General features: G+C 33.7%; 58 protein-coding genes, 3 tRNA genes and 2 pseudogenes (1 of these 63 running past the window's edge). 10 read left to right on the top strand and 53 right to left on the bottom strand.

Features of this window, described 5'->3' with window-relative positions; all coding sequences use genetic code 11:
• The 5 genes in view from sufB to sufC are tightly spaced (at most 15 nt apart) and all read right to left on the bottom strand, a layout consistent with a single transcriptional unit that may run on beyond the window.
• On the bottom strand, positions 1–796 hold the 5' portion of the coding sequence (gene sufB, locus NE544_RS02605) for a Fe-S cluster assembly protein SufB (RefSeq protein WP_370866034.1). It extends 617 nt beyond the left edge of the window; only the first 796 of its 1,413 coding nucleotides appear in the window; it begins with the start codon at positions 794–796; the stop codon falls past the left edge of the window.
• Positions 780–1,226: a Fe-S cluster assembly sulfur transfer protein SufU gene (gene sufU, locus NE544_RS02600; protein WP_118114826.1), complete on the bottom strand. Its 447-nt coding sequence runs from the start codon at positions 1,224–1,226 to the stop codon at positions 780–782. The genes sufB and sufU overlap by 17 nt, the downstream gene beginning before the upstream one ends.
• A gap of 15 nt (positions 1,227–1,241) precedes the next feature.
• Positions 1,242–2,483, bottom strand: a complete 1,242-nt coding sequence (locus NE544_RS02595; RefSeq protein ID WP_227993165.1) for an aminotransferase class V-fold PLP-dependent enzyme — start codon at positions 2,481–2,483, stop codon at positions 1,242–1,244.
• The gene (locus NE544_RS02590) at positions 2,470–3,243 is read right to left on the bottom strand and encodes a SufD family Fe-S cluster assembly protein (protein ID WP_227993163.1); all 774 of its coding nucleotides are present in this window, start codon (positions 3,241–3,243) and stop codon (positions 2,470–2,472) included. Before NE544_RS02590 ends, NE544_RS02595 begins: the two co-directional genes overlap by 14 nt.
• Positions 3,236–4,051 carry a Fe-S cluster assembly ATPase SufC gene (gene sufC / locus NE544_RS02585; RefSeq protein WP_256268222.1) on the bottom strand — a complete coding sequence of 272 codons (816 nt, stop codon included), beginning with the start codon at positions 4,049–4,051 and terminating at the stop codon, positions 3,236–3,238. The genes NE544_RS02590 and sufC overlap by 8 nt, the downstream gene beginning before the upstream one ends.
• Before the next feature lie 132 nt (positions 4,052–4,183).
• Between sufC and NE544_RS02580 the strand changes: the two genes are divergently transcribed.
• Together NE544_RS02580 and NE544_RS02575 are read left to right on the top strand one after the other, a co-directional pair.
• A complete protein-coding gene (locus NE544_RS02580; protein WP_118114823.1) occupies positions 4,184–5,209 on the top strand; it encodes a peptidylprolyl isomerase in 1,026 nt (341 codons plus the stop codon).
• Positions 5,209–6,108: a hypothetical protein gene (locus NE544_RS02575; protein ID WP_256268221.1), complete on the top strand. Its 900-nt coding sequence runs from the start codon at positions 5,209–5,211 to the stop codon at positions 6,106–6,108. The genes NE544_RS02580 and NE544_RS02575 overlap by 1 nt, the downstream gene beginning before the upstream one ends.
• Before the next feature lie 23 nt (positions 6,109–6,131).
• On the opposite strand, the gene NE544_RS02570 is transcribed toward NE544_RS02575, so the two are convergent.
• The 14 genes from NE544_RS02570 to NE544_RS02505 form a co-directional block, all read right to left on the bottom strand.
• Positions 6,132–6,404 carry a DUF4176 domain-containing protein gene (locus NE544_RS02570; protein WP_117924795.1) on the bottom strand — a complete coding sequence of 91 codons (273 nt, stop codon included), beginning with the start codon at positions 6,402–6,404 and terminating at the stop codon, positions 6,132–6,134.
• Between the two features lie 12 nt (positions 6,405–6,416).
• A complete protein-coding gene (locus tag NE544_RS02565; protein WP_256268220.1) occupies positions 6,417–7,211 on the bottom strand; it encodes a hypothetical protein in 795 nt (264 codons plus the stop codon).
• Entirely contained in the window at positions 7,198–7,371 is a 174-nt protein-coding gene (locus NE544_RS02560; protein WP_227993150.1) for a hypothetical protein, read from the bottom strand. Before NE544_RS02560 ends, NE544_RS02565 begins: the two co-directional genes overlap by 14 nt.
• Positions 7,364–7,648, bottom strand: coding sequence for a WXG100 family type VII secretion target (locus tag NE544_RS02555; protein ID WP_118114820.1), 285 nt, complete (start codon positions 7,646–7,648; stop codon positions 7,364–7,366). The genes NE544_RS02560 and NE544_RS02555 overlap by 8 nt, the downstream gene beginning before the upstream one ends.
• Positions 7,649–7,660: 12 nt before the next feature.
• A complete protein-coding gene (locus tag NE544_RS02550; protein WP_117571493.1) occupies positions 7,661–7,954 on the bottom strand; it encodes a WXG100 family type VII secretion target in 294 nt (97 codons plus the stop codon).
• 201 nt (positions 7,955–8,155) lie between these two features.
• Complete coding sequence (locus NE544_RS02545; RefSeq protein ID WP_256268219.1) at positions 8,156–11,254, bottom strand: FtsK/SpoIIIE domain-containing protein; 3,099 nt, start codon at positions 11,252–11,254, stop codon at positions 8,156–8,158.
• A gap of 98 nt (positions 11,255–11,352) precedes the next feature.
• Positions 11,353–13,107, bottom strand: coding sequence for a hypothetical protein (locus NE544_RS02540; RefSeq protein WP_256268218.1), 1,755 nt, complete (start codon positions 13,105–13,107; stop codon positions 11,353–11,355).
• Positions 13,104–14,429 (bottom strand): protein kinase family protein, encoded by a 1,326-nt coding sequence (locus NE544_RS02535; RefSeq protein WP_256268217.1) that lies wholly within the window; start codon positions 14,427–14,429, stop codon positions 13,104–13,106. The genes NE544_RS02540 and NE544_RS02535 overlap by 4 nt, the downstream gene beginning before the upstream one ends.
• Entirely contained in the window at positions 14,410–15,366 is a 957-nt protein-coding gene (locus tag NE544_RS02530) for an FHA domain-containing protein (RefSeq protein WP_256268216.1), read from the bottom strand. The genes NE544_RS02535 and NE544_RS02530 overlap by 20 nt, the downstream gene beginning before the upstream one ends.
• A 575-nt stretch (positions 15,367–15,941) precedes the next feature.
• Entirely contained in the window at positions 15,942–17,249 is a 1,308-nt protein-coding gene (locus NE544_RS02525; RefSeq protein WP_256268215.1) for a hypothetical protein, read from the bottom strand.
• Positions 17,250–17,257: 8 nt separating this feature from the next.
• Entirely contained in the window at positions 17,258–17,797 is a 540-nt protein-coding gene (gene epsC, locus NE544_RS02520; protein WP_256268214.1) for a serine O-acetyltransferase EpsC, read from the bottom strand.
• A 44-nt stretch (positions 17,798–17,841) separates the two neighbouring features.
• On the bottom strand, positions 17,842–18,576 hold the full coding sequence (locus NE544_RS02515) for an NAD-dependent protein deacylase (RefSeq protein ID WP_118114812.1): 735 nt from the start codon (positions 18,574–18,576) through the stop codon (positions 17,842–17,844).
• Between the two features lie 58 nt (positions 18,577–18,634).
• Complete coding sequence (locus tag NE544_RS02510; protein WP_256268213.1) at positions 18,635–21,187, bottom strand: ATP-dependent Clp protease ATP-binding subunit; 2,553 nt, start codon at positions 21,185–21,187, stop codon at positions 18,635–18,637.
• Between the two features lie 123 nt (positions 21,188–21,310).
• Complete coding sequence (locus tag NE544_RS02505; RefSeq protein ID WP_118115035.1) at positions 21,311–21,979, bottom strand: transaldolase family protein; 669 nt, start codon at positions 21,977–21,979, stop codon at positions 21,311–21,313.
• A gap of 140 nt (positions 21,980–22,119) precedes the next feature.
• Between NE544_RS02505 and NE544_RS02500 the strand changes: the two genes are divergently transcribed.
• The gene (locus NE544_RS02500) at positions 22,120–22,863 is read left to right on the top strand and encodes a DeoR/GlpR family DNA-binding transcription regulator (protein WP_256268212.1); all 744 of its coding nucleotides are present in this window, start codon (positions 22,120–22,122) and stop codon (positions 22,861–22,863) included.
• Between the two features lie 16 nt (positions 22,864–22,879).
• Here NE544_RS02500 and nagA read toward each other — a convergent pair whose 3' ends face one another.
• Entirely contained in the window at positions 22,880–24,019 is a 1,140-nt protein-coding gene (gene nagA / locus NE544_RS02495) for an N-acetylglucosamine-6-phosphate deacetylase (protein ID WP_256268211.1), read from the bottom strand.
• A gap of 159 nt (positions 24,020–24,178) precedes the next feature.
• On the opposite strand from nagA, the gene NE544_RS02490 reads away from it, so the two are divergent.
• Entirely contained in the window at positions 24,179–25,372 is a 1,194-nt protein-coding gene (locus NE544_RS02490; protein ID WP_227992290.1) for an FprA family A-type flavoprotein, read from the top strand.
• Positions 25,373–25,386: 14 nt separating this feature from the next.
• Here the strand turns inward: NE544_RS02490 and NE544_RS02485 are convergent, their stop codons facing one another.
• The 12 genes from NE544_RS02485 to NE544_RS02430 form a co-directional block, all read right to left on the bottom strand.
• Positions 25,387–26,694 (bottom strand): RsmF rRNA methyltransferase first C-terminal domain-containing protein, encoded by a 1,308-nt coding sequence (locus NE544_RS02485; protein WP_256268210.1) that lies wholly within the window; start codon positions 26,692–26,694, stop codon positions 25,387–25,389.
• Positions 26,691–27,878: a M23 family metallopeptidase gene (locus NE544_RS02480; protein ID WP_117924215.1), complete on the bottom strand. Its 1,188-nt coding sequence runs from the start codon at positions 27,876–27,878 to the stop codon at positions 26,691–26,693. The genes NE544_RS02485 and NE544_RS02480 overlap by 4 nt, the downstream gene beginning before the upstream one ends.
• A gap of 39 nt (positions 27,879–27,917) precedes the next feature.
• Positions 27,918–29,051, bottom strand: a complete 1,134-nt coding sequence (locus NE544_RS02475; protein ID WP_256268209.1) for an O-antigen ligase — start codon at positions 29,049–29,051, stop codon at positions 27,918–27,920.
• Positions 29,052–29,103: 52 nt separating this feature from the next.
• Positions 29,104–29,178 (bottom strand) — tRNA-Thr (locus tag NE544_RS02470).
• 33 nt (positions 29,179–29,211) lie between these two features.
• Positions 29,212–30,489 (bottom strand): hypothetical protein, encoded by a 1,278-nt coding sequence (locus NE544_RS02465; protein WP_256268208.1) that lies wholly within the window; start codon positions 30,487–30,489, stop codon positions 29,212–29,214.
• Positions 30,490–30,525: 36 nt separating this feature from the next.
• On the bottom strand, positions 30,526–31,305 hold the full coding sequence (locus NE544_RS02460) for a SagB/ThcOx family dehydrogenase (RefSeq protein ID WP_256268207.1): 780 nt from the start codon (positions 31,303–31,305) through the stop codon (positions 30,526–30,528).
• A 12-nt stretch (positions 31,306–31,317) separates the two neighbouring features.
• On the bottom strand, positions 31,318–32,787 hold the full coding sequence (locus NE544_RS02455) for an ATP-binding protein (protein ID WP_118115044.1): 1,470 nt from the start codon (positions 32,785–32,787) through the stop codon (positions 31,318–31,320).
• Positions 32,784–34,052, bottom strand: coding sequence for a VWA-like domain-containing protein (locus NE544_RS02450; protein WP_256268206.1), 1,269 nt, complete (start codon positions 34,050–34,052; stop codon positions 32,784–32,786). Before NE544_RS02450 ends, NE544_RS02455 begins: the two co-directional genes overlap by 4 nt.
• Positions 34,052–34,957 carry a leucine-rich repeat protein gene (locus tag NE544_RS02445; protein ID WP_256268205.1) on the bottom strand — a complete coding sequence of 302 codons (906 nt, stop codon included), beginning with the start codon at positions 34,955–34,957 and terminating at the stop codon, positions 34,052–34,054. The genes NE544_RS02450 and NE544_RS02445 overlap by 1 nt, the downstream gene beginning before the upstream one ends.
• A 62-nt stretch (positions 34,958–35,019) precedes the next feature.
• Positions 35,020–35,103: transfer RNA gene (locus NE544_RS02440), tRNA-Leu, on the bottom strand.
• Positions 35,104–35,188: 85 nt separating this feature from the next.
• Positions 35,189–35,455, bottom strand: coding sequence for a hypothetical protein (locus NE544_RS02435; protein ID WP_256268204.1), 267 nt, complete (start codon positions 35,453–35,455; stop codon positions 35,189–35,191).
• Between the two features lie 170 nt (positions 35,456–35,625).
• Positions 35,626–36,222, bottom strand: a complete 597-nt coding sequence (locus tag NE544_RS02430) for an L-threonylcarbamoyladenylate synthase (RefSeq protein WP_199670857.1) — start codon at positions 36,220–36,222, stop codon at positions 35,626–35,628.
• A gap of 71 nt (positions 36,223–36,293) precedes the next feature.
• Between NE544_RS02430 and mnmE the strand changes: the two genes are divergently transcribed.
• Positions 36,294–37,622 (top strand): tRNA uridine-5-carboxymethylaminomethyl(34) synthesis GTPase MnmE, encoded by a 1,329-nt coding sequence (gene mnmE, locus NE544_RS02425; protein ID WP_256268203.1) that lies wholly within the window; start codon positions 36,294–36,296, stop codon positions 37,620–37,622.
• 15 nt (positions 37,623–37,637) lie between these two features.
• On the opposite strand, the gene NE544_RS02420 is transcribed toward mnmE, so the two are convergent.
• From NE544_RS02420 to NE544_RS02395, 8 genes and pseudogenes are all read right to left on the bottom strand, one after another.
• Positions 37,638–38,711 carry a Xaa-Pro peptidase family protein gene (locus tag NE544_RS02420; protein ID WP_256268202.1) on the bottom strand — a complete coding sequence of 358 codons (1,074 nt, stop codon included), beginning with the start codon at positions 38,709–38,711 and terminating at the stop codon, positions 37,638–37,640.
• Between the two features lie 10 nt (positions 38,712–38,721).
• Positions 38,722–39,954, bottom strand: coding sequence for a cell wall metabolism sensor histidine kinase WalK (locus tag NE544_RS02415; RefSeq protein ID WP_256268201.1), 1,233 nt, complete (start codon positions 39,952–39,954; stop codon positions 38,722–38,724).
• Complete coding sequence (locus NE544_RS02410; RefSeq protein ID WP_118115053.1) at positions 39,947–40,624, bottom strand: response regulator transcription factor; 678 nt, start codon at positions 40,622–40,624, stop codon at positions 39,947–39,949. Before NE544_RS02410 ends, NE544_RS02415 begins: the two co-directional genes overlap by 8 nt.
• 22 nt (positions 40,625–40,646) lie before the next feature.
• Positions 40,647–40,973: a winged helix-turn-helix domain-containing protein gene (locus NE544_RS12270; RefSeq protein WP_370866035.1), complete on the bottom strand. Its 327-nt coding sequence runs from the start codon at positions 40,971–40,973 to the stop codon at positions 40,647–40,649.
• A pseudogene (locus NE544_RS12265) lies at positions 40,967–41,060 on the bottom strand (DNA-binding response regulator); the annotation flags it as partial. The gene NE544_RS12270 and the pseudogene NE544_RS12265, both read right to left, overlap by 7 nt.
• A pseudogene (locus NE544_RS12260) lies at positions 41,037–41,315 on the bottom strand (response regulator); the annotation flags it as partial. The pseudogenes NE544_RS12260 and NE544_RS12265, both read right to left, overlap by 24 nt.
• Position 41,316: 1 nt before the next feature.
• Complete coding sequence (locus NE544_RS02400) at positions 41,317–41,838, bottom strand: GTP pyrophosphokinase family protein (RefSeq protein ID WP_256268199.1); 522 nt, start codon at positions 41,836–41,838, stop codon at positions 41,317–41,319.
• A 58-nt stretch (positions 41,839–41,896) separates the two neighbouring features.
• The gene (locus NE544_RS02395; RefSeq protein WP_256268198.1) at positions 41,897–43,450 is read right to left on the bottom strand and encodes an aryl-sulfate sulfotransferase; all 1,554 of its coding nucleotides are present in this window, start codon (positions 43,448–43,450) and stop codon (positions 41,897–41,899) included.
• Positions 43,451–43,662: 212 nt separating this feature from the next.
• Here NE544_RS02395 and NE544_RS02390 point away from each other — a divergent pair, with 212 nt between their 5' ends.
• The 4 genes from NE544_RS02390 (at position 43,663) to NE544_RS02375 (ending at position 46,208) form a co-directional block, all read left to right on the top strand.
• Positions 43,663–44,148, top strand: a complete 486-nt coding sequence (locus NE544_RS02390; RefSeq protein WP_256268197.1) for an LURP-one-related/scramblase family protein — start codon at positions 43,663–43,665, stop codon at positions 44,146–44,148.
• A 79-nt stretch (positions 44,149–44,227) separates the two neighbouring features.
• Positions 44,228–44,614, top strand: coding sequence for an Hsp20/alpha crystallin family protein (locus NE544_RS02385; RefSeq protein ID WP_118115058.1), 387 nt, complete (start codon positions 44,228–44,230; stop codon positions 44,612–44,614).
• A 63-nt stretch (positions 44,615–44,677) separates the two neighbouring features.
• Entirely contained in the window at positions 44,678–46,084 is a 1,407-nt protein-coding gene (gene pepD / locus NE544_RS02380; RefSeq protein ID WP_256268196.1) for a beta-Ala-His dipeptidase, read from the top strand.
• A gap of 49 nt (positions 46,085–46,133) precedes the next feature.
• Positions 46,134–46,208: transfer RNA gene (locus NE544_RS02375), tRNA-Glu, on the top strand.
• Between the two features lie 272 nt (positions 46,209–46,480).
• Here NE544_RS02375 and NE544_RS02370 read toward each other — a convergent pair.
• From NE544_RS02370 to NE544_RS02335, 8 genes are read right to left on the bottom strand one after another with little or no spacing between them, the layout of a single operon-like run.
• A complete protein-coding gene (locus NE544_RS02370; RefSeq protein WP_256268195.1) occupies positions 46,481–47,143 on the bottom strand; it encodes a hypothetical protein in 663 nt (220 codons plus the stop codon).
• Positions 47,144–47,147: 4 nt separating this feature from the next.
• Positions 47,148–47,468, bottom strand: coding sequence for a nucleotide pyrophosphohydrolase (locus tag NE544_RS02365; protein ID WP_003864113.1), 321 nt, complete (start codon positions 47,466–47,468; stop codon positions 47,148–47,150).
• Between the two features lie 58 nt (positions 47,469–47,526).
• On the bottom strand, positions 47,527–47,679 hold the full coding sequence (locus NE544_RS02360) for an AraC family transcriptional regulator (RefSeq protein WP_118115481.1): 153 nt from the start codon (positions 47,677–47,679) through the stop codon (positions 47,527–47,529).
• Positions 47,679–48,068, bottom strand: coding sequence for a YolD-like family protein (locus tag NE544_RS02355; RefSeq protein WP_256268194.1), 390 nt, complete (start codon positions 48,066–48,068; stop codon positions 47,679–47,681). Before NE544_RS02355 ends, NE544_RS02360 begins: the two co-directional genes overlap by 1 nt.
• The gene (locus NE544_RS02350; protein WP_256268193.1) at positions 48,068–49,504 is read right to left on the bottom strand and encodes a DNA methylase; all 1,437 of its coding nucleotides are present in this window, start codon (positions 49,502–49,504) and stop codon (positions 48,068–48,070) included. Before NE544_RS02350 ends, NE544_RS02355 begins: the two co-directional genes overlap by 1 nt.
• Positions 49,501–49,665, bottom strand: coding sequence for a hypothetical protein (locus NE544_RS02345; RefSeq protein ID WP_256268192.1), 165 nt, complete (start codon positions 49,663–49,665; stop codon positions 49,501–49,503). Before NE544_RS02345 ends, NE544_RS02350 begins: the two co-directional genes overlap by 4 nt.
• 2 nt (positions 49,666–49,667) lie before the next feature.
• Positions 49,668–50,147, bottom strand: a complete 480-nt coding sequence (locus tag NE544_RS02340) for a GNAT family N-acetyltransferase (RefSeq protein ID WP_256268191.1) — start codon at positions 50,145–50,147, stop codon at positions 49,668–49,670.
• 38 nt (positions 50,148–50,185) lie between these two features.
• On the bottom strand, positions 50,186–52,753 hold the full coding sequence (locus NE544_RS02335) for an ABC transporter ATP-binding protein/permease (RefSeq protein ID WP_256268190.1): 2,568 nt from the start codon (positions 52,751–52,753) through the stop codon (positions 50,186–50,188).
• Positions 52,754–52,850: 97 nt separating this feature from the next.
• Here NE544_RS02335 and NE544_RS02330 point away from each other — a divergent pair, with 97 nt between their 5' ends.
• Positions 52,851–53,360 carry a TetR/AcrR family transcriptional regulator gene (locus NE544_RS02330; protein WP_256268189.1) on the top strand — a complete coding sequence of 170 codons (510 nt, stop codon included), beginning with the start codon at positions 52,851–52,853 and terminating at the stop codon, positions 53,358–53,360.
• On the opposite strand, the gene NE544_RS02325 is transcribed toward NE544_RS02330, so the two are convergent.
• The 5 genes from NE544_RS02325 to NE544_RS02305 form a co-directional block, all read right to left on the bottom strand.
• On the bottom strand, positions 53,357–53,971 hold the full coding sequence (locus NE544_RS02325) for an ABC-2 transporter permease (RefSeq protein ID WP_118115493.1): 615 nt from the start codon (positions 53,969–53,971) through the stop codon (positions 53,357–53,359). The genes NE544_RS02330 and NE544_RS02325 overlap by 4 nt on opposite strands.
• The gene (locus NE544_RS02320) at positions 53,968–54,747 is read right to left on the bottom strand and encodes an ATP-binding cassette domain-containing protein (RefSeq protein WP_256268188.1); all 780 of its coding nucleotides are present in this window, start codon (positions 54,745–54,747) and stop codon (positions 53,968–53,970) included. Before NE544_RS02320 ends, NE544_RS02325 begins: the two co-directional genes overlap by 4 nt.
• A 4-nt stretch (positions 54,748–54,751) precedes the next feature.
• Complete coding sequence (locus NE544_RS02315) at positions 54,752–55,120, bottom strand: GntR family transcriptional regulator (protein WP_118115497.1); 369 nt, start codon at positions 55,118–55,120, stop codon at positions 54,752–54,754.
• Positions 55,121–55,922: 802 nt separating this feature from the next.
• Positions 55,923–56,669, bottom strand: coding sequence for an alpha/beta hydrolase (locus tag NE544_RS02310; protein ID WP_118115501.1), 747 nt, complete (start codon positions 56,667–56,669; stop codon positions 55,923–55,925).
• A 60-nt stretch (positions 56,670–56,729) separates the two neighbouring features.
• Entirely contained in the window at positions 56,730–57,332 is a 603-nt protein-coding gene (locus tag NE544_RS02305; protein ID WP_117996215.1) for a Type 1 glutamine amidotransferase-like domain-containing protein, read from the bottom strand.
• Positions 57,333–57,671 lie beyond the last annotated feature (339 nt).

Raw genomic sequence — 57,671 nt, 5'->3', positions numbered from 1 at the left:
CCGTTGAATAACGACACTTCGCATTTTTATGTACATAAATTTCTACAACTGCCGCATGTAAAGAATCCTTTGAATACGTTGGTGCCGTACATCCTTCTACATAATGTACATCGGCACCCTCATCTACAATGATCAACGTTCTTTCAAACTGTCCCATCTGCATGGAGTTGATACGGAAATAGGATTGAAGTGGTTTTTCCAACTTCACACCCTTTGGTACATAAATAAAGGATCCACCTGACCATACAGCCGTATTTAAAGCTGCATATTTATTGTCTGTATAAGGAACAAGTTTACCAAAATATTTCTTTAATAAATCTGGACATGCCTTTAATGCAGAATCCGTATCCAAGAAGATAACACCCTTCTCTTCCACTTCCTCTAACATATTGTGATATACAACTTCACTCTCATATTGCGTAGATACACCGGCTAAGAATTTTTGTTCCGCTTCCGGAATTCCTAGCTTATCAAACGTATTACGAATCGTATCTGGAACTTCATCCCATGACTTTTCCTGTTTATCACTTGGTTTGATGTAGTATGTATAATCATCAAAGTTGATTTCACTTAAATCTGGACCCCAATTTGGATTTTGTTGCTTTTCAAAAGAATGATATGCATCCAGTCTTAGCTGCAACATCCATTCAGGCTCATTTTTGATTTTTGAGATCGTACGAACTGTTTCTTCATTCAATCCCTTTTGGGTTTTATAAACACTGACATCTTTATCATGAAAACCATATTCATATTCACTAGAAAGTGCGATATCTTTTTCGTTACTCATCTTTTCCATCCTCACTTTCCTTAATCATTTCACGCATAGCCTTCCATCCAATTGTAGCACAATTGATACGATTGGCTTGTTTTCCAACATTTTGAAACGCTATGGCCTCATCTAAAACATCTTCATCATATTCTTTTTGATCAATCATTTTGAAATAATTGTCCATAATTTCTTTTGCTTCTTGTGTCGTCTTTCCTTTTAATAGTTCAGACATAATTGAAGTCGAAGCTGTTGAAATCGTACAGGCAACCCCATCAAAACGAATATCATCAATTTTTCCATCTGAAATTTTTGTCTGCACCGTAATATCATCAATACAAGAATCACTCGCCATATGACGTGACATGTAACCATTGTCTTTTGTCAATTCTTTATTACGAGGATAGTCATAATGATCCATAATAATCTGGCGCATCAACATTGGATCAATATTTGACATAATTAAGCTTCCTTCCTAAAAGAAAATGCTGACACAGTTTTCCACTGTCGCATTCTTCAAAGCATCAATCAATTGATCGACTTCTTCTTTTGTGTTGTACAAATAGAAACTTGCACGACAAGTACCCGGAGTCTTCAACACTTCCGGAAGTAATTTAGCACAATGCTGTCCTGAACGAACGGCAATACCAAATGTATTTAAATAGCTAGCGACATCTTGTGCAAAAATCATTTGATCTTTATCCTTCACATTAAATGTCACAATTCCACTCTTCGCATTTTCGTTGTATACAACAATATTCCCTAAAGCTTTGGCTTTTTTTAAGAAATATTCCTTTAATTCTACTTCATGCGCATGAATATTCTCTTTTCCAATCGCATCCAAATAATCCATGGCAGCTGCCATACCAATTACACCCTCAATTGGTTGTGTTCCCGATTCAAACTTTAATGGTGTTTCCTTTAAAGTTAATGAACAAGACTTGTCGAAGCGCGCATTACTTTCGCCACCATAAAAAATTGGTTCTAGCTGATCCAACCATTTTTTCTTGCCATATAAAGCACCTACGCCTGTAGGACCACACATCTTGTGAGCACTGAACGCATAGAAATCACAATCTAAATCCTGCACATCAATATTTAAATGAGGAGTACTCTGCGCTCCATCAATCACTAACAAAATGCCTCGTTCATGACAGATCTTGGCGATTTCCTTAACGGGAGCCACAAAACCCAAAACATTAGAAACCATTGCTATCGCAACAACTTTAACTTGATCAGTTAAGACACTTTTAAAGTTTTCAACTGTGATCTTACCCTCTTCATCCAAAGGAATGTAATCGATTTTAGTTCCTTTTTTCTTTCCCGCCTGCATCCAAGGCAAGATACTTGAGGCATGTTCACTTTCGTCACTTAAAATGACATCACCTTCATGTAAAAGCTGTTCTGTAACCATCATAGCTACAAGGTTCAAGCCTTCACTCGAACCTGAAGTAAATACGATTTCTTCTTTGTGTTTCGCATTTAAGAATTTTTGAGTACGAACACGAGCCCCTTCAAAAGCCGCATCGACCTGTGCACTCATTTCATAATCACCACGGTGAGCATTAGCACCAAGGTATGTATAATAATTCACTACGGCATCAATCACGGGTTGAGGCTTTAATGTCGTAGCCCCATTATCTAAATACACTAGAGGTTTATCAGACATCTTACGCGTTAAAATCGGAAAATCTTTACGAATTTTACTGATGTCCATATAATCCAACCTTACTTTCCATTTCTTGACGAAGACTATCTTTCAATTCTTCATCTTCTACTAAATCAATAACTGGCAAGAAATAACCAACACTTAACAATCCAACAGCTTGTTTTGTGCTCAATCCACGAGACTGTAGATAATATAGCTGATCAGCATCTGGCTGCCCAATTGTTAGAGCGTGGCTTGCCTTTACATCATTTTCATCAATTAATAATAGTGGAATAACTTTTGTCTTATGTCCCTGGCCCAAAGTTAATACACGCGTTGCCTGATGAGACTGAGCATCGAAACATCCTTTTTTGATATTTCCATTGGCAACCATTTGATATTGTCCATAATCAAATAAAACGGCAAAGTTTTTCATTTGACCATTTGTATGAGGCGCATTATGTCTTACTTCCATATCACATACTTTTTCGATGTGTTCCTGACATAATTGACCACTTAAAATTTCATATTCAGCCCCCTGCTCTTTTAGATCCACATAGTGATTCCATTTCAATGGGCTTTTTTCTAGATCCAAGACACCCATTTGGCAGTTGGCATCTTGTTTAAGTACCATATTAATGTTTAATTCGCACGCACTTTCAGCATGGTTTAAAATAAAGAATTTTGAAAAAGAATTTTCTAAACACTCCACATTCAAATCAAATTTTGTACAATCTTTACTCAATTCAATTAAATATGATTTTTGATCATGAGAATCAATTTGAATGTTTAAAGTTTCGCTATTGTGAACTTCCTTGCGATTAAGCATATTTTTTAGCTCCACAAGAACCTAAAGAAATAGGTTGTTTATCTTCTTCTTTATTTGCGGTTACGTGGTACTCTTTTTCAATCCATTCATATCCATCCTGGTCAACTTTTTCAACTAAACTAGCATCACCAGATACAACAATTTGTCCATCCATTAATACGTGAGCATGTGTTGGCTGTAAATATTCATAGAAACGTGCATAGTGAGATACGATCAATAAACCAAGATCTGTTTGTTGCTGACATTGGTTGATGGCATCCGAAACAATACGCAATGCATCGACATCAAGTCCAGAGTCAATTTCATCCAACATCGCAATGGCTGGTTTTAACATCATCATTTGAACGATTTCATTACGTTTCTTTTCACCACCACTAAAGCCATCATTTAAGAAACGATGAGCCAAGTCTGGTTTCATTTCTAATTGTTCAATCGCTTTATCCATTTCTTTGATAAATTTAAATAATGAGATTGGTTTTTCTAAACGTGCATTGATTGCGCTTCTTAAAAAGTCAGAGTTTGTAACACCAGAAACAACACTAGGATATTGCATACCCAAGAAAAGTCCTGCCTTACTTCTTTCATCGACTGACATTTTTAGTACATCTTTTCCATCTAATGTGATTGAACCAGATGTAACTGTATATTTTGGATTACCCATAATGGCTGCAAGCAATGTAGACTTACCATTTCCATTAGGTCCCATTAGGGCATGACGCTCACCTGATTTTACAGTTAAGCTCAACCCTTTTAAAATTTCTTTATTCTCCACGGATACATGAAGATCCTTAATGACCAAATCTGCCATACCTTCTACCTCTTTTCACTGCAATATAATACCAAATAATTATTAAAATCTCAATTAATACATCTCGAGCCTTCATTGCAATTTAAAAAGATATCTCGTATAATTGAAAAGACATTCTCAAGGAGGTTAATTATGACTGATATTTTACGAAATAACTGGTTTGTCGTACTTATTGCCATCATCATTATTGGTTTTATTGGCTACTTCATCTACGACACCAATAAAGATAATGTTTCCGCAAAAACAACCAACAATGAACAAGTTGTTGCTTCCATTAATAAGGATGACATTACCGCTGATGATTTATATGATGAATCCACACCTTATGATGGCTCTACTATCTACAATATGTATAAAAATGCCGTTATCGATCAATCTATCAAAACTACAAAAGATTTAAAGAAACAGGCAAGCACATTAGAGTCTAATATTAAATCTAACGCATCTAGTCAAAGTGATGACTATGAATCTACACTAACAACAGAACTTGCTAAATATGGTTATGCATCCTATGAAGAACTTAATGATTATTGCTTAACAAGTGTAAAAGAAAAAGAAATGAATAAAAAATATATCACTAAACATTTTGATGAAGTGAAAAAGGCTTGGGAAGAAAAAAATCCAAGAACCGTATCCATTATTAAGATGGATGTTAGCGATGCCGATAATCTAACAGAAACAGAAGCTAAAAAGAAAAGTAATATTGATAAGGCTTTAGAAAAAGAAAGCTTTGCGGATGTCGCTAAAGCCTTCTCTGAAGATTCAAATACCGCTAATAAAAATGGATTTGCAGGATATGTAGATTCAAACTCAACAAGTTCGGATTCAAGTTCAACATCAACGGTTCCTGCTGATGTTGTAACAGCTGCAATCGGCCTTAAAAAAGGTGAAACAAGTGACTGGATCACAGTTACAAGTTCAAGTGGAACAAGCTTATATAAGGTATATGTAAAAGAAACAAATTCAAAGAAGATTTTTAACGCAAAAAGTGACACTGTTTCAAACCAAGCATTGTATGCCATCTTAAACAGTGATTCTTCTCTTTCATACAAGATTTTAGATTCGTATGCAAAAAAATTAGATATTAAATTCAACGATAAAGATACAAAGAAAAAATTCGACAGCTATGTAAAAACAACTTATGGAGGTGATCAATAATGAAAAAGACACCTATATTATTCGTATGTGCTACCATGATGTTGACAGGATGCTCTGGAGCTACCGCAACCATCAAGGATAAAGATGAAACAATCATGACTATTGGTGATACAAAATACACTAAGGGTGATGAATATGAATTATTGAAAGTATCAACTGGTACAGATCTTACAATGGAACTTGTAAAACAGGCTATCTACAAACAAGAAGTCAAAGTTACAAAGGAAATGAAGGAAAAAGCACAAGAACAAGTTAACAACTACAAAGAAAACATGGAAAACTTTAATGAACAAATTCAATCATTGGGCTACAAAAATAGTAAACAATATATGAATAAAGTTCTAATCCCAAGTTTACAAGCAAGTGAATTAACCGAAAAATACTTCACAGACGCAAAGAAAGACGTCCAAAAAACATATAAACCAAGTAAAGCTCGTATCATTCAATGTGAGAATAAGGCAACTGCTAAAAAAGCTTTGAAAGCATTAAAGAGTGGAACAGATCCAGAAGAAGTAGCTCAACAATACATGGTTGATTCTGCAAAATATTCTGGAAAAGAAACATTGATAACGACAAAGACTACGGATTTATCAACTCGTTTGATCAATACATTGTCAAAGACAAAAAAAGCTGGAGTCATTGACGAAGTCTTCACAAACGAAAGCAGTGGAACAACATATGCATATGTTGCCGTATTAGTATCCAATACATACAAAGACATTAAAGATGATGTATATACAACATTGAGCAGTGATGATGATGTCACAAAAGCTTGTCTTGTTTATTATTTAAAGAAATATAATTTTGAAGTACACGATCAAGATGTATTCAATAATTTAAAGGCAAACAATCCTGAATATCTAGTTTCTAGACCTGATTTATCTAAATCAGACGACTAAACAAAAGGCCATTAGACAATAGTCTAGTGGCCCATTTTTTTCATCATTTCATCCAGTTCAAACCGAAAATTAAATTCTTCTATATCCTGTAACCCTATATAGAATAAACAATCTATATCCTCATGATCAAATACGTAACAATGCTCCTTATCCATATAGCCTTCTGGCCATAAACATCCCGCATAATCATAGAGTTTTTTTGTCTTCATATTTTGTTGAAGACGCCCCATGATCATTAATTTCTTTGTCCCCTCTTTTAAAGTGACAACACTACCAATCGGTAATAAATCTTTCATGCCGACTCCTTTCTAATAACTTACGTTGATTTTAAAGCCCAGTCCCGCAATAAAGCCAAGTTTTGAGCCGATTTCCCACTCCCTGCTAGAAAAATGATAAGAGAAATTAGCCTCTGCACTACCTACACTTCCTTGTGCCGTTAAAGTGACTTTCGCCCCAAGAATGTTCAATACACAACGTGTTTCGCCGCGTAAGGCTGCAACACCAACTCCAGCTTCAAACGACTGTTCTTTCCTAGAAAAAGCAGCTTTACAAGTCGCATACGCAACACCAACTTGCCCTGTTGCTCGAGCGCTCGCATAAACTTTTGAATTTCCAATACGCGCATTTACTGTAGAAGATAATAACGCTAGACTTGACTCGGCATTTAATACTATACGCGGATCAAATTTCTTGTTCTTCCATATTCTTGCACTAATACTCGATTTAATTTCTCCATCAAGAAGTGTGGCATCGGCCCCTACATGGAAATAAGGCTTTGTGTAATTTTTATTCCATTCTTTAAATGACTTTGTATAGCGAACTGAACCATACGAATAGCGACTCTGTTTTGTCAATTGTGAAACTAAATTCAAGTTTGTATACTTGATCAAATTCACCTTTCCAGGTTTCCAAGCACTTTGTTTGTGCTCGCAAGACTCAATTAAAGATGCACTCTTCGATAAATAATTCGCAATATCCATTATTTCTTTTGCGATGCGATATTGCCTTTCATTAATTGTCGGATCTTTTGAAGATAGAGGCCTAGAAGCGAGCGCCTTATATTCAAGACTTAGATTTTGACAAGCTATACTATCGCCGTTCACGATTCATAATCCCCTGCATCTGAATTTGAATCAAATATTGAATTCGACTGACCTTTTGATTCACATAGACAAACTCTTCATTCGATACAATATTTTTTGTCTGATTTAACAACGCACTTAAATCACTAGACAAGGCATTGTAGAAATTTATCTCATTCATAACGCATCAAAGATTGTTCGTTTTCCTGATATAGATTTGCGGTTTGATGTAAGTACGTAGAAAAGCGTGCTAACGTATCTAAATACGACATCATTGCTGGATTCAACGTTTGAAATTGTTCCATAAAGTATTTCGAAGCTGGAGATTGCCAAATAGATTCCACATAATACATTCTGGATTCAATTTCGTTAAATACAGTTCGAATCTCATTGGCATACGCATCCACCTGCTTAGAATATGCCATTACATCTTCACTTGATATTTGAATTTGTGCCATACTTTTCTCCTTCTACAACAACAATCTAGCTTGTGCAACACGATCTTGTTGAAGCTGTTCATAAACCGAAGCTGTCTGCTTCAATACATTGCTGTATTCTTGAATCACTTGATACATTTCATTTAATGAAGGTCTAAATTCTTCTAGCTGATTTTGAAAAGCTAAATGATCTACACCCTGCCAGATACTTTGCATCTGCTCCACTTTTTTATAAAGATTCTGAATTAGATCATTATAGCTATCCGCTTTGTTTTTTACATAGACACTTGCTTGATATACTTCAGAATAATCCACTGATATTTTCATTTTTACCTCCCATAGATTAAGATATCGCCATAAGCGATTTGATTTTCTTGAAACGTTTTATTTAAAGCTAAAAAATAATTTCCTGTCACATTAAACACATACTGTATTTCATAACCTAAAAACTCATTCAAAAACATTTTTACAACATACAATTGAGATACATATACCATTCTTAGATCAAGTGACAAATATATACCAACCTCATTCACAAATACCAACCCCTTCATTTTGATCTTTAAAAAAGACACAATCAAAATGTTCATATGGAAGCTTTCGCTTTAACATATATCCATATTCTTTTAAACCATAACCAACCCATACAATTTGAGCATTGTATAGTTTCTTTTGAAATGCATCCTCATTCAATAAACTAACATCTACACACACGACATATACATCACTCTCTTGATGCCAATCACTCGTAATTTTTAAATGTGCTAAACTCTCACATATACGATTTACTTCATGTACATAATCCGTATGCATATATAAAATGAACAACTTTTTTGTTTCATCCATAAAAACCGGTCGATCACCTTTACATTCAAAACCAATACAATTTTTATCCTTATTGAATATCATCGATTTTGTAGCTCTTGATTTAAGATTTGTTTCTTTTATCTTTCGATATAAAATTTCAACATATGTATTGTGATACAGCGTCATATTTAGATACGAAGGCAGATGGTAGGTGTCAAAAAATATCCGTTTATCATCTAAACTCTCTATATCAAATACATACTTATTTAAGATCCATTTAAAATTTGTATTTTCATTATTCGTAACCACAAACGAAATTACACGTTCATCCAATTCAGAAAGATCCAAATTCTCATCTTCAAAAATGATACAAACACCTTCATGAATCTTTGAAAAATAGCGAGATTGAAAGAAACTAAAATCAACATAGGAATCCAACATATTTGTTCCATAGACATAGATTGTTTCATTTTCAAAATACTTGATCAAACGATATACAATATCTAGACTTTTTGTATAAAACAACTGTATTGACATAAATTCAATTTCACATTGTTTTTGTTCAAAAGGAAGATCTAACACACCAAATACATGTTCCGGAATGTCTTTCGGTAATAACACCCATTCTCTTACTTCCTTTAAATCATGAATTTGATCCTTTAATACATCCATGACACGCTTACCCGCATGATGTTTTGAATGCAGTACTTCCTTTTTCTCGTTGATTTCACGCCAACATATTTCATCTATTGAACTTTGTAAATAAAAACTTCGACAAGATTGATTCTTTTGTTGGTGTTGAAGAATCATATCACCTGGATTTTTTAAATGATACGCCATTTCATTTTGAAGCATTTCACGACTATCTTGTATACTACTCACATGAAAACAAGCTCGCCAAGTTGTATTGGACCAAACTTGATCATCAATGATGCCAGAAGGTTTTTGTGTGCTTAAAACCAAATGGATGCCTAGTGATCTTCCAATTCGTGCAATTTCCTGCAGTTGTGACATAAATTGTGGAAATCGCATTTTCAATTGGGCAAATTCATCCACAAAGATCCATAAATGTGACATTGTATGGATCTTATTGTAGGAATGAATATCCGATACTTTTTCTTTTAAGAACAAGCGTTGCCTTTTCTCCAATTCATAATTCATGCTCTGAAAGAAACGTTCCATAGATTGTGCATCTAAATTGGTCACAATTCCTGCACAATGCGCAAATTCATAAAAGGGTTGTCCAAAGGCACCGCCCTTAAAATCGATCAATACATATTGAAATTGTTGAGGTGTATTATGCCATATCAGCATCATCAAAAGAAAACTAATAAATTCACTCTTGCCAAAACCTGTCATTCCTGCAACTAAGCCATGAGGCCCATACTCTTGAAAATCCATAACAACAATTTGTTGGGACTCATCAATACCTACGGGAACTTTCATTACATACTCAGATTTTCGAATAGGACCTATTTTGATTAGTTGATCATAGAAATTTGAATCTTCATTCCGCAATACAAACCGTTTTCGATCTAAGCTTAATTCTGTTATCGCAATTGTTTCAATTTGGTAGTCATAATGGAAAGATGGTTTTTGGTTCCCCACATAAATCAAACAATAATACGACTTAGGAAGATATTTTCCTTCTACATCAACGACAATTGTATCGGTATCGATTTTTTCACAAATAGCACAATAGGGATTTAAAAGAATTTGTTTCATTCCATCAAACTGTTGAAGCCATACCCATTTACGTTTTTGTTTGGAATACCACAAATAATTTTCAAATAAAATAATACTTGCCTTCACATCGCCTTGAATCCAACAAACCTCTCCATGTCTCAAAAATATAGGAACTTGTACAAATTGATTTAAATTTGAAATTAACTGTTCTCTTTTCTGCATCAACTCATCAAGTGCATATTCATACGAAACTTCACGATAACTTATTTTGCACCACGCATTGTATGCACACCCGACATAGATCACATCTCTGTTTTCGTGTTGATATGTATCTATATATTTAGTAATATATTCATCCATCTGCTTTTTAAATGTACCTTTAGATATAACACCCTTTTCATACATCTTCTCTATGTAGGCATTATACATATCGATACTTTTTGTGCTCTCTTTTACACTTAATTTGTATTGATAATTCCGGTTGTAAAGGCCATACACCATAAAAGTAAATGCCATTGTCAAAGAGCTGATCATACTTGTGAAGAGTGATTCTATTCTTTGTTTTTGAAGATACCCAATCAAAATGGACGAGATAAAACCAGAACTTGCGATCATACAACTCGGTCCTATCGCACTAAAAAGACTTTGTTTTTGAACTGTACGCATAATTTGTGGCATCTGAATATCAAATTTTTGAACCTTTGGCATTTCAACATTTAAACAGGACGGATAATATACTGCATTTTTACAATCTAGCTCTACATTACTATAAGGATTATTGACCATATCCAAAAGCACATAGTTTTTAAAATAAATCATGCGAATGTTCGCAAACACAATTTCATCCTGCATACAAAGGCTGCATCTTTTAACTCGTTTCGAATTGACATACGTACCGTTCAAACTATCAAAATCCTGTAATACACCTTCTTCAATTTGAAAATGATACCTAGACACTCCATTTGTACATAATTGAATATCACATGCTTCACTTCTTCCAACCTTTATCTTTTTAGAAATTGGAAAATGGCACATTGTACTTTCTATTTCTTCTAAATAAAATAAAACTTCACCTAGAATACACGATTCGCCATATCTCAATATTTTTTTAGATTGATTCCATACGATACACACACCATTCCTTCTTTTTTCAAAGAAGTACTTTGAAAATGACTTTGCGCAGTTCAAATCAAAGTAGTGGCAGGATTTGTCTGTGTATACCCATAGTTTGATCATAATTTAAAGATTTGTTTGAGCCACATCCTTATTTTCTGTATAGAGGTGATTCTCACAGCTGACCTTTTGATTTCTTCTTTTTTTAATACTTTGCGATGCTTTGTCTTTACCTCAATTGAAGTCTTTTTCTTTTTTAACGAAATCTCGACAAAATCATGTCCCACCACATCTTTTTCAATCTGTACACGTTTACCATTGACTAAAACATACTCGATCTTATCTTCAGACCATATTTGTACCTTATTCTTTTTACGCGTATAGTGAATTTTGGGCTTAGAAACCTTTTGAATATGTTTCGTATTCTTTTTTAAGACCACTTCATTATCTTCATTTACAACCCAGACACGTTCAAATTCAACCACTTCATCTTTTTCTAGAACTTGTTCACTTTTTGAAACCATTTCAATCTCTTTATCGGGACTAAATACAAATTCATATTCTTTCTTTTCTAGGTTCATCAGCACATCATTTGTATATGTCACAATTTTTAATACATCATCTTTCATCATACGATTAAAGACTTTCTCAAAATCCATATCCATGAAAGTATCATTTAAATAGTATTCCACCCGCATATACGCATTTGCATCATCATACTTGTATTCTAGACTGGGTTGTTTCTTTAAATTCATGCGATCCACAACCCTTTCATTATTCATAAACAACTGACTTGAAGGGGCTTTTTTATCGATTTGGACATAAATTTGATCACTTACCTCATGTCCATATATATCTTTGGCATACGCACTCACACAATAGATGACATCCTGATTCTGTATGGCTGGTAAACGAATCGTTTCATTGAGCGCATAGCGCGTTTTAATACCATTGAGATCCACATCTATATATCCTATTTCTAATTTAGATACATTACGGATTGCTTTCACAATGACATCCTCATTGGATAGCTTACTTGAAGGAGTTAATGTGACTATTGGCAAAATATTAGAATATTCAATAGAGCCTTCGATACTTTTTTTAAATTGTGGATACTCTTTATGTTCTAACTCAAATGTATACTTTCCATTTTTTGAATGATCAATCAACACTTTATTTTTGTCTTCTAAATCGAGTGAATAATAATATATACCATCACAATATACATGCAGATTAAAAGCCTGTTTACATACAGATTCAAATTGCAGATTAGAATGATTTTCTTTTGTGTACACGACAGAATTTAATAAACATTCAGGATATTCAATAGGTAAAATTTTAATTTCTCTTTCCAACTTATTTTGTGCAATATCTGTACAGATTATTCGTAAAGATTTATTTTTGGATGTAACATCCACATCAAATTCAAGTTCTTCACAATCCATTTGTTCATCATCTAAATAAACCTCAATACTTTTCACATTTTGTTCGAATATCTTTACATGAATAGTTTCTTTATCTTCTAAAGGAAGCACATCTATGATATTTTGATTGCCTGCATTGAATACAATATCTGGTATTGTCGTATCTAATAGAATTGTTTTTTCACCTTCCTGTAAAGCATAACCATCTATATCTTTTAAAATAAATACAAGCTGCGTGATTCCTTCTTTTTGAATATCGATAAAAGTATGTTCTTGGTTTAAATCAATTTCTTTGCCATCATAAATAACTAAACTAGAGTCTCGATCCACTTTTTCATCAAAGAACAACTCAACATTTCCTGTCGCAGAGGCCACACCATTTATAAAGCTTTCTGTTTCCTGCCAATATATAAAATCTGTATATTCAACATCTTGTAGAGAAACAATCATAGGCTCCTCCAAAATTCATAAAGATCTTTCCATCTTTCACTTTTTAAATTGTCAATAAAAACCACTGGAATTTCCATATTTTCACTCTCCTTATTTCGTAATAAAAGTACATATTCCAAGTAATTACATCCTAAATTTTCAAATTCGGCTTGATACGTTTTTAATGTCTCTGGATTTATACTTTCAATCCATTCTTTAATCGGTTGAATCGAAATTTTAATTTCTTTATGCAAACCAAACTGAAGACATTGATTTAAAACGTTCAATTTATCTTTTAGAAGCAAGTTATTTGAATTAACCAGCTCAATACACGTATCAATATGTGTGGCATCCGGATTTAAATACACCAACACAAGTGCTTGAAGCTCTGGCCATTTATCTAAAGAAACACGATCATATACATATCGAATCAAAGTAGCATCTTTTGTCGCTATTGCCTCCTCCATTAAAAATAAAGATGCCTGTTCATTGACATATACTTCATCCAAGATCCATCCATTAGAGATCCACGTATATAAACGATCTTTTTTATCAGACTCTTTATACGCTTTTTCAAATAAGGCAATTTGATGATGGGTGTAGTACGCATCAAAGACACTTTTTGGACTTGTACGGAAGACAGACAGAATACATATAGAAAGTACAAGCAAGATTCGAATGATGATATGTATAAAAATCAAGTTCTTAAATGTGGATAATCGAGATATTCTTCGCTCTTGTTTTTGATGACACAAAAGAACTATGGGCATCATACTTATGCCGAAAAGTTCTTGAATCAAAGAACCAAGTGCATAGATATCACAACGAATATCTTTTTCAATCAATGTTAATAATTCAGGTGCACAATTGGATTTTGAAGCCATCACTGCCACATGCGAGTGATTTTCAATACATGCGTTAAAATCAATTAAATAAAAATGGTTCTGATAATAAATAATATTTTCAAGTTTTAAATCAATATAGAGATAGCCAATCTGATGCAGATCTTGCAGGACTTTTAAAACATCAATTAGCAAGCGATACTTTTTGAATAAACAACGATGGTTTTGAAAGTATTGTCTTGCGTTGATTCCTGGAATATACGTTTCGACAAAACATTGTGCAAAGTCTTCTTCAAAACAAGTGATCAAGCTAGGGACATGGATCGAATTTAAGTTAGAGAGCACATTGATCTCTGTTTTAAATTGATGTTTATATCGTTTTGTTTCATAATCTGGACAGATTTTTAAAATATAAACACACGTACTCAATTCATCCATAACACGATAAACATTGGCATTATAGGTATGTATGACCTTATATCTATTGTTCTTTAAATTCACACACGACATCACCAAATCGTATCGTCATGCCATCTTTTAATCGCATCTTACGTTTCACTTCTTTTTCGTTCAGATACGTCTTATTCGTACTCTTTAGATCTTGTATATAGTACCGATCATTTTCACATACGATCTTGGCATGTTTTAAAGATATACTCGCATCCTGTATACGGACATCACATACCATCGCTCTTCCCACTAGATTGATTTCATTGCACAATGCATATTTTTCCTGATCGCATAATAGGTAGGCATAAAAATCTACTTTTACTTGTAAAAGCTGTGTTTTTTCTTCCAAAACAGATTCAACAGGCTTCTCTTTATGGAAAGCTTGTATGGGTTCTTTGACTTTAAATGTCTGCATTCTCTTGTTTTTAAAGAAAGAAAACTTTTTCGGATAATATAAATTTCGTATATTATCCAGACCTAAGACAAGATTGGGTAAACTAAACTCAGCACTCTTTAAAAACTTCAATAAAAATCCAGGGATTTCAAAAGCGGTTGTAGTCTGCATTGTTTTTGCGATGTACTCCACCCATTTTTCTGACATAACCTTTTGAAACATCCAGTTTGATATTTGAATGGGCACCACGACAAACGCAAAGCGGTCTCCAAAACTAGAGACAAATACGTAGTCTGGGTCAAATAGAACTGGTTTATTGCGATTGGATGCGATGGCTTGTTCAAATAACTGATGCAAGAATATATAGCCTTCTTCTTTTTCAAACACATACTGACTTAAAAAATCATGTAAAGGAATATAGCCTTCTATCGCATACACCATCGATGCCGTTTTTTCGTTCGTCAACATACAAGGCAGACAAAAATCATCGTTCGATAATCGATCAAAAATGGATAGGTCGAGTAATTCTGGATTTTTCAAATGAACATACAAGTGGTTTTCATCCATGTGATCTTGTTCAATCCATTCGGACATCTCATCACCTCCATACTCTTAAACGTTTTTTTTAGCACTTTTTCCAGAAAACTTTCATTATTTTTTTGATTTTTTGAGTTTTTTTGTCTAAAATGAAAAAATGATGAAATTTATAACATATATTCACGTTTATTTAATCCAAGCCATCCTGAATTTCCTTCCATTTTGCTGGATTGACGTCTTCTATGACAATCAGACTTATATAGGAAATCAACTACATCACCCCATATATTTATTTCTATGGGCCTTTAGTTCAGCCATTGGATTTTATTATTATTCAAAAAAAATATGGGAGAAATATAACGTAAATTACAATAAAAAAAATCATGCCCTAATCTGTTTAGGCATGATTCTTTCATGTAGTATTCCCTATAACGATATAACACTTTTAAAAGACCTTCACGTATGGCTTTCCATTCTTTTTGTAGCCTGGTTTATCCTTGAATGGTTTCTTTATATTCCGGTTCACTTAAATAAAAACTCAATCCTGTTTTTTATCAACATTGGATTGAGTTTTGTGTTCACATTTATGTTTGGCCACATTACTGGCTTTTGCGAAATCTATTTTTCATTTACTACGAATATTCTACTTCATCACTGGATGTTTCAGGATTGATCTTTTCAATCTTATCTAAATAGTTTTTCGCTTTTTTCACAAAATACATACGATTTCCGAGCTCAAGTACTTTTTCAAAATACAAGCGAGCCAATTTATAATCTTCTTCTACAAATGAAATCAGAGCAATGTAGTAACATGAATCTACTTGCTGGAAAGGAAAATTCGCTCTTTGTAGACCTTGTAAATAATATTTCTTACAGGTATTCAAATCCCCATCCATTAGATGGATTTTATTTTCAATGGCCGCCATTTCTTCACTTTGAATCATGACACCCGCACGTCCATAATGAAGACGAATATTTTGTGCCTCTTCTTTACAACGAGATAAAGCCTCTTCATCTTTCAACATATAATAGATGTAAGACATCAATGACCAATATTGTAAAGAACTCGATGCATCCTTACGTGGATAGCTGATCAATACATCTTGAGCAAGTTCAGCATCATTTAAATAAATCAAGCATTGTGCAAGCAATGTGTGCTGGCTCAAACGTGTATGTCCCTTTGAATTTGTGCAATAGTAAATAATGGCACTCGCACAAGCCTCAGGATTACAATCTTCATATAATAATTTTGTGATTGGTAAAAGTGATACAGCACGATAACGTAACACTAAATTAAACGCAAATAAGTAGAACATCAACAATACAGCTAGAAGCATCATGTTATTCACGGCAATTAAAATCGCAAATAGGGCAACAATACCTAACGCATAAATACCTGTTAATTTACGCACATTTTTACGACAAGTCTTTGCGAGATCCTTATAAGACTCATCCAATTCATGATGAATCTTATACATACGAACCAATTCATCATCACTTGTAAAATTAAATTCGCGACGTTCTTTCGAAATGTTTTTACGTAAACTTAACATTCCATAAATACATACAACAAATGCAGGCACAACCAAGATGGCACCTATATAGATCATGTATTCAGGTAAAAAGAAAATCAAACACATAACGATCCATGGGCTGATGTTGAATCGTGATGTTACATATTGTCCAATATAAATGATATTGATGATTCCTGAAATCAATAAGGCATCACCCACATATAAGATCCACATATTATTTTGTAGATACGTTAAAACCTGTTTCAGTGATTCTGTATCTACACCTGGCACAGAACTTAATGAACTCGACAACATATCCGAACTCATATCTATACCACTTGCAAATACAACCGCACTTAAGCAAAGTCCAACTAAAAAAGCTATAACTAAAGCTATTAAATGGGATTTACAACGATATTTCCACATACAACCACCTATTTCTTCTCTACTATTCTTGCAGGAATACCTACTGCAGTTGCCCCTTCAGGAACATCTTTTAAGACGACCGCATTTGCCCCTACACGACACCCCTTTTTCAAAGTGATATTTCCTAAACATTTTGCGCCACAGCCAATATATACACCATTCTCTAAAGTTGGATGTCTTTTGACATGTTGCTTTCCTGTACCACCAAGTGTGACACCATGATAAAGCTGACAATCATCCCCGATAATTGCCGTTTCACCAATCACAACTCCCATACCATGATCAATCATCAAGCCACGACCAATCACAGCACCAGGGTGAATTTCAATTCCTGTCCAATGCCTTGCTCGATTGCTTACCCAACGCGCAATAAATGTATGATTATGCACCCAAAACCAATGGGCAATACGATGTAAACCAATTGCCTTAATATGTGGATACAACCAAAACACTTCCCATTTTGAATGTGCTGCCGGATCTAACTGCATTGTTCTTTCTATGTTATATAATCCATCACGGATAAAAGATTTCTTGTTTCTTTCTGACATGATAAAATTTTAGTTTATTTATGTCTAAATTTCAAGTTTAGTGTTTATTTCACATAAACTTCACATAGTGAATCATCTAAAACCTTACCAATCGAATCATGAATCACAAGATCCGCCTTTGAATCCATATTCGTACTATCTTTATTGATCAAAACCAAATGTTTGCCATGAAAATAGTTAATTAAACCAGCCGCAGGATATACAACAAGACTTGTACCACCTACAATTAAAAGATCTGCCTGCTCAATCGCATGAATAGCCGAATACAATGTATATTCATCTAAGCCTTCTTCATACAAAACAACATCTGGCTTAATGATGGCACCACACTTGCTACATCTAGGAATACCTTCATTATCTCTTAGTTTCATCATATCCTCTAGAGAATATTTTGTTTGACAATGCGTACAAGTATTTCTTAAAACACTTCCATGTAATTCATAGACCTTTTTAGAACCTGCCATCTGATGTAAGCCATCAATATTCTGTGTCACAATCCCTTTTAGCTTTCCCATTTTTTCAAGCTTTGAAAGAGCATAATGCGCCTTATTCGGTTGGGCATCTGGATAAATCATCTGATTAAAGTAAAAATCAAAGAATTCTTTAGGATGACTTAAATAAAAACTATGTGACAACATAATCTCAGCCGGATATGGATACTTCTTTTTATATAATCCATTGTCACTACGAAAATCTGGAATATTACTTTCTGTAGACACTCCAGCACCACCAAAAAATACTATATTATTACTTTCTTGAATCCAATCTTTTAAAGACATAACATCACTTCCTGAAACTATTATACCTCCAAACAAGAAAAGAAAGGAAGATATTTCACTATCTTCCTTGAATATCAAATGTATACTCGCCATTATGACAATCTACATTGATTACATCCCCTTGCATAGCGCCAGTCTTAATCATTTCCTTGGCAATCTGTGTTTCAAGATTTCTTTGAATATAACGCTTCATAGGACGAGCACCATACACTGGATCAACACCCATCTTTGCGATCTGATTATACACAGCATCACTTACATTCAATGTAATGTCACGTTGAGCCAATCGCTTTTGTAGCAAGCCGACAAACTTGTGGGCAATCTTAATAAAGGCTGAATCATCTAATGCGTTAAACACTATAATTTCATCGATACGATTAATGAATTCTGGTTTAAAATGACGCTTTACTTCTTCCATATATTTATCATGTACATCACCAGATTCAAAGGCATATTGGCTACCTAAGTTAGATGTTAAGATAATAATTGTATTCTTAAAATCTACCGTAACACCTTTCGAGTCTGTAATACGACCATCATCAAGAATTTGAAGTAACACATTGAATACATCTGGATGCGCCTTTTCGATTTCATCAAACAAGACAATACTATATGGATTACGACGAACAGCCTCCGTTAATTGACCTCCCTCATCGTATCCTACATATCCAGGAGGAGCACCAATTAATCGTGCCACACTGTGTTTTTCCATGTATTCACTCATATCAATACGCACAATATGTCTTTCATCATCAAATAACTGTTCAGCCAAAGCCTTGGCAACCTCCGTTTTACCAACACCAGTTGGCCCTAAGAACATGAACGATCCAATTGGACGATTCTCATCTTGAATCTGTGCTTTAGAACGTAAGATTGCATCTGTTACAAGTTCTAGAGCTTCATTTTGACCAACAACACGTTTTTCAAGTTCTTCCTTCAAATTCAATAATTTATCTCTTTCAGAAGCAACCAAACGAGTCACTTCAACGCCTGTCCATCTAGAAACGATTTTCGCAATCAATTCTTCATTGACCGTTTCTTGGATCAAAGCATCCTCTTTTTGACTTGCCTGCTCTTTTTGAATACGATCCTCTAATTCTGGAATCGTGCCATATTGAAGTTTAGCAGCATCTTCATAACGAGCTTCATTACGCGCTTGCTCTAAATCCAAACGAGCTTTCTCCAAACGTTGTTTATCCTCTTTTTCATTAGCCAAGCCACGTTTTTCGTCTTCCCACTTAGAATGCATTTCATCACGCTTTGATTGTAAAGAAGCCAATTCACTTTCAATTTCTTCACGACGCTCAACCGCTCTTTTATCTTCTTCTTTTTGTAGAGAAGTCTTTTCAATTTGAAGTTGTAAAATCTTACGCTGTAATTCATCCAACTCTTGAGGCATACTTTCCATTTCAACCTTTAACGTAGCACAAGCCTCATCCACTAAGTCAATGGCCTTATCTGGTAAGAAACGATCTGTGATATAACGATCGGACATAGTAGCCGCCGCAATTAAAGCTTCATCCAAAATACGTACACCATGAAAGCTTTCAAAACGATCTTTTAATCCACGCAAAATACTGATTGTATCCTCTACACTTGGCTGAGCAACTTGTACTTTTTGGAAACGACGCTCTAAAGCCGCATCTTTTTCAATATATTTACGATATTCATTGAAAGTTGTTGCACCAATACAATGTAGTTCACCACGAGCTAACATTGGCTTTAATAAGTTAGCCGCATCCATACTACCTTCGGTTTTACCTGCACCAACCAAGTTATGAATTTCATCAATAAACAAGATGATTTGTCCATCCGATTTTTTTACTTCATCCAAAATGGATTTTAAACGCTCCTCAAATTCACCACGATACTTAGCACCGGCAATCAAAGATCCCATATCCAATTCAATCAAGCGTTTCTCTTTTAATGACTCAGGCACATCACCCTTCATAATACGCCATGCGATCCCTTCAACAACGGCTGTTTTACCAACACCTGGCTCACCAATCAAGACAGGGTTGTTCTTTGTCTTACGAGATAAAATCTGCATAACACGACGAATTTCATCATCACGTCCAATAATTGGATCAATCTTACCATCACGCACATCCTGAACTAGATCACGACCATATTTCTTTAAAGCTTCTACATTCTCTTCTGAATTTGGCGTATCAAATTTTTTACCATTACGACGCTCTAATTCAGCCTTGTAGCAAGTATCTTTATTCAAGTTAAAAGTTCTTACCAATTCTTTAGAAATATAAGAACGATTAAACAATAAAGCTAAAAATACACTAGCTACAGAAAGATAAGTTTCATCATGCTGACTCGCCCAGTTTTGTGCATCTTCAAACGATTTCTGCACTTCATTGGATAAATTTATATTACTTGTTGAGCTCTTTGCGACACGATTCGATTCTTGTTGAACCATCTGTAAAGCACGACTTTTATCCAAGCCAATACGCTCAAACAAGCCGTCCAATACATCATCCTTAAAAATCGTTTCCAACATATCCACAGTATCTACACTTGGATGTTGGTTGGATTTTGCCAAATTAATGGCATCCATTAAAATCTTCTGCAAACGCTCTGACATTTGATCGATATTCATAAATAAGCACCTCCTTGTACTTAGCACTCACTCTTTATGATTGCTAATGATAGTATAACACCATTTTTGGCACTGTCAACACTTAAGTGCTAATTATTTCAGAAAAAAGAAAAGTAGATTTCTCTACTTTTCCAATGTATTACGATTATAAGCTCTTTGCCAATTTACGCTAAATTCACCCACCGCAATCTTCGTTCCCGGATGATCAATCATTTGATATAAAACATCACAAGGAACAGTTACAGCTTGAATTCCAGCCTTGATCAATTCATGTACTTGATATGTATTTTTAAAGCTTGCCGCAATCACTTTAGCCGGCATATGATTCACTCTCAACATTTCAATCAAGTCTTTCACATCCTGAACACCATCTCCATAATTACACATACGATTTGTATAAGGTGCTAAATATTCAGCTCCATTCATTGCAGCTAAAAAAGCCTGATCCGCAGTATAAATGGCAGTAGCCAATGTGTGAATTCCTAATTTTTTACATTCTTTAATAGCTCTTAATCCCTCATGTGTAACTGGAATCTTTACATACATATTTTTATTACGAATGGAAGAAATCATTTTTGCCTCTTCCATAATACCTTCAAAAGAAGTCTGTACCGTTTGAATAAATAACAATTGATCTTCGCTCAACACCTCACAAAGATCTTTTACTACATCCATTGCTTCTCTATTTGATTTTGTTAATATTGTAGGGTTTGTCGTAACACCCGTAATTGTTAATAATTCATTTAGTTCTTTAATTTGTTCAATATTTGATGAATCGATAATTAATTCCATGATGGATCCTCCTTAAGTTCATCTGTATCCTAACACCAGAAAAATTTTGATTCAATAACCTTTTCACATCAAACAATTTATTTCAAAAGAACACAAATAAACATGTTCCTTTCTGTTTCTTTTTGTGCTTTAATAGAATTATGAACACAACACAAAGAAGATATGAAATCTATGAAAAACTAAAAAAAGATAAAACCGTACAAGTAAGTGAACTTGCAAAAGTATATTCCGTTTCCTTAATGACCATACGAAGAGATTTAGATAGTCTAGAAAACCAAGGACTCGCCACAAAGAGCTATGGAGGAGCCACACTCAATGAGTCTAGTTCAACTGAGCCTTCCTTTGAAATCAAAGAAGGTATGTCACAATCGGATAAAAAAGAGATCGCGATTTATGCTAGTACACTCATTCAAGATGGAGATTCCATCTATTTAGATTGTGGTACAACCTGCCTTGAGCTCTTTAAACGTATACACCATAAAAAAATCACAATCTTTACAAATTTCTGGAAGATTCTTCAATATGTAGATCGAAATACCAAGGCAAAAATCATTATGGCTCCAGGCACCTATAATCCTGTAACTCAGGCAGCTCTATCTGAAAGCACCATTCAATTCTTTCAAAACTATTATATTGATAAAGCCTTTATCTCCGTATTAGGCCTTGACTTAGACTATGGCGTATCCATTCCCAGTATGAGTGATGCTTTAGTTAAAAAAGCGATTCTTGATTCTTCCAATAAAAAAATTTGTATGGCAGACCATACAAAATTTCATAAGAAGTATATGTCAAAAATAGCCAATATTGATGATTTTGACATGATTATCACCGATAATAAACTAGATGATACTATAAAACACGAAAACATAATAAAAGCACATTAAATGTGCTTTTATTATATTAGAATGCTTTTTGACCTTTTACGTACGTCATTTCAACAGAGTAGTCATCATTTAATACAACTAAATCTGCTTCTTTTCCAGTTTGAATCGATCCTTTACGATCATCTACATTCAACATACGAGCTGGGTTCAATGTACAAGCATTGATAGCTGTTTGCCAAGGAACCATTGCTTTTTCTACTAAAATACGAAGTCCATTATTGACATGCAATGTAGATCCCGCAAGACCTTTCGTATCTGTTAAGTGTGCACTTCCATCTGGATATAATTCGATTTCATTTCCACCAAACAATACTTTTGTACCAACAGGTAGTCCCTTAACCATTAATGAATCTGTAATCATAATGCAGTGATCTGGCCCTTTAGCTGTAAAGTAATCATTTAATGCTTCATAAGTTGAGTGGTTACCATCACAGATGATTTCACCATATACATCTCTATAACGCATTGCAGCACCAACTAATCCTGGTTCTCGGTGATGGAATTTAGTCATACCATTGAATACGTGAGTCATTGAGTTTGCACCATTCGCAATAGCTAAACGAGCCTGTTCAAAAGTAGCTCCTGAGTGACCTTGACTACATACAATTCCATTTGCACGCAAGAATTTAGTTAATTCAAAATTATCATCGTGTTCACAAGCCATAGTCACGATTTTAATTAAATTATTAGAAGCTGCCAAGTAACGTTTGAATTGTTCAAGATCTGGTTTTACACAATACTGTTCAGGTTGTGCTCCCTTATATACTTGATCCAAATAAGGTCCTTCAAAGTGAATACCTAAAATTTCTGCACCTTCATACCCTTCTTCAACAACTTTCGCAACATTTTTAACCGCATTTGTCAAAACTTCTTCAGACTGTGTGATTGTTGTTGGAAGAATACCTGTAACACCTTCTTTAACAATGTTTTTCATCCAGTTACGAAGACCTTCTTCATTCGCATCATTTGTGTCAAATCCATAAGCACCATGTGTGTGCACATCGATAAATCCTGGGACAATTCGTTTATCTCCATAATCTTCATCTACATCTTTTTCTCCATATGGATAGATATTTACAATCTTTCCTTCTTCTACTTCAACTTGGGCTGCCAACCATGTATTTACGACCCAAATTCTTTTACTTTGAATAATCATATCGACAATTCCTCCTAACTATTATTATACTCTTTATAAAAGAAAACACTTACACTTTTTAGTTGACTTTTTATAATTTTTATTCAAAAAATATAAAAGATGCAAATGAATAGACATATTCTCTAAATAATTCTAAAATAGAGGAAGAGGTGAACAAAAATGAAAAGAGCTAAAAAAATTATAGATAACGTGTACTGGGTTGGGGTTAGAGACTTAAATAACCGCCACTTCCATGGGGATTTATATCCAATTGATGAAGGTTGTACATATAATGCCTACTTAGTTGTAGATGATGAAGTCACACTTTTTGATACAGTCGAAGAAGAATTCACAGAAGAACTATTGGAAAGAGTTGAATCCGTACTTCAAGGAAGAGAAATTGACAATATTGTTGTTCAACATACAGAACCAGATCATTCGGGTGGATTTAAAAAAGTATATGCCAAATATCCAAACGCAAAAGTTTACGCATCTATTTCTGGAAAGAAGAATATGATTGAACAATACTTTGATCAAGTTCCATATCAGGTCGTAAAGACAAATGATACAATCAACACAGGAAAATATGACTTTGTCTTTGTCGAAATGCAGATGATTCACTGGCCAGACAACATGTTGACATATTGTCCACAGTTAAAAACTGTATTCTCAAACGATGCCTTTGGACAGCACATTGTAAACTTTAATCTAACAGATGAAGGATTGGATAAAGCGTATTGTTTAAAACAAGCTAAAGAATACTTTGCGAACATTGTTTTACCATATACAACACCAGTGCAAGCTAAATTAAACCTAATTCTAGGCATGAATTTAGACATTGAATATATCATGCCGGCACATGGTATTATCTGGAAAGACTATATTGCAGATATTATTGAAACATATAAAGGTATCGCTGCTCAAAAAGTAGAAAATAAAGCCGTAATTGTATATGAATCCGTATGGAAACATACGCAACAAATTGCCGAAAGCTTAGCCGAAGGATTCAGCGATGCTGGTATGGATGTAAAAGTCTATAAATTATCGGATACAAAATCAAGTATTGTGATGCGTGAAATTATGGATGCCAAAGTTGTATGTATTGGATCAGGAACCTACAACAATGTCATGGCACCAAGTGTAGCCGCTTTCCTTGAACACATTCGTCCATGTAAATTTAAGAACAAAAAAGGGTTGGCCTTTGCCGCATACGGATGGTTTAACCAAGTTGCCAAAGAAATCGATACAAGAATGCAACAATCTGGAATCGAATCATGCCACGATGTGATCAATCAATGCTACACGCCAAGTGATGATCAATTAGAAGACTATTTTAATGTCGCAAAAGAAATCGCAAAAAAATGCCAGGAATAAATTTCCTGGCATTTTTAGTCTATATTTACATGTGAATTTGGCAATAAACGAAGTCCTTTAGGAATCTTGTTTTTGATTTGTTTTCCATCACTCTTGCCAAAGCCAAACGGATGTCCCTTAAAACATACGGCCACATACCCTTTTTCGCATTCCTTTTGTAAAACTTCACCATGCATAAAAAGGTCCATTTCTTCTAGAGTTACATCCACTTTTCTTTTATAGTCAAAATCTGCAACCATATAAAAAGAATGACTTGGCTCAAAACGATTCTTAATGACATCCCCCAAATATACGCCTTGACGTAATACTTTTACCTTTTTAAAATCCACAAACGGAACATCCATTCCATATATTCTACCCTTATCTATATAGTAATAGTTTGGCAATGTATTCAATTGTTCCTTCAAAAATTTCTCAGTAATCTTATCTATTTTTTTTGATTTTAAAGCTGGAAGCTTACCTGCAACACCTGATTGTTTCTTGAATTTCGCAATGAAATGACCCTCGCCACCATCCATTGGAAAGATACGACGCACATTCAAGTCTTTAAACCCTTTTCTTCCCCACGAAACTTCAGGATCCACCAAGACCATATCCTCATGTTTTTCTAAAAAATCTAAGACAACATCTTCGTCTTCTTCTAAAGCATATGTACAAGTTGAATACACCAAAGTACCACCCGGTTTCAACATGGAATAGGCATGTTTTAATATTTCTTTTTGACGAGTCGCACAAAGTTCAATATTTTCAATGCTCCAATTATTTAGGGCAATATCATGCTTTTTAATCATCCCCTCACCACTACAAGGGGCGTCCACTAAAATTTTGTCAAAACAAGCATCAAACACCTTCGCAAGCTTATCTACACTTGTATTGGTTACTGCTACATTTTTCACACCCATACGCTCAATATTAGACAAAAGGATTTGGGCTCGCTTCGCATCAATTTCATTCGATACTAGATACCCACTTTTTAAATGTGATGCGATCTGTGTACTTTTTCCACCTGGTGCTGCACATAAATCCAATACATAATCATCTTCTTGTACATCCAAGATTTCAACAGCGCTTGAAGCACTTGGTTCTTGCAGATAAAAACAACCACAAATATGGAAAGGATGATTTCCCAACGGCTTATCTACATAATAGCTTTCCTTACAAAACTGACTTGGATTATCCAAATGATCAAATTCATTCAAATTTGCCTTTTTTAAATTCATACGCATACCACGATATAAAGGTTTCGATAAAGATTCAATATAGGCATTATATTCATCTTTTAATAATTTCTGCATGCGAGAAAAATACATTTCTTGACTCATACACCCTCCAAAACGGTCTCAGGATCAATGCGACACGCATAGCCTGAGCATGTTGCAGCCTCACTATAGCCACATCCAAAAGAAAAATCAGCACCGCTGTTTCTAAAATATTCTACGATCGAATTGAGATCCTGTTTTAATTCAAACACCTCTACATGCGTATGAGGCCCCGTTGAATTGCCACTGTTCCCACTTTTCGCTATAACTGTACCTTGACTGACTTGCTGGCCACTTGTCACATAGATTTCATTAGATAAATGCGCATAACTAATCGCATAAAGTCTATCATTTACGGCAACCACCATACAAATGGTATTGCCACCACCATTTGGCCATCCACACCAGTTTCCTAAATATCCATTGTTCGAATCCACTGGTGCATGGGCATACAATATGATACCATTAGCAACCGCTAACACATCACTATACATGGCACTTGCGATATCCAAACCTAAATGAAGACCTCCATCCGGATAGGACCAGCATCCAGCACTGATTGTACCATTTTCAACTGGATTTTGCCAAAAAGAACTATATGAATCAATTTCATAATTTCCATCCACCAAACAAGACATACCATTTTGTTGCCACGATTCATAACCACCAAAATCAGGCAAATGCTCAGTTCCTGAAATCATAGAATCTTCATTATGTTGCCCAGATTCATTGATTTGTGCTAAATGTGAAAACCGTTTTAATAAACGACTTTGACAATTCGATAATCTCTCAAGATATTCATCATATAACAATAACGTATTTTGATTCTTATCGAACAGTTTTTTTTGTTTCAAATATTCTAGTTCAACATTTCTATATTCATCGAAGTACAACGCCAAATTCTTTTGAATCTTATATGGATACAAGATGGAGTTGTTTCTTTGAATCGCTTGTAATTCCAAGCCATATTCCATTTTTTTCAATTCATAATAATTCTTTTTATGTTTATACCTACGTTCAAGTTCATCCACACACTTTTCTTGTTTATCCATTTCAATCTGTAAATCCGTTTTTTTAGATGTAACATCCATCGCAATATCCCTACATTTTAAAGATAAAAAACTAGCTCTATCTTCATGAATTGTATCGACTTTGGATTCTATATTTGAAATTAAAACTTCATAACTCGGCACGATCATCGATTGTAAACCAATAAAAAAACAGACAAAAAGAGATATACATTTCATAAAACTCCTTCTACTGTCTGTCTTCTAAAATTATTGTATTTATTTTTCTAAGTACATGCAAGCACTATTTAAAATGATAAAACATAAAGTTCCTGTTGCGACAATATTTAATGTACAATCCAACAATCCATATATCAACACGATCGCAATAAAACACATCATCATGCCAAATAGTGCAGAATTTTCTTTTCTTGTATTCGAAGTAAAGATTTCCTTATTTAGCACAAATGTATATGCCAAAAGCACTCCTGTTCCAACAACTCCATACGACAAAATGGAATCAATATAAATATTATGGGCATGAGGTGCCTTATGACCATGTACTAATGGATAAAACTTCTGATATGTCTGCGGCCCCCATCCAAAGAATGGATACATTGAAATACACATAAATGCCGTTTTCCAAATCTTAATGCGTGAGGCAAAAGTTGACATATCACTGATTCTTGGAATCAACGTTGGTTTTAAGAATACTAAACCACATATACCAAGTTCGAATACAATGGATGTGATAAATAGTTTTTTCCATCGCACACAATAAAGAAAGATAGGAAAGATTAGGGCAAATGGTAATAATGCAGTCCTAGATCCCGTTAAGTATAGAACAAAGAAATTAAACAGTGCAATTATAAAATAACCAATCTTACAAAGAATATTTTCGTTTTTCACAAAACGATACATACACATCACACATACAAAATCAATGACCATCGCATAGATATTCGCATTCATAAATGTCGAAGTAATTCTTCGTTTTGGTGAATTGAAGATATGGAATTCTAAAAATGTTCGTCCATTCGCAAGCGAAATCTGATTAAACTGATACAAACCGTAGATAGCCGCAAATACCGATAAAATAATAATAAGATCACACATCTTTTCAAATGTATTTTTTGTGATACTTCTACGATAATAGGCTCCATATAAACCAATTAACACAAATAGCCATGTATTGCCAAAACCTGTCCAGTTCGAATGGAAGATGGAAACAATAAATTCCAATACGATAAAGCTATAAAAGAAAATTGCGCCCGTTTGATTCTTTATGGCATCCACCAATTTATGTCGGCATAATGCTTGTATTAAAACGCATGCGACTGCTACACTTGCAATTTGATAGGGCAAAAACAGAAAGGCAGTTGCCAACAAAATCATTTTTTCATCTAAATTCATAGATTCTCCCTTCAAAAAAATAAGCTGGTTGAACCAGCTTAATTTCAAAACATGGTGCCGACTATCGGATTTGAACCAATGACCTACGCGTTACGAGTGCGTTGCACTACCACTGTGCTAAGTCGGCATAAAGACTACCCTATTAGAATAGTCTTATTTTTTAAGATTGTAAAGCAGAAATCTGTTGTTGATAATATGTGATTTGTTGCTGCAAAGAAGACAACATCTGATTGTTTGTATCAATTTGAGATTGAATATCTGCAGTATCTTCTCCATTTTGTTGCGCATATGCCAAATCAGACTCTAGACTCTGGGCATATTGTGCATACGTATTGTAGTCTTGCTGCAAACTATTCAAGCTTGTTTGATATTCTTGAACCTTCTTTTCATTCTCTGCTTTTTTAGCTTCTTCTTCCTGACGAGCCTTTTCCTCGGCAGCCGCCTTTAATTCACCCTGTTCTTTACATAGATCAATAAAGTCTTTGCCCGTCTTTGATTTTGATAAAGTATCCACTTCATCTTTTAAATTTTTAGACAATGAACTATATGTAGACTGCATGTCGGCTACAGCCATCTTTTCTTCATCGGATTTTGATTCCCAACCATTTAATAAATCAACAATTTGTTGATAAGCAGGAAGTTTAACTTCTTCTTTATCTTGATGAAGCTGCTTTATATCTTTCAACAAAGCCTTATATGTTTTTCCAGTCTGTTCTTTAAAATATTCATTGATTGAAGTCTTTTGTTTATCCAAAAGCTTTTGATAATCTTTATCCAAATCTAGAAGCTCTAATTTTTCTGCATCAGACATCATATTGTCTCCATACTCATCCGCATAAGACACTAATTTATCATATGTTTTTTGTTGCGTTTCAGAAACAATATTTTGTGGATTATACACCAAAACCTTATATGCATATCCACCTAAGGCAGCCAGACCTAATAAGATTACGCATAACACAATTTTTGTAACCTTCTTCATCGGTTTCTTTTCTTTGACTTGTTTATTCTTAGACTTCTTTTCTTTTGGTTTATGTTCCTTTTTTTCTTTCTTTTCTTTTGGCTTCTTTTCCTTTTGGATAACTACCTCTTCATCTTCGTCATCCTCATTTGACATATCCTGCAACATCGCATGTACAAGATCTAGTGCCTCATTGGATTGTTCCTTCTCAATTGAAGAAGTTGTAAAATCATCATCCATGTCTTTTAAATCATCTTTATGCTCCTGATAAAACTGCTCTTCTTCCGCAATCGTTTTTTGACCACGCTCTTTACGAAGCATATCTAAAGCTGAAGACATTGTCTTTTCAGCCTGTCTTCTTTCTGCTTCAGACATCTGATGAACCTCTTTAGGCTTTTTTAATTCATCGTTATATTCTGTTTTTTTATCTAAAAGTGCTTTTGAATAAGCATCTATATTCTTATCATTTTTACTCATAATATATTTTCCTTAGTTCGAATCTATTTTAACACATTATAAGCCTTCTTTTTCAACAAATTCATAAAAAGATTTTTCTTTCACAAAATCCTCTTTATTCACCTTCCCAACCGGCTGCGCATAAATAATAAATTCATTTTCGCCTTCCAATTCAAACATTTCATCACAAATCCTTGTCACACACGCTCCAATTCCACAAGTTCCTAAACCAATACTTGTGCTTGCCAAATATATATTTTCTCCAACATGGCCTAAATCTACTAAAGCTATTCGATGCGCAAGATGTCCATAGCGCCATTCGGTACGATACGGAATATAGCTGAAATAAAAAATCACATTGGCTTTTAAAGCCCATAATTGATCACATAAGGAAGATGCCAAAACATCACTTACCTTTTCAATTGGATTTAAAAACTCAATACGATGTTCCATAGGCAAATAATGATAGGTTCCAGGGATTAACCCTTCTACATTTTGACATACAAAATAAAGTTCAAAACCATGTCTAGCTCCTCCAGATGGTACTGTACGCAAAGTCGCATATTTCTTACCACGAATTTGTTTAACACCTTGGCAAGTCCAAAGCATATAAGAAAGTTCCAATAAAGACATGGACTCTTGCGTATATACACGGCTACTATGACGTGTAGTGATAATGTCTAGAAAGTTAGAATGAACGGATAATGCGTCAAAATTTTTAGGAAGTTCTATGGAATCTTTTCGCATAGCAGCTTTAACCAAAGGTGGTTGTGGAAGTTTTTTGTCTTGGTCCGATTCAAATTCTTCTATATCATATTTCAAGTCTGAATAATTCATGCTCTTCTCCTTTTAATGCGCTAACTCATCTAATAATCTTGCCTTTTGTGTTCCTATCAACAAGAGTTGTTTATACTTTTCATATATATCAATCGTATGTGAACTTAGATATAGAGCCATTTCACTCGACATTGTTAGATTCGTTACAAATATTGTCATTTCCTGGCCATTCTTAAATGCATTTTCCATAAATTCAAACGCATTTTCAATCTGCAACTTCAATTGACTATCCAACTTTTCCATTTTTTCCTTTTGTTCAAAGAAAGGCTTTGTACAAGAATCAAAACGAGACTTTGGATCTAAACTTTCATCTACCATTACTTTTTGTATATTATTTAACACAAATTCATATTCATGTTTTTGTGAAGTATTTAATAATTCTGCCTGCAATTTATCACGATAATTTGACATAAATGCCTTTGTATGGTCCAAATAAGAAGAATCCATATCTTTGCGATATTCTTTCAAGAAACGAAACCAAAGATCTGTACAATGTTTTTCAAAAGAATATACATTCACTTGTCGTAGTAAACCATCCATCACCAAATTAACAACAGAGACTCTTTCATCAAAATCGGCATTAAACAATCGAGCGTAGATCGTGCTTGATACATTTCCATTTAAGATATCGTCAATGCCATAATCATCCTGATATTTTTTATACACCAAATAATAGGCAAAAACATCTTCGGCAATATCTTCATGATGCAGATATTCATAAATCGTATCTTGAGAGATTTCTAGATGCATCTTTTCATAGGTATAGAGTAAATAAGATAGATCTTCCCAGCCTCTTGCCGTCACAAATTCCATACCATCCACACTTGTTGAAACAGTATAGAAATGATTGGGCTTTAATTCCAAATAGCTTAAGATCATCGGATGTATATGTTTTGAAATCGCATACTCTTTCCATACATAGTAATCCGTTTCCACATGAATATAACGAATACGATCCATTGTCACGACATCAAAATCACGAACCGATTTATTATATTCACTCGGATTTCCTGCTGCTACAATGATCCAGCCGCTAGGAACCTTCTGATTTCCAAAGGTTTTATTTTGCAGAAACTGCAACATCGTAGGTGCTAATGTTTCCGATACACAATTGATTTCATCAATAAATAAGATACCCTCTTTTAATCCTGTATCTTCCATTTTTGAATAAACACTCGCAATGATCTCACTCATTGTGTATTCCGTAATCGAGTATGTCTTTCCTTGAAATTTCTTTTCTTGAATAAAAGGAAGGCCCACAGCACTTTGACGCGTATGATGCGTAATTGTATAGCTGACAAGTCCAATTTGACATTCCTTTGCGATTTGTTCCATAATCTGTGTTTTACCAATACCAGGAGGACCAATCAACAATAATGGTCGTTGATTCTTCGCTTCCATCTCATATTCACCAAACGAATCCTTCGATAAATATGCCTGTACAGTATTTTTTATTTCATTTTTTGCCTGTAATATATTCATAACTTTTCTTCCAATCTATATTGAATGGCCCAAGAAGGCACTTTACTTTGATCATAATCCTCTAAATAAATAAAAGCCGTTTTATAGGCCGGACTCTTTTTAGGATAGATTCCTTTGCCATCCGTAAAATAGAGCAGGCCACAAAGATTTTGAAACACTTTTTGATTGATCAAATCATTCACATAGCTAAATACCGGTCTAAAATCGGTATTGCCTCCACCCACTAGAGTAAATGAATTCAACAATTGATCCATCTCATTTTGATTTGAGATAACATCGTCTTTGCGAATCCTGTCATCACATTGAATAATATGCACCTTGCACGATTTATAAAACATATTTGAAGTGCTTAAAATACTATATGTATTAGATATAAAACGCTTCGCAAGATTTTCATCAATAGAATAACTCGTATCGAGCACAATCACAAACTCATAGATTTTTTTAACTTCTTTTGTCTCCAAAGGCTCAATCAATGGCATGTTCTTATAGATCGACATTCCATATGTGTAATAAGACAAATCAAATTCATCCAAATCTATTTGCATTTCTTCTTTCACAATACTAAATCGTTTTAAAAACTGAGAAAACGAGTATTTCGATTTCTTTGCCTGTAAACTCGACACAAGAAAGGCATCCCCATCCTCATTATCTTTCCCTTTTTGTTTATGATCAAACAATGTTTGTTTGGCAACACTCTGCCACTTTTTTTGAACAGAAGAAGATTGAGGAATTTTATCATCTTGCTCTTTAGGCCATGAAGTATGATCATCCACCACAAATTCATAATATAAATCTTGAATATCGTCACGTGTACAAAGCCATTCATATACAGTTATACAGCTGATACCCGTCAAACTTTCAATTGCACGATATACATCTTTTCGAACATAGGACAAGATTCGCGAAACACTCTTTTTATGCATCGAATCCAACGTATACTCCACGATAATATCGCAAGCTACATTCCATATAAATTCAACACGATTTTTTCTAAGCCAAATATGGCTATATAAACAATGCAGAACACTATGTAAAAAACTACGATTTAAAAACACTGCATTCTTCTGAAATAAATCAATAATCTTTAATGGATTATAGTAAAAATACACACCATTTGTCGCACATACAGCTACACGCTCGTCTTCCTTCAACACCAGCGTATTTAAAGCTGTTAAAAAATGTGGCATATCCATATAGAGTTCGGATCGAACTAATTCTAAGATATGAATTGCCTTTTCTTTTTCCCATTCACTTTGTCGCATTAAAAATCCTCAAAAGAATATGTCGATGATGATTTAAACATCTTATTCTTTAATTCCATCAATAGAGTACGAGTTTCTAAATCCTTTTCCATAAAAATCAATCGATCCAAATCCGATGAATCAAGACACTTCTCTTCTACTAATTTCTCTACCATAACACATATATCTTTATATACATGTAAATAAGAAGTCAAATCATGTGCCCTTAAATAAGGAACGTATTGTTCGGATCCCATCATAAAGCGAAGAATCGCTACATGAAAGATACAAGATTCACTTTCTTCTGCACATAGCTTTTCAAAACAAGCATCATATCCGTCAAAATCGATTTTCCCCTCTTTAAAACATTGACGCATACGAAAGCCTTCCCCTTCAATATTCAGGGCAAAGATATGAGCAGGGCCCACTTCATCATAACCCCCGTTGTATTCTGGATAGAATATAGAACTATCTAAAAAATGAACTTCTACATCCCATGTGATTTGCGTTAAGATTTGTTTCAAGAAAATAACATCAAAAATTGAACAATCATAATAAATATGATTGAGTCTTAAACAATTCATAAACACATCACTGCCAATACACATTAAACTAGAAGGTACAAATACTTCTTTTAACTTTCGACAATTATAGAATGCATAATCGCCAAGTTTTTTAATGGTACTTGAAAGCTTAACACTTTCAACACCACTACCACTACACTCATGATAATGAGATGGAATTTCACAACTTAAAACGGCTTTAGATAAATCGACTTCTTTTGATGAAAAACAATAATTTCCAATTTCACGAACAATATATCCATCTATCACTTCAGGTATTTCAACAATCGGACTGGATGCATACACTCTTCTTATACAAATACTTTCATCATTTATTTTTTCATAATATACACAAATTTCCATACAAAAATTATAACATAAAACAAAAAAAGACAACTACCGAAGTAATTGTCTAGATTTACAAGTGGTGCGGGTGAAGGGACTCGAACCCCCACGCCGAAGGCGCCAGATCCTAAGTCTGGTGCGTCTGCCAATTTCGCCACACCCGCATTTCCAACGTGCTCACATATAATACACTAACATAAAATAAAATGCAAGTATTTTTTAAAAAAGAAGTTACATTTTTGTAACTTCTTAGTGTAATACAGTTGGCTTATGCATCATTTCGATTTCTTCCTGGATATAGGCTTCCACTTTTTCTAAAAGCTCATCTGTAACCTCAATGTCACCTATCATAAAAGGACCATCTCCCATTTCAGATTCCTTCACAAATTTAATTTGCGGAAGCTGCGGCATACGATGATTTCCAAGTTCCTTTTCGATTTTTTCCAATTGTTTAAGTATAGGCTCGGCAATTTGTCTAATCATTTCTTCTTCTGTCATACATAGTATTATAATCAACACCCCTCATTTTGACAAGTTTTAACATATGTTTAAATTTAAACCCAAAATATTGAATCTTATCCAATTCAGAGTAACATACTAGATGAACTGCTAGAAGCATACTACTTCTAGATGTGTTCGTATGCACCCTGGCCTATGCCCTACAACATAGGTTCTGGGTGTTTTTTCTATAATACGGATTCTAGTTCTTCTAAAGAAATCGGTCCAGGTCTTAAGATTTGTAACTTTTCCTTTGTACAGTCTACAATCGTACTTGCCTGTAACGCTTTACACGTTCCAAGTACAATACCATCAATTTTTGGAAGCTGTTCATACACATCATCACTTGTAAGTGCTGTTTTTTCTCCAGACTGATTGGCGCTTGTGACCAAGATTGGACAATTCAACTCATCAATCACATCTAATATAAATTTTTCATCTGGAATACGAATCGCAATTGTACTTAAGCCATTTGTGTATGCTGAATCAACACTGTCTTTTACATTCACAACGAGTGTCAATGCACCCGGTAAAAACTTTGCCGCAATCTTTTCAATTCTTTCATCCACTAACGCAACTTGCTTCATTTGTTCTACATTTGAAACCATCATTGGGATTGGTTTTGTTTCTGGACGATGTTTTGCGCGTTTTAATCGTTCTAAATCTTCTAAATTCCCATATTTTACTCCAACTCCATATACTGTATCTGTAGGAAGAGCAATAATTTTATGTTCATTAAATGCACACGCTACTTCGTGTACTTGATTTTTAGTATATTCTTTCATGTTTACACCTCTGCCTAAGACATTATACATCTTTTATGATAAAATACACTAAGAAAGAAAGGATGTTTACAATGTTTGAAAATACAATTGCAGCCATCTCCACTTCTTTGCAGGATGGTGCCATTTCCATCATTCGTTTAAGTGGTGACAAGGCTATTGAAATCACGCAAAAAATATTTGACCATAATATCATAAACGCGAAAAGTCATACCATTCATTATGGTTTTATTATAGATGCCGATAAAAATCCTGTTGATGAAGTTTTAATTTCTATCTTTAGAGCCCCAAAAACATATACACGCGAAGACATTGTCGAAATCAATTGTCATGGTGGTACTTTTATTACTCGTAAAATCTTATCGATGGTATTAAGTGCTGGAGCAGATCTTGCAAAACCGGGAGAATTTACGCAACGTGCCTTCTATCATGGAAGAATTGATTTATCGCAAGCTGAAGCCGTTCAAGATATGATTGAAGCAAGTAATAATACCGCAGCTAGTATGGCTATTCATGGAATTAAAGGAAGTGTAAAAAAGCTACTACAGCCTTTGATTGATGATTTAATGGATATTATTGCGCAGATCGAAGTCAATATTGATTATCCTGAATATGAAGATGTCGAACAATTAACGACAAATGACTTATTACCTAAGACAAGTGATTGGTTAGATAAAATCGATCATATTCTTGCTCGTGTACAGACGGGGCAAATGTTAAAAAAAGGGATTGATACAATCATTGTCGGTAAGCCAAATGTTGGTAAATCCAGCTTATTAAATGCACTTCTTGAAGAAGATAAAGCCATCGTTACAGATATTGCAGGGACCACAAGAGACTTGGTGGAAGGCCAAATTCATATTGGCAGTGTTCAATTGAATTTAATTGATACAGCGGGTATTCGTGAATCCAATGATAAGATTGAACAGATTGGTATTGAGAAGAGTCAAGAAAAATTAAAGGATGCCAAGTTGGTTCTTTTAGTCTTTGATGGGTCTAAAGAGTTGGATGAAGAAGATAAACAATTGTTAGAACTGACAAAAGATAAGATGCGTTTAATTATCTACAATAAATTAGATAAAACCAGCCCCGATAAAGATGGCATTTGGATTTCAGCTGCCAATAAAGAGATCCAACCTTTGATTGATGCCTTGGAAAACTTGTATCATGAAGATTTATTAAAGGAAGATCCACTACTTTCAAATGAGCGTCAAATTGGTTTATTGAATCAAGCCAAAGAAGATATGTTAAGGGCGAAAGAAGCCATGGATATGATGGTAGAACCTGATTTAATTGAGATTGACATTCAAGCTGCTCATGATCATTTAAAAGAAATCTTAGGTGAAGTTCATAGAGAAGACTTGTTGGATACATTATTTTCTAAATTTTGTTTAGGTAAATAAAAAAGCGGTGATTGATTAACCAATCATCGCATATTTTTTATCTACTTTATTTAATACAACACAACCATCTTCAGTAACTAAAACCAAATCTTCGACACGGACACCCATCTTTTCTGGCAAATAGATACCTGGTTCAATTGAAAAAATCATACCTGGTTTTACAGTTTCTGTATTGGTTGAACTTACATCCCCAAATTCATGATCCGTTTGACCAATGAAATGTCCTAGACGATGCGTAAAGTATTCGCCATAACCAAAGCTAGAAATATAATTACGAGCCGTTAAATCGATATCGCATAGACGAACGCCTGGACGAATGATTTCTTCTGCTTTTTCATTGGCAACACGCACAATATCATGAATCTTTTTATATTCGTCACTTGCTTCTTTACAGAAATAAGTACGTGTCATATCCGAACAATAACGATCTTTTCTTCCACCAATATCAATCACAATACTATCTCCTGCTTTTAACACGGAATCATCTGGCATATGATGAGGATCAGCACCATTAGCTCCAAACGAACAGATTGGTGAGAATGAAACATTTTGACATCCTAGCAATTTATATTGTTCAAGAATAAAAGCTTCTACTTGTTTTTCAGTCATACCTTCTGAAATAAAATCTCTTGTACGTTCCATCACAACATCATTGATCTGTGAGTTTTCAATCATACATTCAATTTCTTTTTCATCCTTGATGGCACGAGTATCATCTACATATTTTGATCCAAGAACAACCTTTAATCCTTCACACTTTTCCATTAAAGGAATCAAAAATCGTGCTGTCCAATCTTTATCAACACCTAGCGTTTCACTTGAATTAATAACACCAGCTAAAAGTGAAATAGAATCGTCTATATCACTAAACCAAATTTCTTCACAATCCTTTTGTTCAACCGTAAATAATGTATTTAAAAATAATACTTTTCTTCCTTCATCATTCAAGTATAGCGCAAACAATCTTTCTCCTGGACCCACATCAACACCTGTTAAATAATAGATGCTGCATGGTTCACTAACTAAGATTTGTTTAAGCCCATCCGCCTTCATTCTCGCAATCACTTGATCGACTCTTTTTTGAAACATAATTATCCTCCTAGAAATTCAAAGTAAATTCTGTACCTTGTTTCTCATCACTTGTCACACTTAATTTGATTTTATGGCTTTGCGTAATTTGACTTGCGATCGATAAACCTAAACCCGCTCCCCCTTGATACTTTCTTGACTTATCAACACGATAGAAGCGCTCAAATACATGTTTTAAATCTTCTGGCGGAATATAGCTATCTGTATTACGAATTGTTATGACGGGTTTATTTTGTACCTTACATAATTTAAAATAAATCTTTCCACCCGAAGGTGTATATTTGATCGCATTGTCCAAGAAAATTAAAATCAATTGTTTTAACTGTGACTCATTACCATGTACCTCTATATTTTCTTCCACTTCATCGATTAAATCAATACCTTTTTCAAACGCAATAGATTCAAACGGTAAAACACAATGAAAACATATATCACTAAGCGAACAATTCTGCATAGAAATTTCAATTCGATTCGCATCATTCTTGGCAAGAAACAACATATCTTCTACAAGTTTTCGCATGCGGTTTGCTTCGCTTTGAATTGATTCTATCCATTGTTTTTGTGAAGAAATAGTTTCTGTCGAATGATTGGTTAATACATCACTATCCGCTAAAATAACCGTTAATGGCGTTTTTAATTCATGACTGGCATCGGCCACAAATTGTTTCTGTTTATCCCATGCCTGTTCGACTGGTTTTAGTGCCCATTTACTTAAAATACAACTTAGTATAAAGAATACCAGTAATACACTCGATCCAATTTGAATAGATATAATCAACATTCTTTGAAAAGAAGACTGCATATGAGATACATCCACAAAGGCTACGGCATAACCCGAAGAAATGATTGTGTTTTCATCCACTTGATAGTTGGTAATTTTTTCTTTTTTATACGCAAACCCTAGTTTTTTCAAAATTCCGATATCGTCTTTATTTTTTACACTCTCAATTAAACTTTGCGCATCTTCTGCATAAATATTCCATACTGAACGGCTTGTGATCATATATTCATAATTTGAATCCGTATAAATCACGAAGGAATTCCCATTAAAATTTCGACTGTTTCCAAATGAAATCGAAAAATCTTTATCCTTTAATCGTAAAGCCATATCCAAACTTCGCTCAACATCCTTTTTATCATGAATATAGTTTGAGCAACAAACTATACCAAATACAGATAGTAAGATCACACTGACAAAGGACATTAAAATCAAAATGAATTTTGTCTGTAGTTTTTTAAGCATCACAAACCTCTAGTCGATATCCAACTTTTCGAATCACCTTGATTGAAACTTTGCTTTTTAAAAATTTTAGTTTCTTCCTTAAAAACGAGATATAAACCTCTACATTATTGTCCATCGCATCACTTTCACTACCCCATACCGAAACAATCAAATCATCTTTAGAAGTAATCATTTCGGGATGTGACATTAAATGTTTCATAATTTCAAATTCTTTATATCCCAAATGAATATGTTGGCTTGCACAATACAACTCACAAGTATCAAGTTGTAACGATAAATCGTCATACTTTAACTCATGTACAATGACTTCTCCTTTACGTCTTGTCAGTGCATTAATTCGAGCAACAAGTTCTGCAGCTGAAAATGGTTTAGTCATATAATCATCGGCCCCTACATTTAGGCCTTTCACTTTATCTGGAATTTCATCCAATGCCGACAACAACAAAGTTGGAGTTTCAATCTTATTGGCACGCATTTTCTGTACAATCTCAAAACCATTCATAACAGGGAGCATAATATCTAAAATAGCTACATCATAATATCCACTTAGGGCTAAATCTAAACCTTCTTGTCCATCATAAGCCATAGTTACTTGCCATTTTTGTTCTTCTAAAATTTGTGCAATCGCATACGCAATGTTTTTTTCATCATCCACAACTAATATATTCATAGTGCACGCCCTTTCTTCTTTTTTATATATTAACACACAGTTTTATATTTTCTTCATCAATTTCTATATATACTTTCGATTGTAAGGCCAATAATTTTCGATTCAAATAAGATACATACAATGAAACTGTATTTTGATTCACATCTACCCGATTGTTCCAAACTTTTTCAATCACAAGCCAAATAGGTACTCGATTCGATTCACTTCGAATCAATAAAGAAAGAATACTACATTCCAACTTAGTCAATTGATATTTTGTATTTTTACACGCAAGTGTTTCTTCTTTCTTATTCAATAGAATATCTTGATATTGTAAATAAGATTCGTCTATCGCATTTTCTTTTAACATCACTTTGACTCGTGCAATCAATTCCTTTGTCGAAAACGGTTTGGATAAATAATCGTTGGCACCTAAATCAAAACCTGTAACTTTATCATCCACTTCATTTAATGCACTTAAAAGTAATACCGGAATATCATTTTTTTGTTTGCGAATCTGATTTAGTACTTCATAACCATTCTTTTCAGGCATCATAATATCTAAGATCAATCCATCATAAATTTCTTGAGAAATCAAACGAATGGCACTATTCCCATCAAAACACACATCGCAATTATAGCCCGCATCTTCTAAGACAGCTTGTAGTGCTTTAGCCAAATTAATTTCATCATCCGCTATCAACAATCGCATATTATCCCTCGATTCTATCTTTAATTGTTTGAAATGATAAGTCTAAAGAAGCAATTTCATCGGCACATCGTTTTAATTCACTACGTATCAATTCTTCATCTTCAATATCTTTCTTATAATGAATTTGATGTTCTAGATTAGCCCAAAAATCTAATGCGATCGTTCGTACTTGAATTTCAACTAAACATCCATCTACTTTAATAATCACATGTAGACTACGATAACCACTGGGTTTGGGATGGCTTAAATAGTCTCTTACTTCCACCACTTCAAAACTAGAATTAATCCAATCTTTTACTTCATAGATTTCATCCACAAACGAACAAATGATGCGAACGCCAATAATATCATGAAGCAATGAATAATCATCGCCCACTTTTTTCATAACACTTTCTGGGGACTTAATTCTAGAAGTCGTATATTGTATACAAGCTAATACACTCGAATGAATCGTATTTAAAACAGAATCGAGTACTTTCTTAAACTGATCATAGTCAGAGCCATAAAATTCTTTATATGTCATACCATAAACATACGAAACAACACTTAAAATTTGCTTAAAAAAAGTTAGAGATTGCTCTCTAACTAAAATAATATCCTTTATAATCATAATAATAGATTCGATAAATAAAACGATCATTTTTCTTTATACTGAACTGTTGTTCAAGATTTCCATCCGTATCGTAAATGGATAATAGTCCTGCAATTCCTGAATCTACGACAATATGATTACCTAGATTTTGTGCACTCGATACATAGGCACTAAATGGAACTTCAAATGAATTTACCAATGTATATGTACCTTCGTTTTCATCCACTAAGTATTGATAGTAATAGGATGTCGTTCCTTCTGTAATACTTGTTTGAATCCCATCATTTACCGTCCAATCATAATCATTTCTTGTCTTAGAATATCCAAAATTATTGTCAAACATGTATAGATAATATTGACCAGATTCTAATGCATCATCCTCCATATATGTTACGGTATGTTGTCCTCCACTCGTCAAGAAGTCCCCTACTTTTGTATATAAATACTTTGTATAGTCTGTATCTTTCCAGAAATCTTCATTGCCTATGATATAGTCAATACTTGGATTTGTGCTTACATCATTGATTTTAATGATTGAACTTGTTTCTCGAGAAGAAAGAATGACACTATCATCACTTAGATATTGAAGTGTATTGATATGCATCCAATCCCATTTTGAACCTTCTTTATGATCCGTACTCTCTTTGTAGCTTTTAAACAAATCTTCTAAATCCAACAATTCACTTACTTCTTCCGTCTCTACATCCAATTTAATAATGCAGTCTTCTACACTATTCTTTTCTTCATTTGTAGCTAATAAAATCAAATTTCCATCCTGATCAAATTGATAATCGTGATGAACTATATAATTACCCAAATTATAAATGTGTTCAATCATACCTAAATGATTAATAGCTGCCATTCGATGTGTTGATACACTCATATATAACATTTGATTTTGTATCAACATACGATGAGAACGATATCCAATAATTGGAATTTCCCCACGCAAAATGCCATTTGTATCATACATATAGACAAAGTCTTGATCATCGGCATCATTTCCTAATAGTGTATATAAACCATTGCCTAAGTCTTGTTTAGAACCAGACACTTGTTTAAGTTGTATATCTTCATCACCAAGTAATGATCCCATTGTATAATTTGTACTTACACTTTGACTTGTACCATCCTTATAAGTAGCTGTAATTGTGATGGTATTTGTACAATCAGGAATCAAACCAATCAATTGAAACTCATGTTCCTTCTGATAGGTTTTAGCTTGATATGCCGTAGCTGTAAAATCTGCATAATCGCTGCAACTTACTGTATATGTAATTTTAGCCGCTTTGGATGTATTAAAATAAACATACATCGATTGTGTATTGGTTGTAAAAGGATTGTATTTCATAAATATATTTTGAAGTGTATAGTTTCCATTTCCTCTTTCATTTTCTAAATCCGATAATGCCTGTTCTTGATATTCCATCGTATAGATTTTGTTGACTGTGACTTTTGATTGATTATCTTTATAAATTCCATATCCAATCGTGAGTCCAATAATCAGCACAAAAATCAATATATTTCCAAGTTTTTTCTTCATAACAAATTCACCTCAGAAACATTGTATTATGTTTTTCTTAAGATTTCCTTAAGTTTTCTTAAGAATTTAAAAATTGTCAAAAAAAAGAAATAGGCATGATTATTCTAAGGGCATGAAAAGTATAATCACCTATTTCGTAAGTGAGTATACCGATTCAAACTTAAATAAACCTTAAATATATTCAATGCTATAATTTATGTGGTGGTGATATTATGAAACTATTATTTAAGCAACGATTCTTTTCCTGGTTTGACAGTTATGATATATACAACGAAGATGGTCAAATCATATATCAAGTCGAAGGAAAACTTTCTTGGGGACATAAACTAGTCATTTATGATCAAAATGGAAATGAAGTGGGTACTGTATTAGAAAAAGTGATAACTCTTCTTCCTAAATTTGAAATCTATAAGAATAATGAATATATAGGATGTCTATCAAAAGAATTATCTTTCTTTACTCCACATTACAACATTGACTATAATGGATGGCATATTGATGGAACTCTTACTGAATGGAATTATACAATTGTGGATGAAAGCTATGATACTGTAGCGATTATTCGTAAAGAAATATTTAATTTTACAGATACTTATGTCATTGATGTTAAAGATCCAGAAAATGCATTGGATGCACTTATGTTTGTCTTGGCTATTGATGCAGAAAAGTGTACTAGAAACAAGCGACAAAATTTTTAGCACTCAGCTATTGACTGTGCCAAACGTTTGTATTATGATATTAGCAGTTAAATGATATAAGTGCTAAGGAGGATTCAATATGCGCTATTACCCTAATTATTTTGATGACTTTTTCAACGATACTAAAAAACAAGATACAAATACTGTATTAAGAACAGACATTTATGAAAAGGATGGATATTATCAAATCTGCATGGAGGTTTGTGGGATTCAAAAAGAAAATATTCAAATTGAACTAAAAGATGGCTACTTAAAGATCTCAGCTACTCGTAATATCAACAAAGAAGATACGCGTGTGCTTCGTCAAGAAAGATTTACTGGAACTTATTCTCGTTCTTTCTATATTGGTGAAGGCTACAAACAAGAGGATATCAAAGCTCGTTTTGACAATGGTGAATTATTTATCTTATTGCCTACAAAACCTGTAAAGCATGAAGAAGAAACAAGATATATCAATATTCAATAGTGAGAGACTTGCGTCTCTCATTTTTTGTACTATACTATTTTTAATCAAATGGAGGTACAAACAATGAGTGTATTAGATGAAAATGTCCCAATCTTCAAATATTTTGAAGAAATCTCAAAGATTCCTCATGGATCTTTTCATGAAGAAAAAATCGCAGACTATGTAGAAAAATTTGCGAAGGAACATAATTTTAAATATGTTCGTGATGACATGAATAATGTGATTATTTATAAAAATGCTACACCAGGCTATGAAAATCACGATACAGTTATGTTGCAAGCACATATGGATATGGTATGTGAAAAAAACAAGGATGTCGATTTTGACTTTGAAACCGATGCTTTAAATTTATATATTGAAGACGGATGGTTAAAAGCCAAAGGAACAACATTAGGTGCTGATGATGGATTTGGAGTTAGCTACATGTTGGCAATTTTAAGTGATGATACTCTAAAACATCCAAACTTAGAATGTGTATTTACTGTACAAGAAGAAGTAGGTCTATTAGGATCTATCCATTTAAAGAAAGAATACTTCAATGCCAAAAAGATGATTGGTCTTGATGGTGGTGGTGAAATTAGTACTTGTACCACAACAAGTGGTGGTCGCTATGCCTATGTCGATAAAACATGCACGTTTGAAGAAGTAAATAAACCAACCTATAAACTTATTGTCAAAGGATTAGATGGAGGTCATTCAGGTGCTTGCATTGATCAAGAAAAGGGTAACTCCATTAAAATCTTATTTAGAGTCCTACAAACATTAAAAGATATTCAAATCGTATCTGTAAATGGTGGATTGAAAGAAAATGCGATTCCTAGAGAAGCTGAAGCAACTTTCGTTTCAGACATTAAGCCAAATATTGATTCTATCGTAAAAGATTTAAAAACAGAATTTGAATTCAGTGATAGTAAACTTGATATTCAATTGGAAGAAACAAAAAAAGCTACTAAAGCCTTTACTTCAAAAGATACAAATGAATTAATTACACTATACTACTTACTACCAAATGGTTTACAACATAAATCCATGGCTATTGAAGGATTAACACTAGCTTCCCTTAACTTAGGTAAACTAAGAACAGAAGACAATGTTGTAAAATGTGCATTCTGTATTCGTTCCCCATTAGAATCTATGAAGGATGAATTAGGAAATAAGATCAACATGATTGCACAATTATGTCATGCATCTGAACATGAAGATACAAACTTCTGTGGATGGAACTATGAAGCTAATAGCCCATTAAGAGATACATTAAAAGAAATCTTAAAAAAACAAGGCATAGAAATGGAAACCGAGGCATCCCACGGAGGTATGGAAACGGGAATTCTAAAAGGATTGATTCCAGATTTAGATATCATCACATATGGTCCTATTGCCGAAGGTTGTCATACACCAGAAGAAAAATTAAATCTAGAATCTTTTCAAAAAGCCTATAAAAACTTATGCGATTTGATTGCAGAATTATAAGAGAAGTCTATACTTCTCTTTTATTTTGTGCTATAATACTTAAGCACATGGCGCGTTCGGCAAGCGGTTAAGCCACAGCCCTCTCAAGGCTGTATCACGGGTTCGAATCCCGTACGCGCTACCATTTAACAATTACTCCTTTACATAAAGGAGTTTTTATTTTTTACCATTTAAGCACTCCGTTTATACTCGAAATTTTAATTTATCTTAATATACAAATCATGTAATATATATGAAGAACAGAAAGGATATGCATTAATATAATGTTAGAACTCTTAGGAAGACTTTTAGTACTTAGTGCATTCATGAAATTACTTTACGCTATGTACTTAAGACACAAACAAAAGTAAGTCTAGCTATAAACTTTTTTATTTTAACCAAAAGAAAAAGCACATCCTAAGATGCACTCTCTTCAATCTTACGCTTTTCAAGATACTTGATTTTTTCATCATGGACCCATTCCATAATGACACGATAATTAGTCATTAAGAAATCTCTCCATTCTGGTTGAACAATAACTCTTCTTTTAAGACCCCTGTCATTTTCTATGATATATGGAAGTCTATATTTTTCATTATAATCTTTAATTGTTTCTATAATATCCTTAGGCCGATTCCAAATTGGATCATTACCACCTACATCCACCAAAAAACTAGATAATAAACGATATGGTGTCTGCATGATCAATAGTTTCTTATATTCCTTTAAATCTTCATCGTGTTGTTTCACACAAATAATAATTTCTTGTTTCGAACAATTTTCAGGCAAATACTTTTGGATGCTTAAAATCGCATTTTCCAATGCGTTTGTACGCTTTTGATGAATCAACGGACCCAAGTGATACCCTTTTTCTACCACATCCTCATAGGCTAAAGAAATCATTTCATCTAAGATTTCATCAAATTCAATTGTATCCTTATAAATCATTAAATTTAATATGGCCTCTAACCAATAAAAGGAATAAGAAGAACTCGTAAACTCTAAAATCTTCTCAAAATAATCCAATCGTAGTTCAAAACTATATAAATCTAAGAATTGTAATCGCTCAACATCTAACATACCCTTATTTTATCAGTTCTGTGTACTTTTTAGAAGATGCTTTACACTTTTCTACCGGATATTTCTTCTTATTTTGTTCTAATTTCATCAACAAAATTTCTTCCATATCCACACCCAATTTATTGGCCATCAAAATACAATAATTCATCACATCGGCAAGTTCTTCACAAACATGTTGCTTATCATATTCATTATTCCATTGAAAACACTCCAACAACTCTCCTGCCTCAATACTAATCGATTTAGCTAAATTTTCTGGATTATGAAATTGATCCCAATCTCTTTCCTCATTAAACTTTAATATTTCTTCAACTGCCCTTTTCATCTTAATCCTCCATCATTCGATATTTCTTTGGTGATTTTAAATACCTGAATAAAATGCGTCACTTTATTAAATCCAACACTTCAGATATTTCCGTTACATTTAACATCTTATTGAAACAACGATTGCATTGTGCAATACTCATCGTTCCTGCATCCGCAATATCTTTTAAAGAAAGTTCATCCGCATAATGCGTATGAATATATATAAGCATCACTTTTCCAATACTTCAATATCTACAATATCATCTATTTGTATTTGAATATTCTCTTTAAAATATAACACCTTATTCAATTCATCTATACGCTTAAAAGATAAAACACTCTCCATGTACTGACCACCACTTTTTGTCTTATCCTTTTCAAAATATATAATTCTGCATTTTGATTTCAAATTCATCAATTCAATGATTTTCTCATTGATTTCAAGCTTTTCTTCATTTGATAAAATGCGTTTTGTCTGAGTTGTTCTTTGTTGCTCCAATATCGCCTCTTTATGACCTGTTAAAGCTGCAAAAGGTGCAAATTGAGCGGCACGATCTGACATAGACATCTTTGGATATTTACTTTTAGGGCGATCCATTGTATACCATCTTTCATCCATTATGCCTTATGCCCTCCAATCTGCGCATTTCGCTCTTTTGCCTTGGCACCCTTCTCAAAATCCGTTCCCTTTAAGATCGAATTCTTACCATATTTATTCTTTATTTTTAAAGTCACCTTTTGAAGATCATTTTCCTTCTTTAATTCTTCTTCATCCACATTTGAAAATAAATCAATCTGTTCAAAGCCACGATTCTTTTCATCTATCACTTCAACAGCCGCCACATTGATTCTTCGCACCAATAAACTAGAATCCACATACCGATCATATACATCCAATATATTTTGAATTAGAATTGAATTCGCATTTGTCTTTTGAGGTAAATGAACAATTTTATTTAAGCTTTTCGGCAAAACACGTCCATAAAAATCAACCATCGTTTCACCCGTATAATCCGCATTTACTTCATAACCAATAGTAAGAACCACTTTATTTGTCACCAAATGCTTCTCCACCAAACTTAAAGCTAAAGATTCCACCATTTCCTTGACTAAAATCTTAGCCTTTTCTTTTTCATACCCACAAGATAAGACTTGTCCCGAACCAATACTATTCTTTTCTGGCTTATATGCCTTGATATCTTCCATCGTACAAGGCTCATACCCCCACGCATGATCAATCAATAGTTCGGCATTTACACCAAATGTCTTAAACAAAACATCCCCATGTTCTAAACTAAAGGCACAAAGCTTGCCCATTGTATCAATACCTAGTTTATGCAATCTTTTCTCATACCCTTTTCCAACACGCCAAAAATCAGTCAAAGGCTTATGATTCCACAATAATTTACGATACCTATATTCATTTAAAGCCGCAACACGAACCCCATTTTCATCTGGATCTTTATGTTTGGCCACAATATCCATGGCCACCTTGGCAAGATATAAATTGGTACCAATACCTGCCGTAGCCGTGATGCCGGTTGTCTCATAAATATCTAGAATCATTTTCATTGCGAACTCTTTGGGTGTTAAATGATACGTATTTAAATATGGCGTCGCATCAATAAACACTTCATCAATGGAATATACATGGATATCCTGACTTGAAATATATTTCAAATAGATATTATAAATTTGTGTACTGATATCCAAATAGTATTTCATTCTAGGAGGTGCAACAATAAAGTCAACTTCGTATCTAGGATTCTGCTTTAAAATTTCATCATCACTCGATTTACCATCAAAACGCAAAAACCCCTTTTTCCTTTTGGCATTCACATCTCTTACCTTTTGATTCACTTCAAACAAACGACACCTTCCACCAATTCCATACTGTTTCAAAGAAGGCGATACAGCCAAACATATTGTCTTGTCTGTTCTAGAAGCATCCGCAACAACTAAATTTGTAGTTAAAGGATCCAATCCTCTAGATACACATTCGCAAGAAGCATAGAAAGACTTTAAATCGATAGCTAAATAAATCTTTGACTTCATGAACGCGTAATCTTTTTAAGAAGACCATTTAATTCATCCAAACTAGAAGTTACTTCATTCAATTGACCTCTTAACGTAGGAATCATCTGTTTCATTTCTTCTTTTACAGCTTGTTTCTTTTTTTTCTTTTGATATTTCTTTACCATATTTATTATATTCATCTTTAAAACTCCAATCGCATTTGGTACCACACTACACCACCATGAACACTTGAGGATACACCCTCATTTTTAAATCCAAACTTACTATAGTAAGGCACCAATCTATCTTTACAAGTTAACACTAACCCTTTTCGGTTTTCTTGTCTAGCCAAATCAATCATTGCACACATGATCTTCGTGGCATATCCTTGTCTTTGATAATCCGGCAATGTATTTAATCCAAATATCATTTGCCAGTCCCCATCTTCATCATGCATCGACGCATCACTATACATTTCATCCGTTAAATCTCTTTGGTTTGTACAAAACCCATCGATAAAACTAATCAATTGATTTTTTTCGAACAATAAAAGAAAATGATTCGCATATACATTCAATCTTTCCTGAATCTCTTTTGAAGTTGCTGCTTCATTGGGTGGAAAACAAGTTGCTTCTACCTTAGATAATATTTCAGCATCTTCAATTGTTCCTTTTCGAATCATGAAATCACCTCGCAGGTATTATACCAAAAAAGAAGTGATTACTCACTTCTTAATGCCTCTACAGGATCTTTTTTACTCGCAATCTTGGATGGAATCAATCCTGCAAGAATCGTTAATACTAAATCAATGAAAATCAAGAATACAGCGCCATTGACAGGTAACTTGGCAATATGCGAAACACCTGTCATATTCTCAACCACCATACTAATTGGAACATTCAATACAAGTGTAATTAATATACCTAATACGCCACTGATCAATCCAATAATAAATGTTTCTGCATTAAATACGCGCGTGATATCTTTCTTACTGGCACCAATAGAGCGTAAGATACCAATCTCTTTTGTACGTTCCAATACAGAAATATATGTAATGATACCAATCATGATGCTTGATACAATGAGTGATACAGATACAAAGGCAATCAAGACATAACTAATGATATTCACAACACTTGTTACTGAACTTAACATCGTTCCAATGAAATCATTGTATGTGATCACATTGCTCTTTTTCTGTTTCTTATTATAAGAAGTAATCAAATCACTCAGCTTTTCTTTTCCATCAAAACTTGATGCATATAAAGAAATCTTTGTCGGAGTTGAATAATCTACAACACCAAGTTTAGTCAAATTCGAATCATATGTCGCATTGATATTTTCATTATACGTATTCATGTAATTCATCAATTCTTCTTGCGACATACTTGAAAGCTGCATCATCTGCTCATTTGTAAGATTTGACATACTCATCTTTTGACCTGAGGCAAATTCAGCCTGTGTAAAAATATTGATATTTGGATTTGTTTTTTGTTCTTTTACAATTTGAGCATTCTCCGTCTTAGAAGTTACATACTCTTCCATAGCCTTTGTATAATACACACCACCCATTGTTGGTTGTGAAACCGTGGATTCACTTGGCTTAATAATTCCAACCACCTTGATTTCAGGACTCTTCGAAACAACATCCTTCATATACGATTCATTTTCACTTTGGTTGATCCATAAGCCATTTACCTTTTGATATAAATCACTATTTAGAACCAATCTAAACTTCAAATTTAAGATATCATCCACACTATAAGATTTTAGATTTGTCTTTGAAATCTTGTCCGTCTCTCCATTTAAAATCTTCTGATAGTTTTTAACCAATTCATCCTGATCCAATAATCCTAAAGAATAAAGCGCATAATCGGTAATCTCATTATTTTCATCGACCTCTAAAACCACCTCATTATAGTTTGTTGGCCACTTTCCTTCGACAAGCTGATATTCATCATCACGAAGCTTTTTCGATTCAGGTAAAGAAAGCCATACTTGATCATTGGTCATAGCACTTGAATCCATAAATTGCGATTGAATCGACATCATATCTGACATTCCTAATTTATCCAACAAACCATTTGGCGATACTTGCACTAAGCCAGAATCTGTATTTTCATTGTAAACCTGTAAATTAAAATTATAATCATACTCAATTGCTTTCGCCGTCTTTCTAAATTCTTTACCCTTACTATTTTCAATATACGATTTAAAAGCCGATAAGTTATTCTTTTTTGAACTCGATAAAGATTCTAATACATCCTCCACATAAGGACGAGAATAGATTTTAGAATCCGTATGTTCTTCTGTCTTTTTCTTCATGCCCATCATCGTTGTCATTAACGTAGACATATCACTTGAATTAGCCTGAATCTCAATCGGATAACTGGCCATAGTATCATTTTCCATTTGATCAATATAAGACTGCATACCATGCGACAATGACATAATCAATGCGATTCCAATAATGCCAATGCTTCCGGCAAAAGAGGTTAAAAATGTACGTGCCTTTTTTGTCATTAAATTATTTAAACTTAATGAACAAGCCATTTTAAAAGACATGCCAGGTCTTTTTAACACACTCGTATCCACATTCATTTCTTGTTCATTAAAAGGATTAGAATCCGATACTAAAGAACCATCCTTTAAGCGAATAATTCGACTCGAATATTCATCTGCCAATTGCGGATTATGGGTGACCATAATGACAAGCTTATCTTTTGAGATTTCCTTTAAAATCTCCATAATTTGCACACTTGTTGCACTATCCAAAGCCCCGGTTGGCTCATCTGCCAAAATAATATCTGGATTATTGACAATAGCACGGGCAATGGCCACTCGCTGCATTTGTCCACCCGACATCTGGGTTGGCTTTTTATGAATTTGATCCGAAAGTCCAACCTTATTTAAAGCCTCTATAGCTCTTTTTCTTCTTTCCTCTTTATTGACTCCCGTTAGTGTTAAAGCTAATTCTACATTACTTAAAACACTTTGATGCATAATCAGATTATACGATTGAAACACAAAACCAACCTGATGATTACGATACGTATCCCAGTCTTTATCACTATAATCCTTTGTACTCTTTCCATTGATGATTAAATCACCAGAAGTATAATGATCTAAACCACCAATAATATTTAGAAATGTAGTCTTACCACATCCACTCTGTCCAAGTATTGAAACAAATTCATGTTCACGAAAAGAAAGTGATACACCTTTTAATGCATGTACAATTTCATCTCCTGAAACATAATCTTTCATAATATTTTTACATTGAAGCATAAAAAGCCCTCCATTTGAACTAATTATAGAAAATTATCTCTTGATTTTTCAATCGACTGATTTTAACATATTGTTATGAAAGCAACAGGTGTTGATTATGAACAGAAAAATACAAATGACAAAAAGATGTATTCGAGAAGCTTTATTCGAATGCTTAAAAGAAAAAGACATCAATAAGATTACCATTTCTAGCTTATGTGAAAAGGCCGATATCAATCGTTCCACCTTTTACAAGTATTATGGTAGTCAATATGATGTCATTAAAGAAATGGAGCAAGAAGTCATTAAACTAATCAATGAACAATTAAGTGATCAGCCAAAAGAAACTTCTTTTATCCAATTACTCCAATTTTTAAAATCCAACAAAGAAACCATCAAAATCTTTTTTGAATGCAATGTCGACAATGAATTTCCTAAACAAGTTCTAGCACTCGATTCCATCAACAAACAACTTGAGCAAGTTTCGCAAAACGATCCATACATCAAAAACTACATTCTTTTTGGATCCTTGGCAACCATCCAACAATGGATCGATGCAGGATGTATTGAATCTTGTAAAGAAATTGCGAATATCATCAATCACATTGTAGATAAACTGGTGAATTAATCAAGAACACGATTTTTGTATACTCGAATTGAAATCATCATAGAAATAAAATATAGAACAAAACTTGTAATCAATAAACCTACACTAAACATAATAGAATCTAATGTATTCAATACAGATTCTATAGATTCAAAGAATTTAGGAATAAATTGATTTAAGAAAGCGAATAAGAAGGTACATCCAAACACCACCACAAATAATACAATTCTTCCCTTTTCATTGCCTTCCTTTAATTGAAAAGGCAAAGATATCGCTAACAAGAACAAAGCTGTTGATACGATTATAAATGTTTCCATGAAACCACTTTTACTAAAACAATTTAAGATTGCGACTAACGCAAAACCAATTCCCGTAATAATCAAAGAAAATAAATATTTTTCTTTCACATAATCCGATTTCGAAATAGGTAACGTAAACAAAGTCTTTAAGCCGTGATTGGCTTCATCATACGAAATTGTAGATAAGCTTAATATCGCAAGAACCATCAAAATATAGCCTGTCGCAAATGAAATATCATTTATCCCACCAACGATTCCAATGAACAACATAAACAATATGACTTTCTTACTTTTTATCATCAACAAGAAATCTTTGACTAACAAACCCTTCATACAGTTTCCCCCTTTATCATATATTCCATCAAATGATCAATATGTGCTTTTTCAATGACTAGATTTGGATAGTTTTCTACATAAAATTGTCTTTCATTTGTAAGATAAGTCGAACCTATCTTTTTTAATGCATAGCTTAAATCCACAGTTTCATCAACACCCTTTAATAGTGCATAAGATTCTAGATCCTGTTCTTGCAGAATGATTTTTCCTTTTTCAATAAAGTAAAATGTATCACACAAACCCTCTAAATCACTTGCGATATGTGAACTAATTAGTATAGAAGTCTCTTCATTTTGTTCCATATAATCCCGCAACAAATCTAATACTTCATTTCGTGCAATCACGTCTAAACCACTCGTTGGTTCATCTAACAATAAAGTTTTCGCATGAAGACTTGTCGCAATAATGATCTTCAGTTTTGAAAGCATACCCGTAGAATATTCCTTTAGTGGTTTCTTTGGATCCAATTCAAATCGAGAAATCATAGAATTAAAATAATCACAATTAAAATGTTTATAGGAATACATTAGAATCTTTTTAATTTCAAGAACATTTAAAACCAAACAAAAACTCGAATCATTCCATACAACACCAATTTCTTCTTTATTCACTTGATTTGTATGTTTATCATCATCTTCAATCAAACCAAGATACAACTTAAATAAAGTTGTCTTACCAGAGCCATTACGACCAATCAAAGCCGTTATTGTTCCTGGCTTTAATTCAAGTTTACAATCCAATTTAAAATCATTATATGTCTTTACAAATCGCATATTCTTATTCCTCCATCAAGATTTCAAATAAATCTCTAATTTCATCCTTTGATAAATCATAAGATTTCGCTTTATCAAGTACCTTCTCTAAATCCTTTTGGATTTCAACTACACGCTGCTCATGTACCAAGCCAGGATTTACCCCCAACACAAACGAACCCTTACCTTGAACTGTTCTACATAAGCCATCCGCTTCTAATATGTCATATGCTTTTTTAACAGTTAAAGCCGATATTTTTAAATCTTTTGATAGACCACGAACACTCGGTAAAGCATCTCCTTCTTTTAACTTACCATCCACAATATTTTGTTTCACTTGATTCACAATCTGTTCATAAATAGGAATCATTGAACTATTATTGATAATAATCATTGTATCACCTTCTATATAACAGTGTATAACAGTATATATCACTTGTAAAGAAAAAAATTAGGATAAAACTATCCTAATTCAAATGTCATCGTTAAACTATAACGTGCATATAGAAACTAAGCCGTGCATTTAGCAAATTCTGCCCGCAGGTCGATGTTAAACTAAGCTGTGCATTTAGCGAGACAGAACACAAACCGTTAAAGTAAGAATGGGTAATACTCACTTGTAACGGTGAAACTAAAAACGGGTAACGTAGTCTAGAATTAGACTAAAAAGACTCCTTCTCGTGTTTGTTTAGAATATTCTCTGAGTAAACATAAAAGAACATTAAGTCTCTTTGTTCTTAGGCGTTCGAGATGTAATCACAGATATTCGTAGATGCAGGTGCTTTTGCTGAAGGTCTTCTCTTTTTACAACTTGGACAAACCATCATCACGGAAACCTCCAAAACACTACTCATAGTTAAATAGAAGGCGTAAAAAAAGCGGGTAAATTGATGAGGTCTACCCGTTACTAGTTTTGTCTATACATCGACAAGCTGGAATTTGCACTTCCTCACTCGTCTTCTTTTTTATTGTTTCTACTAATATTCGAGCTTAACGATAAAATTCCAGAGCATAAAAACAATACCCACATTATAATATTTTCTTGATTTATCGCACTATAAATCAAGCATATTATGCTTAATATAATCTGTACAATTGAACAAATCACTCCTATTTTTTGTGTCTTTTTATTCATCATTGTCTTCTCCATAAATTCAAATCTTCTGTTGCTTTCAGTCTCTGCTTAAGACTGAAAGTTACCTTCGCTTTACTATTTCTAATAGTTTTCTCACATAATCATCTGCGTGGTTTATCGAAAACTCTCCATGATACATATTAGGAAGAACTTGTATAAAACTATCCTGCAATTTTTCATGAATGATTTTAGCAGATTTTTTCATTGATTGCTTTTCTTTTTCTCCAACATAAATTTGAACGGTTGCTTCACACTCTCCAATGCCATCTTTTAGTGAATATACTGAGTTTTCCTGTAAAAAGGCAATCATATCACTCTTTCTAATAGCACAAGTATCTTTGTAATATTCATCAAACAAATTTGACTTTATTCGTAGTGATTTGAATTGCAATTTTGAAAACCACTTATACTTTATTAAGCCATAGCAACTTCCAAACGCCGGTTTAATCATAGAATATGTAAATTTTGAAGGTACCACAAGTACACTTTCCACTATTGCATACTTACATATATCTTTGCGTTGAGATAAAATTTCAAGCAAAATCTGCCCTCCAAGCGATAGTCCTCCCATCATTAAAACAGAACCGCCCAATTTGCTATTTACAAATTCTATAATATCCAAAGCATTATTCTCTATCGTTGTAAACTGCTTATCACATCCTGCATGTCCATCTAATATAGGCAAAACCACATGATAATCTGTTTGAAGTCTTTCAGCAGCCTCTTTGTAATTCCACCATGATAAACCGCCTCCGTGTAAGAGGATAATTACATCGCTGTTTTCATTTCCATATTCTACATAATTCAACCTCTTTCACCTCGCTGTAAACTTCCGATTTTCTCAATTCTCCAAACTTGAATTTTCAAATTAGTCTTTGCAAATAACCTTTGAACCTTCACCGTCAATTACAATTCCCTGACGGTTGTTAATTGGGCATAGATTCAAATCCGAAAACTCAGTCATTATTTTCTCGGTAACTTTCTTAAATGGTGCTGTAAGATAATGCGGAAGAACATAGAAATCAATCAAATCAAGCCCTGCATCATCTTCTTGTGAGTAGTCCTCCGGCTTTTCATCCATTTGCTCGATATATTGGATGCTTGGAGCGCATATAATCGCACCTGCCGATTCACCAACCATCAGTTTTCCCTTTGCCAATTCTTTCTTCAACAGCTCATCCGTTCCCGTTTTACGGAGCTGGTCTATAAGGAAAAAAGAATTTCCGCCGGTAAAATATATCACATCCGCATCTTCAAAAACAGACTGTATCGTTGAATAAGCCTCCGTTGAAATATCAATTTCAGTTACGATTGCTCCCAACTTTTTGAATAATTTTCGAGCCGAGCCGACATAACCGGTATAGCCTTCACGCAGCGAAGCTGTGGGAATAAATGCGACTTTCTTGTTATCAATTTCTTCTTTTATCAAACTTCCTACACTTGAAAAGTGCGAACATAAAAATAATTTCATCAATATTCTCCTTTATAAATCCCGATTTATTGATTTATTTTAACACAAAAGATAAGTGGTTTGTAGAGAGGAAATATATCGTGTTTAATTTTTTATTTAAAAAATTGTAACACCATCATATTACCAATAAAAACTTGTAAAAACCTATATTGCTTGATAACTGTTTTCATGAAACTAACAGCTTCTTTTAAGAAAAAGATTTGTTCAAACTTCATGTAACTAAGAATTACGTTTGCTTATTCGTGCTCAATAAAGCACAATAAAACAAAGAAACATTAAGTCTCTTTGTTCTTAGGCGTTCGAGATGTAATCACAGATATTCGTAGATGCAGGTGCTTT

The organism is Holdemanella sp. MSK.7.32 (genome assembly GCF_024460475.1).
Classification (GTDB): Bacteria; Bacillota_I; Bacilli_A; order Erysipelotrichales; family Erysipelotrichaceae; genus Holdemanella.
The sequence above is the reverse complement of the archived record's forward strand: the minus strand, read 5'-3'. Positions and strand labels throughout refer to the sequence as shown.

Bases quoted from the DNA above. Each gene is read 5' to 3' on its own strand.
- NE544_RS02385 (WP_118115058.1), top strand. From the start codon at position 44,228: ATGCGCTATTACCCTAATTATTTTGATGACTTTTTCAACGATACTAAA.
- NE544_RS02355 (WP_256268194.1), bottom strand. From the start codon at position 48,068: ATGGATGAAAGATGGTATACAATGGATCGCCCTAAAAGTAAATATCCA.
- sufU (WP_118114826.1), bottom strand. From the start codon at position 1,226: ATGTCAAATATTGATCCAATGTTGATGCGCCAGATTATTATGGATCAT.
- NE544_RS02340 (WP_256268191.1), bottom strand. From the start codon at position 50,147: ATGATTCGAAAAGGAACAATTGAAGATGCTGAAATATTATCTAAGGTA.
- NE544_RS02445 (WP_256268205.1), bottom strand. From the start codon at position 34,957: ATGGAAATTTGTGTATATTATGAAAAAATAAATGATGAAAGTATTTGT.
- NE544_RS02505 (WP_118115035.1), bottom strand. From the start codon at position 21,979: ATGGAATTAATTATCGATTCATCAAATATTGAACAAATTAAAGAACTA.
- NE544_RS02490 (WP_227992290.1), top strand. From the start codon at position 24,179: ATGAAAAGAGCTAAAAAAATTATAGATAACGTGTACTGGGTTGGGGTT.
- NE544_RS02390 (WP_256268197.1), top strand. From the start codon at position 43,663: ATGAAACTATTATTTAAGCAACGATTCTTTTCCTGGTTTGACAGTTAT.
- NE544_RS02475 (WP_256268209.1), bottom strand. From the start codon at position 29,051: ATGAATTTAGATGAAAAAATGATTTTGTTGGCAACTGCCTTTCTGTTT.
- NE544_RS02370 (WP_256268195.1), bottom strand. From the start codon at position 47,143: ATGTTAGATGTTGAGCGATTACAATTCTTAGATTTATATAGTTTTGAA.
- NE544_RS02525 (WP_256268215.1), bottom strand. From the start codon at position 17,249: ATGTGGAAATATCGTTGTAAATCCCATTTAATAGCTTTAGTTATAGCT.
- NE544_RS02365 (WP_003864113.1), bottom strand. From the start codon at position 47,468: ATGAAAAGGGCAGTTGAAGAAATATTAAAGTTTAATGAGGAAAGAGAT.
- NE544_RS02335 (WP_256268190.1), bottom strand. From the start codon at position 52,753: ATGCTTCAATGTAAAAATATTATGAAAGATTATGTTTCAGGAGATGAA.
- NE544_RS02595 (WP_227993165.1), bottom strand. From the start codon at position 2,483: ATGGACATCAGTAAAATTCGTAAAGATTTTCCGATTTTAACGCGTAAG.
- NE544_RS02325 (WP_118115493.1), bottom strand. From the start codon at position 53,971: ATGAAGGGTTTGTTAGTCAAAGATTTCTTGTTGATGATAAAAAGTAAG.
- NE544_RS02415 (WP_256268201.1), bottom strand. From the start codon at position 39,954: ATGCTTAAAAAACTACAGACAAAATTCATTTTGATTTTAATGTCCTTT.
- NE544_RS02485 (WP_256268210.1), bottom strand. From the start codon at position 26,694: ATGAGTCAAGAAATGTATTTTTCTCGCATGCAGAAATTATTAAAAGAT.
- NE544_RS02540 (WP_256268218.1), bottom strand. From the start codon at position 13,107: ATGATTGTTTCTCTACAAGATGTTGAATATACAGATTTTATATATTGG.
- mnmE (WP_256268203.1), top strand. From the start codon at position 36,294: ATGTTTGAAAATACAATTGCAGCCATCTCCACTTCTTTGCAGGATGGT.
- NE544_RS02590 (WP_227993163.1), bottom strand. From the start codon at position 3,243: ATGCTTAATCGCAAGGAAGTTCACAATAGCGAAACTTTAAACATTCAA.
- NE544_RS02580 (WP_118114823.1), top strand. From the start codon at position 4,184: ATGACTGATATTTTACGAAATAACTGGTTTGTCGTACTTATTGCCATC.
- NE544_RS02455 (WP_118115044.1), bottom strand. From the start codon at position 32,787: ATGAATATATTACAGGCAAAAAATGAAATAAAAAATACTGTACAGGCA.
- NE544_RS02400 (WP_256268199.1), bottom strand. From the start codon at position 41,838: ATGACATATAAAGAATTTTATGGCTCTGACTATGATCAGTTTAAGAAA.
- NE544_RS02320 (WP_256268188.1), bottom strand. From the start codon at position 54,747: ATGCGATTTGTAAAGACATATAATGATTTTAAATTGGATTGTAAACTT.
- NE544_RS02420 (WP_256268202.1), bottom strand. From the start codon at position 38,711: ATGTTTCAAAAAAGAGTCGATCAAGTGATTGCGAGAATGAAGGCGGAT.
- NE544_RS02555 (WP_118114820.1), bottom strand. From the start codon at position 7,648: ATGGCACAAATTCAAATATCAAGTGAAGATGTAATGGCATATTCTAAG.
- NE544_RS02360 (WP_118115481.1), bottom strand. From the start codon at position 47,679: ATGCTTATATATATTCATACGCATTATGCGGATGAACTTTCTTTAAAA.
- NE544_RS02410 (WP_118115053.1), bottom strand. From the start codon at position 40,624: ATGAATATATTAGTTGTGGATGATGAAAAAAACATTGCGTATGCGATT.
- nagA (WP_256268211.1), bottom strand. From the start codon at position 24,019: ATGATTATTCAAAGTAAAAGAATTTGGGTCGTAAATACATGGTTGGCA.
- NE544_RS02350 (WP_256268193.1), bottom strand. From the start codon at position 49,504: ATGAAGTCAAAGATTTATTTAGCTATCGATTTAAAGTCTTTCTATGCT.
- NE544_RS02510 (WP_256268213.1), bottom strand. From the start codon at position 21,187: ATGAATATCGATCAAATGTCAGAGCGTTTGCAGAAGATTTTAATGGAT.
- NE544_RS02570 (WP_117924795.1), bottom strand. From the start codon at position 6,404: ATGAAAGATTTATTACCGATTGGTAGTGTTGTCACTTTAAAAGAGGGG.
- sufC (WP_256268222.1), bottom strand. From the start codon at position 4,051: ATGGCAGATTTGGTCATTAAGGATCTTCATGTATCCGTGGAGAATAAA.
- NE544_RS02345 (WP_256268192.1), bottom strand. From the start codon at position 49,665: ATGAATATAATAAATATGGTAAAGAAATATCAAAAGAAAAAAAAGAAA.
- NE544_RS02305 (WP_117996215.1), bottom strand. From the start codon at position 57,332: ATGAAATTATTTTTATGTTCGCACTTTTCAAGTGTAGGAAGTTTGATA.
- NE544_RS02330 (WP_256268189.1), top strand. From the start codon at position 52,851: ATGAACAGAAAAATACAAATGACAAAAAGATGTATTCGAGAAGCTTTA.
- NE544_RS02430 (WP_199670857.1), bottom strand. From the start codon at position 36,222: ATGAAAGAATATACTAAAAATCAAGTACACGAAGTAGCGTGTGCATTT.
- epsC (WP_256268214.1), bottom strand. From the start codon at position 17,797: ATGTCAGAAAGAAACAAGAAATCTTTTATCCGTGATGGATTATATAAC.
- NE544_RS02515 (WP_118114812.1), bottom strand. From the start codon at position 18,576: ATGTCTTTAAAAGATTGGATTCAAGAAAGTAATAATATAGTATTTTTT.
- NE544_RS02460 (WP_256268207.1), bottom strand. From the start codon at position 31,305: ATGAATTATTCAGACTTGAAATATGATATAGAAGAATTTGAATCGGAC.
- NE544_RS02450 (WP_256268206.1), bottom strand. From the start codon at position 34,052: ATGCGACAAAGTGAATGGGAAAAAGAAAAGGCAATTCATATCTTAGAA.
- NE544_RS02560 (WP_227993150.1), bottom strand. From the start codon at position 7,371: ATGAATGAGATAAATTTCTACAATGCCTTGTCTAGTGATTTAAGTGCG.
- NE544_RS02315 (WP_118115497.1), bottom strand. From the start codon at position 55,120: ATGATTATTATCAATAATAGTTCAATGATTCCTATTTATGAACAGATT.
- NE544_RS02465 (WP_256268208.1), bottom strand. From the start codon at position 30,489: ATGAGTAAAAATGATAAGAATATAGATGCTTATTCAAAAGCACTTTTA.
- NE544_RS02480 (WP_117924215.1), bottom strand. From the start codon at position 27,878: ATGAAATGTATATCTCTTTTTGTCTGTTTTTTTATTGGTTTACAATCG.
- NE544_RS02530 (WP_256268216.1), bottom strand. From the start codon at position 15,366: ATGTCCGAATGGATTGAACAAGATCACATGGATGAAAACCACTTGTAT.
- NE544_RS02500 (WP_256268212.1), top strand. From the start codon at position 22,120: ATGAACACAACACAAAGAAGATATGAAATCTATGAAAAACTAAAAAAA.
- NE544_RS02575 (WP_256268221.1), top strand. From the start codon at position 5,209: ATGAAAAAGACACCTATATTATTCGTATGTGCTACCATGATGTTGACA.
- NE544_RS02395 (WP_256268198.1), bottom strand. From the start codon at position 43,450: ATGAAGAAAAAACTTGGAAATATATTGATTTTTGTGCTGATTATTGGA.
- pepD (WP_256268196.1), top strand. From the start codon at position 44,678: ATGAGTGTATTAGATGAAAATGTCCCAATCTTCAAATATTTTGAAGAA.
- NE544_RS12270 (WP_370866035.1), bottom strand. From the start codon at position 40,973: ATGTTAAAAGAAAATGCGATAGACGAATCTTATTTACAATATCAAGAT.
- NE544_RS02550 (WP_117571493.1), bottom strand. From the start codon at position 7,954: ATGAAAATATCAGTGGATTATTCTGAAGTATATCAAGCAAGTGTCTAT.